51 protein-coding genes and 2 pseudogenes (1 of these 53 running past the window's edge) are annotated in these 56,774 nt (G+C 64.0%); 30 read left to right on the top strand and 23 right to left on the bottom strand.

What is annotated here, in order from left to right:
- The 5 genes in view from ACFOSU_RS14750 to ACFOSU_RS14730 are tightly spaced (at most 26 nt apart) and all read left to right on the top strand, a layout consistent with a single transcriptional unit that may run on beyond the window.
- Nucleotides 1–35, top strand: partial view of an L-serine ammonia-lyase gene (locus ACFOSU_RS14750; RefSeq protein ID WP_380690699.1) — the 3' portion only. 1,336 nt of this gene lie to the left of the window's left edge; only the last 35 of its 1,371 coding nucleotides appear in the window; its start codon lies beyond the left edge, outside the window; its stop codon occupies nucleotides 33–35.
- A 19-nt stretch (nucleotides 36–54) separates the two neighbouring features.
- A complete protein-coding gene (locus ACFOSU_RS14745) occupies nucleotides 55–1,311 on the top strand; it encodes a sarcosine oxidase subunit beta family protein (protein ID WP_380690698.1) in 1,257 nt (418 codons plus the stop codon).
- Nucleotides 1,312–1,337: 26 nt separating this feature from the next.
- Nucleotides 1,338–1,631: a sarcosine oxidase subunit delta gene (locus tag ACFOSU_RS14740; protein ID WP_380690697.1), complete on the top strand. Its 294-nt coding sequence runs from the start codon at nucleotides 1,338–1,340 to the stop codon at nucleotides 1,629–1,631.
- The gene (locus ACFOSU_RS14735; RefSeq protein ID WP_380690696.1) at nucleotides 1,628–4,699 is read left to right on the top strand and encodes a sarcosine oxidase subunit alpha family protein; all 3,072 of its coding nucleotides are present in this window, start codon (nucleotides 1,628–1,630) and stop codon (nucleotides 4,697–4,699) included. Before ACFOSU_RS14740 ends, ACFOSU_RS14735 begins: the two co-directional genes overlap by 4 nt.
- Complete coding sequence (locus ACFOSU_RS14730) at nucleotides 4,623–5,210, top strand: sarcosine oxidase subunit gamma (RefSeq protein WP_380690695.1); 588 nt, start codon at nucleotides 4,623–4,625, stop codon at nucleotides 5,208–5,210. Before ACFOSU_RS14735 ends, ACFOSU_RS14730 begins: the two co-directional genes overlap by 77 nt.
- A gap of 284 nt (nucleotides 5,211–5,494) precedes the next feature.
- Here the strand turns inward: ACFOSU_RS14730 and ACFOSU_RS14725 are convergent, their stop codons facing one another.
- Complete coding sequence (locus ACFOSU_RS14725; protein WP_380690694.1) at nucleotides 5,495–6,547, bottom strand: GlxA family transcriptional regulator; 1,053 nt, start codon at nucleotides 6,545–6,547, stop codon at nucleotides 5,495–5,497.
- Between the two features lie 342 nt (nucleotides 6,548–6,889).
- On the opposite strand from ACFOSU_RS14725, the gene ACFOSU_RS14720 reads away from it, so the two are divergent.
- From ACFOSU_RS14720 to ACFOSU_RS14710, 3 genes are all read left to right on the top strand, one after another.
- Nucleotides 6,890–8,065: an aromatic ring-hydroxylating oxygenase subunit alpha gene (locus ACFOSU_RS14720; RefSeq protein ID WP_380690693.1), complete on the top strand. Its 1,176-nt coding sequence runs from the start codon at nucleotides 6,890–6,892 to the stop codon at nucleotides 8,063–8,065.
- Nucleotides 8,066–8,090: 25 nt separating this feature from the next.
- Nucleotides 8,091–9,251 (top strand): NAD(P)/FAD-dependent oxidoreductase, encoded by a 1,161-nt coding sequence (locus ACFOSU_RS14715; protein WP_380690692.1) that lies wholly within the window; start codon nucleotides 8,091–8,093, stop codon nucleotides 9,249–9,251.
- 73 nt (nucleotides 9,252–9,324) lie between these two features.
- Entirely contained in the window at nucleotides 9,325–9,636 is a 312-nt protein-coding gene (locus ACFOSU_RS14710; protein WP_380690691.1) for a 2Fe-2S iron-sulfur cluster-binding protein, read from the top strand.
- A 71-nt stretch (nucleotides 9,637–9,707) separates the two neighbouring features.
- On the opposite strand, the gene ACFOSU_RS14705 is transcribed toward ACFOSU_RS14710, so the two are convergent.
- The 9 genes from ACFOSU_RS14705 to ACFOSU_RS14665 all read right to left on the bottom strand — a co-directional run bounded on the left by ACFOSU_RS14705 (nucleotide 9,708) and on the right by ACFOSU_RS14665 (nucleotide 18,441).
- Nucleotides 9,708–10,991, bottom strand: coding sequence for a TRAP transporter large permease (locus tag ACFOSU_RS14705; protein WP_380690690.1), 1,284 nt, complete (start codon nucleotides 10,989–10,991; stop codon nucleotides 9,708–9,710).
- On the bottom strand, nucleotides 10,988–11,665 hold the full coding sequence (locus tag ACFOSU_RS14700) for a TRAP transporter small permease (protein WP_380690689.1): 678 nt from the start codon (nucleotides 11,663–11,665) through the stop codon (nucleotides 10,988–10,990). Before ACFOSU_RS14700 ends, ACFOSU_RS14705 begins: the two co-directional genes overlap by 4 nt.
- A gap of 41 nt (nucleotides 11,666–11,706) precedes the next feature.
- A complete protein-coding gene (locus tag ACFOSU_RS14695) occupies nucleotides 11,707–12,720 on the bottom strand; it encodes a DctP family TRAP transporter solute-binding subunit (RefSeq protein WP_380690688.1) in 1,014 nt (337 codons plus the stop codon).
- Nucleotides 12,721–12,918: 198 nt separating this feature from the next.
- Nucleotides 12,919–13,731 carry a hypothetical protein gene (locus tag ACFOSU_RS14690; RefSeq protein ID WP_380690687.1) on the bottom strand — a complete coding sequence of 271 codons (813 nt, stop codon included), beginning with the start codon at nucleotides 13,729–13,731 and terminating at the stop codon, nucleotides 12,919–12,921.
- A 22-nt stretch (nucleotides 13,732–13,753) separates the two neighbouring features.
- Entirely contained in the window at nucleotides 13,754–14,797 is a 1,044-nt protein-coding gene (locus tag ACFOSU_RS14685; RefSeq protein ID WP_380690686.1) for an SAM-dependent methyltransferase, read from the bottom strand.
- Between the two features lie 33 nt (nucleotides 14,798–14,830).
- A complete protein-coding gene (locus ACFOSU_RS14680; RefSeq protein WP_380690685.1) occupies nucleotides 14,831–15,610 on the bottom strand; it encodes a DUF1295 domain-containing protein in 780 nt (259 codons plus the stop codon).
- 51 nt (nucleotides 15,611–15,661) lie between these two features.
- On the bottom strand, nucleotides 15,662–17,425 hold the full coding sequence (locus ACFOSU_RS14675) for a CocE/NonD family hydrolase (protein ID WP_380690684.1): 1,764 nt from the start codon (nucleotides 17,423–17,425) through the stop codon (nucleotides 15,662–15,664).
- Nucleotides 17,426–17,462: 37 nt separating this feature from the next.
- The gene (locus tag ACFOSU_RS14670; protein WP_380690683.1) at nucleotides 17,463–17,912 is read right to left on the bottom strand and encodes an acyl-CoA thioesterase; all 450 of its coding nucleotides are present in this window, start codon (nucleotides 17,910–17,912) and stop codon (nucleotides 17,463–17,465) included.
- 64 nt (nucleotides 17,913–17,976) lie between these two features.
- Complete coding sequence (locus tag ACFOSU_RS14665) at nucleotides 17,977–18,441, bottom strand: glycine zipper 2TM domain-containing protein (RefSeq protein ID WP_380690682.1); 465 nt, start codon at nucleotides 18,439–18,441, stop codon at nucleotides 17,977–17,979.
- 138 nt (nucleotides 18,442–18,579) lie between these two features.
- On the opposite strand from ACFOSU_RS14665, the gene ACFOSU_RS14660 reads away from it, so the two are divergent.
- The 6 genes from ACFOSU_RS14660 to ACFOSU_RS14635 all read left to right on the top strand — a co-directional run bounded on the left by ACFOSU_RS14660 (nucleotide 18,580) and on the right by ACFOSU_RS14635 (nucleotide 25,110).
- Entirely contained in the window at nucleotides 18,580–18,924 is a 345-nt protein-coding gene (locus ACFOSU_RS14660) for a DMT family transporter (RefSeq protein WP_380690681.1), read from the top strand.
- A 30-nt stretch (nucleotides 18,925–18,954) separates the two neighbouring features.
- Complete coding sequence (locus tag ACFOSU_RS14655) at nucleotides 18,955–19,956, top strand: NAD(P)H-quinone oxidoreductase (RefSeq protein ID WP_380690680.1); 1,002 nt, start codon at nucleotides 18,955–18,957, stop codon at nucleotides 19,954–19,956.
- Between the two features lie 162 nt (nucleotides 19,957–20,118).
- Nucleotides 20,119–21,621, top strand: coding sequence for a glucose-6-phosphate dehydrogenase (gene zwf, locus ACFOSU_RS14650; protein ID WP_380690679.1), 1,503 nt, complete (start codon nucleotides 20,119–20,121; stop codon nucleotides 21,619–21,621).
- Nucleotides 21,618–22,307 (top strand): 6-phosphogluconolactonase, encoded by a 690-nt coding sequence (gene pgl, locus ACFOSU_RS14645; RefSeq protein ID WP_380690678.1) that lies wholly within the window; start codon nucleotides 21,618–21,620, stop codon nucleotides 22,305–22,307. The genes zwf and pgl overlap by 4 nt, the downstream gene beginning before the upstream one ends.
- Before the next feature lie 72 nt (nucleotides 22,308–22,379).
- On the top strand, nucleotides 22,380–24,212 hold the full coding sequence (gene edd / locus ACFOSU_RS14640; RefSeq protein WP_380690832.1) for a phosphogluconate dehydratase: 1,833 nt from the start codon (nucleotides 22,380–22,382) through the stop codon (nucleotides 24,210–24,212).
- A 268-nt stretch (nucleotides 24,213–24,480) separates the two neighbouring features.
- Nucleotides 24,481–25,110, top strand: a complete 630-nt coding sequence (locus ACFOSU_RS14635; RefSeq protein ID WP_380690677.1) for a bifunctional 4-hydroxy-2-oxoglutarate aldolase/2-dehydro-3-deoxy-phosphogluconate aldolase — start codon at nucleotides 24,481–24,483, stop codon at nucleotides 25,108–25,110.
- A gap of 391 nt (nucleotides 25,111–25,501) precedes the next feature.
- Here the strand turns inward: ACFOSU_RS14635 and ACFOSU_RS14630 are convergent, their stop codons facing one another.
- Complete coding sequence (locus ACFOSU_RS14630; RefSeq protein ID WP_380690676.1) at nucleotides 25,502–26,179, bottom strand: DNA-3-methyladenine glycosylase family protein; 678 nt, start codon at nucleotides 26,177–26,179, stop codon at nucleotides 25,502–25,504.
- Nucleotides 26,179–26,817, bottom strand: a complete 639-nt coding sequence (locus ACFOSU_RS14625) for an SDR family oxidoreductase (protein WP_380690675.1) — start codon at nucleotides 26,815–26,817, stop codon at nucleotides 26,179–26,181. Before ACFOSU_RS14625 ends, ACFOSU_RS14630 begins: the two co-directional genes overlap by 1 nt.
- Nucleotides 26,818–26,945: 128 nt before the next feature.
- Between ACFOSU_RS14625 and ACFOSU_RS14620 the strand changes: the two genes are divergently transcribed.
- Complete coding sequence (locus ACFOSU_RS14620; protein WP_380690674.1) at nucleotides 26,946–27,641, top strand: glutathione binding-like protein; 696 nt, start codon at nucleotides 26,946–26,948, stop codon at nucleotides 27,639–27,641.
- Nucleotides 27,642–28,669: 1,028 nt separating this feature from the next.
- A complete protein-coding gene (locus ACFOSU_RS14615) occupies nucleotides 28,670–29,761 on the top strand; it encodes a TIR domain-containing protein (RefSeq protein WP_380690673.1) in 1,092 nt (363 codons plus the stop codon).
- A gap of 187 nt (nucleotides 29,762–29,948) precedes the next feature.
- Here the strand turns inward: ACFOSU_RS14615 and ACFOSU_RS14610 are convergent.
- Nucleotides 29,949–30,230, bottom strand: a pseudogene (locus ACFOSU_RS14610) (hypothetical protein); the annotation flags it as partial.
- Nucleotides 30,231–30,348: 118 nt separating this feature from the next.
- Here ACFOSU_RS14610 and map point away from each other — a divergent pair.
- From map to msrB, 3 genes are all read left to right on the top strand, one after another.
- A complete protein-coding gene (gene map, locus ACFOSU_RS14605; protein ID WP_380690672.1) occupies nucleotides 30,349–31,113 on the top strand; it encodes a type I methionyl aminopeptidase in 765 nt (254 codons plus the stop codon).
- Between the two features lie 401 nt (nucleotides 31,114–31,514).
- On the top strand, nucleotides 31,515–32,783 hold the full coding sequence (locus ACFOSU_RS14600) for an MFS transporter (protein WP_380690671.1): 1,269 nt from the start codon (nucleotides 31,515–31,517) through the stop codon (nucleotides 32,781–32,783).
- Between the two features lie 1,238 nt (nucleotides 32,784–34,021).
- Complete coding sequence (msrB, locus tag ACFOSU_RS14595) at nucleotides 34,022–34,468, top strand: peptide-methionine (R)-S-oxide reductase MsrB (protein ID WP_380690670.1); 447 nt, start codon at nucleotides 34,022–34,024, stop codon at nucleotides 34,466–34,468.
- Between the two features lie 188 nt (nucleotides 34,469–34,656).
- Here the strand turns inward: msrB and ACFOSU_RS14590 are convergent, their stop codons facing one another.
- Nucleotides 34,657–35,376: a TVP38/TMEM64 family protein gene (locus tag ACFOSU_RS14590; protein WP_380690669.1), complete on the bottom strand. Its 720-nt coding sequence runs from the start codon at nucleotides 35,374–35,376 to the stop codon at nucleotides 34,657–34,659.
- Nucleotides 35,377–35,609: 233 nt separating this feature from the next.
- The gene (gene ilvB, locus ACFOSU_RS14585) at nucleotides 35,610–37,454 is read right to left on the bottom strand and encodes a biosynthetic-type acetolactate synthase large subunit (RefSeq protein ID WP_380690668.1); all 1,845 of its coding nucleotides are present in this window, start codon (nucleotides 37,452–37,454) and stop codon (nucleotides 35,610–35,612) included.
- Between the two features lie 173 nt (nucleotides 37,455–37,627).
- Between ilvB and ilvN the strand changes: the two genes are divergently transcribed.
- From ilvN to ACFOSU_RS14535, 10 genes are all read left to right on the top strand, one after another.
- Complete coding sequence (gene ilvN, locus ACFOSU_RS14580; protein ID WP_380690667.1) at nucleotides 37,628–38,149, top strand: acetolactate synthase small subunit; 522 nt, start codon at nucleotides 37,628–37,630, stop codon at nucleotides 38,147–38,149.
- A gap of 71 nt (nucleotides 38,150–38,220) precedes the next feature.
- The gene (ilvC, locus tag ACFOSU_RS14575) at nucleotides 38,221–39,237 is read left to right on the top strand and encodes a ketol-acid reductoisomerase (protein WP_380690831.1); all 1,017 of its coding nucleotides are present in this window, start codon (nucleotides 38,221–38,223) and stop codon (nucleotides 39,235–39,237) included.
- Between the two features lie 38 nt (nucleotides 39,238–39,275).
- Nucleotides 39,276–39,950, top strand: coding sequence for a phosphatidylserine decarboxylase (locus tag ACFOSU_RS14570; RefSeq protein WP_380690666.1), 675 nt, complete (start codon nucleotides 39,276–39,278; stop codon nucleotides 39,948–39,950).
- Nucleotides 39,951–40,005: 55 nt separating this feature from the next.
- Nucleotides 40,006–40,767 carry a CDP-diacylglycerol--serine O-phosphatidyltransferase gene (gene pssA, locus ACFOSU_RS14565; protein ID WP_380690665.1) on the top strand — a complete coding sequence of 254 codons (762 nt, stop codon included), beginning with the start codon at nucleotides 40,006–40,008 and terminating at the stop codon, nucleotides 40,765–40,767.
- Between the two features lie 184 nt (nucleotides 40,768–40,951).
- Nucleotides 40,952–41,704 (top strand): glycosyltransferase family 2 protein, encoded by a 753-nt coding sequence (locus ACFOSU_RS14560; protein ID WP_380690664.1) that lies wholly within the window; start codon nucleotides 40,952–40,954, stop codon nucleotides 41,702–41,704.
- The gene (locus ACFOSU_RS14555) at nucleotides 41,701–42,015 is read left to right on the top strand and encodes a lipid-A-disaccharide synthase N-terminal domain-containing protein (RefSeq protein ID WP_380690663.1); all 315 of its coding nucleotides are present in this window, start codon (nucleotides 41,701–41,703) and stop codon (nucleotides 42,013–42,015) included. Before ACFOSU_RS14560 ends, ACFOSU_RS14555 begins: the two co-directional genes overlap by 4 nt.
- A gap of 1 nt (nucleotide 42,016) precedes the next feature.
- Entirely contained in the window at nucleotides 42,017–43,630 is a 1,614-nt protein-coding gene (locus ACFOSU_RS14550; protein ID WP_380690662.1) for an ArnT family glycosyltransferase, read from the top strand.
- A gap of 43 nt (nucleotides 43,631–43,673) precedes the next feature.
- The gene (locus ACFOSU_RS14545; RefSeq protein WP_380690661.1) at nucleotides 43,674–44,615 is read left to right on the top strand and encodes a uracil-DNA glycosylase; all 942 of its coding nucleotides are present in this window, start codon (nucleotides 43,674–43,676) and stop codon (nucleotides 44,613–44,615) included.
- The gene (gene rimI, locus ACFOSU_RS14540; RefSeq protein WP_380690660.1) at nucleotides 44,612–45,082 is read left to right on the top strand and encodes a ribosomal protein S18-alanine N-acetyltransferase; all 471 of its coding nucleotides are present in this window, start codon (nucleotides 44,612–44,614) and stop codon (nucleotides 45,080–45,082) included. The genes ACFOSU_RS14545 and rimI overlap by 4 nt, the downstream gene beginning before the upstream one ends.
- A gap of 14 nt (nucleotides 45,083–45,096) precedes the next feature.
- Nucleotides 45,097–46,362, top strand: coding sequence for an MFS transporter (locus ACFOSU_RS14535; protein ID WP_380690659.1), 1,266 nt, complete (start codon nucleotides 45,097–45,099; stop codon nucleotides 46,360–46,362).
- A gap of 6 nt (nucleotides 46,363–46,368) precedes the next feature.
- Here the strand turns inward: ACFOSU_RS14535 and ACFOSU_RS14530 are convergent, their stop codons facing one another.
- Genes ACFOSU_RS14530 through ACFOSU_RS14515 form a run of 4 tightly spaced genes read right to left on the bottom strand, consistent with a single transcriptional unit; the run spans nucleotide 46,369 to nucleotide 50,859 of the window.
- On the bottom strand, nucleotides 46,369–46,941 hold the full coding sequence (locus tag ACFOSU_RS14530; protein ID WP_380690658.1) for an NUDIX domain-containing protein: 573 nt from the start codon (nucleotides 46,939–46,941) through the stop codon (nucleotides 46,369–46,371).
- Nucleotides 46,942–46,944: 3 nt separating this feature from the next.
- Complete coding sequence (locus ACFOSU_RS14525) at nucleotides 46,945–48,999, bottom strand: transglutaminase TgpA family protein (RefSeq protein WP_380690657.1); 2,055 nt, start codon at nucleotides 48,997–48,999, stop codon at nucleotides 46,945–46,947.
- Entirely contained in the window at nucleotides 48,996–49,955 is a 960-nt protein-coding gene (locus tag ACFOSU_RS14520) for a DUF58 domain-containing protein (protein WP_380690656.1), read from the bottom strand. Before ACFOSU_RS14520 ends, ACFOSU_RS14525 begins: the two co-directional genes overlap by 4 nt.
- Before the next feature lie 4 nt (nucleotides 49,956–49,959).
- On the bottom strand, nucleotides 49,960–50,859 hold the full coding sequence (locus tag ACFOSU_RS14515; protein ID WP_380690830.1) for an AAA family ATPase: 900 nt from the start codon (nucleotides 50,857–50,859) through the stop codon (nucleotides 49,960–49,962).
- Nucleotides 50,860–51,347: 488 nt separating this feature from the next.
- On the opposite strand from ACFOSU_RS14515, the gene ACFOSU_RS14510 reads away from it, so the two are divergent.
- A complete protein-coding gene (locus ACFOSU_RS14510; RefSeq protein WP_380690655.1) occupies nucleotides 51,348–52,439 on the top strand; it encodes an esterase/lipase family protein in 1,092 nt (363 codons plus the stop codon).
- Here ACFOSU_RS14510 and ACFOSU_RS14505 read toward each other — a convergent pair.
- The 4 genes and pseudogenes from ACFOSU_RS14505 to ACFOSU_RS14490 all read right to left on the bottom strand — a co-directional run.
- Nucleotides 52,367–52,879, bottom strand: a complete 513-nt coding sequence (locus ACFOSU_RS14505) for an FxsA family protein (RefSeq protein WP_380690654.1) — start codon at nucleotides 52,877–52,879, stop codon at nucleotides 52,367–52,369. The genes ACFOSU_RS14510 and ACFOSU_RS14505 overlap by 73 nt on opposite strands.
- 22 nt (nucleotides 52,880–52,901) lie before the next feature.
- A complete protein-coding gene (locus tag ACFOSU_RS14500; RefSeq protein WP_380690829.1) occupies nucleotides 52,902–55,844 on the bottom strand; it encodes a valine--tRNA ligase in 2,943 nt (980 codons plus the stop codon).
- A gap of 117 nt (nucleotides 55,845–55,961) precedes the next feature.
- Complete coding sequence (locus ACFOSU_RS14495; RefSeq protein WP_380690653.1) at nucleotides 55,962–56,396, bottom strand: DNA polymerase III subunit chi; 435 nt, start codon at nucleotides 56,394–56,396, stop codon at nucleotides 55,962–55,964.
- Between the two features lie 26 nt (nucleotides 56,397–56,422).
- A pseudogene (locus ACFOSU_RS14490) lies at nucleotides 56,423–56,774 on the bottom strand (leucyl aminopeptidase); the annotation flags it as partial.

Here is a 56,774-nt window from a genome sequence, read left to right as displayed (position 1 = left end):
GTGGCGGTCTCGCCGTCAACGTCATCGAATGCTAAACCCGCAAGGCAACCCGCGATGAAAGCCAATCGATATTCCATCTTCAGCCTGGCGCGCAATGCGCTGAGCTATCACGAGAACTGGCAGCAGGCCTGGCGATCGCCGGAGCCCAAGCCCGCCTATGACGCCGTCATCGTCGGCGGCGGCGGGCACGGGCTGGCCACCGCCTACTATATGGCCAGGGAACACGGCATCACCAACGTCGCGGTGCTCGAGAAAGGCTGGATCGGCGGCGGCAACACCGGCCGCAACACGACCATTGTGCGTTCCAATTATCTCTGGGACGAAGCCGCCTGGCTGTACGAGAAATCGCTGCAGCTCTGGGAAGGGCTGACTCAGGACATCAACTACAACGTCATGTTCAGCCAGCGCGGCGTGTTCAATCTCGCGCATACGCTGCAAGACGTGCGCGATACCTGGCGGCGGGTCAACGCCAATCGTCTGAACGGTATCGACGCCGAATTCGTCACCGCTGAACAGATCAAGGCGCTGGTGCCGCACATCAACACCTCGCCGGATGCCCGTTATCCGATACTGGGTGCGTCGTTGCAGCGGCGTGCCGGCACGGCACGCCACGACGGCGTCGCGTGGGGCCTGGCCCGGGCGGCCGACGCGCGCGGCGTGGACATCATCCAGAACTGCGAGGTGACCGGCATCCGGCGCGAGGGTGGTCGGGTCACCGGCGTCGACACCACGCGCGGCTTCATCGGCGCGCCCAAGGTGGGCGTGGTGGTCGCCGGCCACGCCACCATGCTGGCCGACATGGCCGGTTTTCGCCTGCCGGTGGAAAGCCACCCCTTGCAGGCGCTGGTGTCCGAGCCGGTCAAGCCGATCCTCGACAGCGTGATCATGTCCAATCAGGTGCACGGCTATGTGAGCCAGTCGGACAAGGGCGAACTGGTCATCGGCGCGGGCATCGACGCCTATCTGGGCTATGGCCAGCGCGGCAGTTTTCCGGTGATCGAGCACACGCTGGCGGCGATCAAGGAGCTGTTTCCGATCTTTTCGCGTATGCGCATGCTGCGCCAGTGGGGCGGCATCGTGGATGTCACCCCCGATGCCTGCCCGATCCTGAGTCTGACCCCGGTCGAAGGCCTGTATTTCAACTGCGGCTGGGGCACCGGCGGCTTCAAGGCCACGCCCGGCTCGGGCTGGGCGTTCGCGCACACGATGGCGCGCAACGAGCCGCATGCGCTCAATGCGCCGTTCTCTATCGACCGTTTCGTGACCGGCCATCTCATTGATGAGCACGGCGCGGCCGGTGTCGCCCATTAAATATAAATGATCGGAGAGAAGCCGCGATGCTGCAGCTTGAATGCCCGTGGTGCGGGCCCCGCGACGAAGAAGAATTCGCCTACGGCGGCGAGGCGCATATCCTGCGCCCGGCCGAGCCGGATGCGGTAAGCGACGAGACCTGGGGCGATTATCTGTTCTTTCGCAGCAACGCGAAGGGGCTGCAGTCCGAGCAGTGGTGCCACAGCCACGGCTGTCGGCGCTGGTTCAATGTCGCGCGCGATACCGTGACCTACCGTGTGCACGCGGTGTATCGCATCGGCGAGCCCGTGCCGCAGATCACAACGCAGAGCCGATCATGAGCGGTTATCGACTGCGCCAGGGCGGGCGTATCGATCGCGACCGGCGGCTCGAATTCACCTTCAACGGTCGGCCGCTGTACGGCTACGCGGGCGATACGCTGGCGTCGGCGTTGATCGCCAACGGTGTGGACATCGTCGCGCGCAGCTTCAAGTATCGACGTCCGCGCGGCATCGTCGGCGCCGGCGCCGAAGAGCCCAATGCCATCCTGCAACTGGGCGAGGGCGCGCGCACGCTGCCGGTTCAGCGCGCGACCCAGACCGAACTCTATTACGGGCTCGCGGCGCGCATGGTCAACTGCTGGCCGAGCGCGGATTTCGATCTCAGTGGCGCGCTCGGCTGGGCCTCGCGGTTGCTGCCTGCGGGCTTCTATTACAAGACCTTCAAGTGGCCGGCGAGCTACTGGAAACACTACGAGCATGTCATCCGCGCCGGCGCCGGGCTGGGCCATGCGCCCAATGACGCCGATGCGGATACCTACGACAAGCGCAATGCCCACTGCGACGTGCTGATCGTCGGCGCGGGCCCGGCCGGTCTGGCCGCCGCGCTGGCCGCCGGCCGCAGCAGTGCGCGCGTGATTCTCGCCGACGAGAGCAGCGAATTCGGCGGCAGTCTGCTGGGCAGCAACGAGCGCCTCGACGACCGGCCGGCGACGGCATGGGTCGAAGGCGCGCGTGCCGAATTGGCGGCCATGCCCGAGGTGACGCTGCTGCCGCGTGCCACGGTGTTCGGTTATTACGATCACAATTTTCTGACCATCCTCGAGCGTCTGACCGATCATCTGCCGGCGACGCAGGCCCAGGGGCCGCGCCAGCGGCTGTGGCGGCTGCGCGCGAAGCAGGTGGTGGTCGCGACCGGGGCGATCGAGCGCCCGCTGGTGTTCGGCGACAACGATCGGCCCGGGGTGATGCTGGCCTCTGCGGTGTCCACCTATGTCAACCGCTATGCGGTGGCGCCGGGGCGGCGTGCGGTCGTGTTCGCCAACAACGACAACGGTTATCGCACCGCACTGGATCTGCATCGGGCGGGCGTTGCCGTGGCCGCGGTGGTGGATTCACGCCGTGATGTGGACGGCGTCTGGGCGCAGGCCGTGCATTCGCTTGGGCTCAACATCATGCCCGGCCAGGTCGTGGTCCAGGCCCGTGGGCGCCATCGCGTCACCGGCGCGCGTACCGCGCTGCTCGCGGCCGACGGCAAGAGCCTGGCCGGCGAAGGCCCGCGTCTGGACTGTGACCTGATCGCCATGTCCGGCGGCTTCAGCCCGGTGGTGCATCTGCAGTCGCAGTCGGGTGCGCGCCCGCGCTTCGATGAAACCCGCGCCTGTTTCGTGCCCGGCGATCCGGTCCAGGCCGAGCGTTCCGCCGGGGCCGCTCGTGGCACGTGGGATACCGCCGGTTGCCTGCGCGAGGGCAGCGAGGCCGGCGCGGCCGCCGCCGCGGCCTGCGGTTTCGAAATGGCGGTGGGCGCGCATCCGGCGAGCACGGCCGTCGCCGAAACGCCGCTGGTACCGCTCTGGCGCGTGCCCGGCCTCAAGCCCGTGGGGCGCGACGCCAAGCAGTTCGTGGATTACCAGAACGACACCACCGCGGCCGACATCCATCTGGCCATTCGCGAAAACTACACCTCCATCGAGCACGTGAAGCGCTACACCGCGCTCGGTTTCGGTACCGATCAGGGCAAGCTCGGCAATATCAACGGTATGGCGATCGTGGCCGAACGACTGGGCAAGCCGCTGGCCGCGGTCGGCACCACCACGTTCCGGCCGGCCTATACGCCGGTCACCTTCGGCGCCATCGCCGGGCGCGATGTCGGCGCGCTGCTGGACGCGACGCGCTATACGCCCATGCACGCCTGGCACGTGGCCCGTGGTGCGGTGTTCGAAAACGTCGGCCAGTGGAAGCGGGCACGCTATTACCCGCTGCCCGGCGAGACCATGCAACAGGCGGTGGAGCGCGAATGCCTGGCCACGCATAACGCGGTCGGCGTGCTGGATTATTCGACCCTGGGCAAGATCGATATCCAGGGCCCGGACGCCGCCGAGTTTCTCGACCGCGTCTATACCAACAACTGGCAGAAGCTGGCGGTGGGGCGTTGTCGCTACGGCATGATGCTGGGCGAGGACGGCATGGTCATGGACGACGGCGTGACCGCCCGACTCGGCGAACAGCACTATCTGATGACCACCTCGACCGGCAACGCCGCCCACGTCATGGCATGGCTGGAGCGCTGGCTGCAGACAGAATGGCCGCAGCTCGAGGTCTATCTGACATCGGTGACCGATCACTGGGCCACGGTCTCCATCGCCGGGCCGAGCAGCCGTGATCTGGTCAGCGAGATCTGCGCGGGCATCGATTTCTCGGCCGAGGCGTTCGCCTTCATGTCGATTCGCGAAGGTACCGCGGCCGGGGTGCCGGCGCGCGTGGCGCGGGTCAGCTTCACCGGCGAACTGTCGTTCGAGATCAACGTGCCGGCCGAGCACGGCCGGTATCTATGGGATACGGTGATGGCGGTCGGCGAAAAATATGGTGCGACCCCCTACGGCACCGAGACCATGCACGTGCTGCGGGCGGAGAAGGGTTTCATCATCGTCGGTCAGGACACCGACGGCTCGGTGACGCCCGCCGATCTGGGCATGGCCGGCCTGCTGAGCACGAAGAAGGATTTCATCGGCCGGCGCTCGCTGGCGCGTTCCTATCTGCAGCGCGACGATCGTCGTCAGCTGGTGGGGCTGCTCACCGACGATCCGGCCGAGGTCCTGCCCGAGGGTGCGCAGCTTATCGATTCGGCAACCTACCAGACGCCGGTGCCGATGGTCGGCTTTGTCACCTCCAGCTATTACAGCGCCCGGGTCGGGCGCTCGATCGCGCTGGCCCTGGTCGAAGGTGGACGCGAGCGCTTCGACGACGCCATTTTTGCACCGCTCGCCGAGGGTCGCGTGATCGCCGCGCGTATCTGCAGCCCCGTATTCTTTGATGCTCAAGGGAGTCGCCAGAATGTCCAGTCCAGTCCAGAGCCAAAGTCCGCTGAGCATGATCGCCGACGCCGGTCTGCCGGGGCTGTTGATACGTGAACTACCGGCTCGCGGGATATTGAATCTACGCGGGCAGACCGAACAAAAGGTCTTCACCGAAGCCGTGAGTTCGATGGTGGCACTCGAGCTGCCGGGGCCCAATGCCAGTGCGGTCAACGACAAGCTGACCGTGCTCGGGCTGGCGCCGGACGAGTGGCTGTTGCTGACTGCGGCGGGCGACCAGGCTGATCTGGCGGCGGATCTGCGTACGGCATTCGGCAGCACGTTCGCCGCAGTCACCGATGTCAGCAGTGGTTATGCCACGCTCGAAATCAGCGGCGCCGGCGCGCGCGAGTTGCTGGCGCGCGGCTGTTCGATCGATCTGCACCCGCGCGTGTTCGGGACCGGGCGTTGTGTACAGACCCTGCTGGCCAAGGCCGGCGTGATCCTGATGTACGCCGATGATCGACCCGTGTTCGAGGTGATGGTGCGGCGCAGCCTGGCCGATTATCTGTGGCGCTGGCTACACGACGCGGCCCGCGATGTCGGCTTCGCGCGTGCGGGCGCTTGAGGCAGGATAGGGAGGCTAGGGCGTGTTGCCGTCTGGCCCGACGCCGCGCCAGCGGCCATTTTTTTGCGAGACAAGGCGCAGTGCGCGTCGTGTAGCCGTGCTACATAAGCGTGCTGCAACGCTGTATTGCAGGAAAATGGACGCTGTCCCGAAGGGTTGCGCCCCAAAATCGGTCCATACGGCGTTGCGCGGTTTGACCCTAGAATGACTAGGGTCGGCACCACGCGCCTTGTCTGGCCCAATTTTGGGGTGCAACGCGGGGCCGCGCCAGACGGCAATACGCCCTAGTTCGTACCAACACCCGATTTGCCGCGCGACGAGCGATGATCCACGGACAGCGCGTCGCGGGCGGCCATGGACGCCGATCGGCTGCGGCGCTCGCGGCTGGGCGGCTGCCCGAAAAAATCGTGGTAGCACTTGCTGAAATGCGGCGGCGAGGAGAATCCGCAGGCCAGACCCACCTCGATGATGGATAGATTGGTCTGCAGCAGAAACTGGCGCGCGCGTGCCAGGCGCAGTTCGAGGTAATAGCGGGTCGGCACGCAGTTGAGATATTTCTTGAACAGGCGTTCGAGCTGACGGCGCGACACGCCGACGAGACGGGCGAGGTCGTCCAGGCTCAACGGCTCCTCGATATTGGCCTCCATCAGCGATACCGCTTCCACGAGCTTGGGCTGGCTGGTGCCCAGGTGCACGCGCAGGGGAATGCGCTGCATGTCGCTGACGTTGCGAATGCGCTCGTGGATGAACTCCTCGCAGATCGCCTCGGCCAGGGACTGGCTTTTCTGGCGGCCGATGATGTTGAGCATCATGTCCAGCGGCGCGATGCCGCCGGCGCAGGTATAGCGATCACGGTCGATCACGAACAATTCGGAGGTGAAGATCGTCTTCGAGAACTGCTGTTCTTCATCCATGCTGGAAATGTTCTCCCAGTGGATGGTGCAACGATAGCCTTCCAGCAGATGAGCGCGGGCAAGCACGTAGGAGCCGGTGCACAGCGCGCCGAGCTCGACCTTGTGACGAGCCTGCTCGCGCAGCCATGCCAGCAGCCGTCGGTCGCAATTGTCCTGGATGCCGGTGCCGCCGCAGACGAACAGCATGTCGAGCGGCCCGGCGTTGTGGATGTCGCTGTCGGCGGCCACCGCGAGGCCGTTGCTGGCCGGTACCGGCGTGCCGTCCATGCTGATGACCGTCCACTCGTACAGCGGCAGGCCCGACAGCTGGTTGGCCATGCGCAACGGCTCGACCGCAGTCGAGAACGCGATCGCCGAATAATTGGGCACTTGCAGAAACCCGATCCGGGTCGCACGGGGCGTATCAGCTGTCGCGGGCGTCACGGCATTCCCCCGTATCTCGGCGGGAATGAAGTCGTTTGTGCGGGCGTCTTGTCGGGCTAGTCACGGTCGTGTTCAGCTCTTTGTGCAGGCGGCCCCGTCCTCGCAGTTCAAATTTATGACCCATCGGGGGCCGCGATGCAAGTGCTTTCAATGCAATGATTTGCGCGCTGTCGTGCGGATACATATCCATGTCGCCTTTAGGACAATCCGCTACTCGAGGGCTCGCTAATCTTTATCGCGAGTTCGGTGTCGGCCTTACACCCGCAATGGATCGGCCAGGCCGGACGTCTGTGGCGCTCCCGAATATCGACGGTCGGCCCGCCGGGCCGAAGGTGAATCGAGATGATTAACGACGACCTGCTGTCCCCCGCTGTACTCGAACAGATCAACCGCCCGACCGCGGACGCGATCTGTCTGCCCAACGAGGCGTATACGCATGATTCTTTCCTGGAACGCGAGCGCAGCGAAATCTTCGACCGCCAATGGGTGTTCGCTGCGGTCGGCGCGCAGATTCCCAGACGGGGCGACGTGCTTCCGGTCGAGATCGCCGGTCGCCCGGTTGTGCTCACGCGCAATCGCAACGGCGAGGTCAGGGCGTTTCACAATGTCTGTCGCCACCGCGGCCTGCAGCTGGTCAGTGATCGCAAGCAGGGCTGCGCGACGCTGGTCTGCCCATACCATTCCTGGGCCTATTCGCTGGACGGTGAACTGAAGAAGACGCCGCATTTCGGCGGCCATGACTGCGACGACGCGCCGGGTCTGGACCGCAGCGAATATGGCTTGGCCGGCATCCGCTGTGAGATGTGGCACGACCTGATCTTCCTGAATCTCTCCGGCGATGCCGCGGCGCTGGAGCACAGCCTGGGGCCGCTGCAGGCGCGCTGGGCCGACTATGACCTGACGTTGCTGCGCCACGGCGGCACGGCGACCTTCGACGTCGCGACCAACTGGAAACTGGCGGTCGAGAACTTCGTGGAAAGCTATCACCTGCCGTGGACGCATCCGTCGCTGAACGGATATTCGCGCATGCAGGCGCACTTCAACATGCTCGAGCCGACCTATCTCGGCCAGGGCAGCACCGGCTATGACTCGGTGGCCGCGGGCCATCCCGACCTGCCCATGTTTCCGGGCCTGTCCGAGCAGGCGCGCAGAACGGCCGAATATCCTTATGTGATGCCCAATCTGCTGCTCGGCATGCATCCGAGCTATCTGTTCGTTTTCGGCATTCAGCCGGTCACGCCCGAGCGCACGCGCGAAGTATTCCACTTCTATTACGTGGGTGACGCGGCGATGACCGACGAACTGGCGGCCCAGCGCAGCAAGCCGATCGACAGCTGGCTCGGCATCAATGCCGAAGACATCGTGATGATCGAGGGCATGCAGCGCGGCCGGCGTTCGCCGGGTTATGTGAACGGGCGCTTCTCGCCGTATCACGAAGTCACGACCCACGAATTCCAGCGCCGGGTGGCCAATCAGCTCTCGCGTTCGATGCCGGTTGCCGAAGCGGCTTTCAGTTAACACTCTTCACGCAAGGAAGCACGCCATGTCAGTACAAGCCAATGCCATCGTGGTCGTGGGTAGCGGACTGAGCGGTTATACGCTGATCCGTCAGCTGCGGGCCTACGATCCCGGCCGGCCGGTCACGCTGGTCACCGCCGACGGCGGCGAGGTGTATTCCAAGCCGTTGCTGTCGAATGCGCTGGCCCAGCACCAGACGCCCGACTCCATGATCCAGAAGTCGGCGCAGGCCAAGGCCGCGGAACTCGGCGTGCAACTGGTGACCCACTGCCGGGTGCTGGATATCGATGCCGATGCGCGCGTGCTGCACACCACGCGCGGCGATATCGGCTACGGCGATCTGGTGCTGGCCACCGGCGGCCGTCAGCGTGTGATCGTGCCCGACGCGGCGGACGCGCGCTGGATCGATACGGTCAACAACCTCGATGACTACCGGCGCTGGTATGCCAAGCTCGAATCCGGCGTGCAGCGGGTGTTGCTGATCGGCGCCGGCCTGATTGGCTGTGAGTTCGCTGACGATCTGATGCACCGAGGCATCGGCGTGACCATGGTTGACCCGGCGCCGTGGCCGTTGTCGCGACTGGTGCCGGAAGCACTGGGCGCGACGCTTGCGAACGCGCTGAGTGAAAACGGCGCAGACGTGCGCACCGGCCGCCATGTCAAACGCCTCGAGCGCGAAGGCGACGGCTTCCGGGCCACGCTGGATGACGGCTCGCCGGTGGCGGCCGATCTGGTGATGTCGGCGGTCGGGCTCGTTCCGGAGACGGAGCTTGCCCGTTCGGCCGGGGTGCAGGTCGCCCAGGGCGTGCTGGTGGACGAGCGTCTGGCGACTTCGGATCCGCATATCTATGCCATGGGCGATTGTGCCCAGACCGGGGCCGGGGTGCTGCCTTATATCCTGCCGCTGATGGCACAGGCGAAAGTGCTGGCACAGGTGCTGGCCGGCCAGGACGTGCGCCTGACCATGAAAGCCATGCCGGTGGTGGTCAAGACGTCCAGCCTGCCGCTTGTGGTCTGCCCCCCGCGGGTGGATGCGGCCGGCCAGTGGCAGGTCGAAGGCAGTGGTCGCCACCTCAAGGCCGTGTTTCGCGGTACGGCAGGCGATCCGCTGGGCTTCGCGCTGGCCGGCAACGCATCCGCCGAACGCGGCGAACTGAGCCGCACAATGCCCCCGCTTCTGGCCTAGTGCCCCATGACGCAGCAACCGATGACGAGCCAGTCGCCGTGATATCCGGAACACGACCAACACGCGGGATAACATGCCGCATATAGTCGTAATCGACCGCTACGGGGGCGAGCACCGTCTGGAGGCCGCGCCAGGGCGCAAGGTCATGGAGATCATCCGCGACGCCGGTCTGCCGATCGAAGCGTCCTGTGGTGGCTGCTGTGCGTGCGCGACCTGTCATTGCTATATCGACGACGGCTGGCTACATGCGCTCGCGCCCGCCGATGTCGAGGAGCTGGATATGCTCGATATGGCCTTCGACGTGGAGGCGCAATCGCGTCTGACCTGCCAGATCCGGTTTTCCGAGGCCCTGGACGGTCTGCGTCTGACGCTGGCGCCGAATTAGCCGCGCCAGCCATTCGAGCAGGCGTCGTTCGGGAGCAGGGCGGCGCTTGTCCTTGTCTACGGCATCCCGCGCTATGGCATCCCGAGGGCGTTGGGCAGGCCGAGCGACACGATCGGCACATAAGTAATCAGCAGCAGGAAGCCGATCAGCAGGATCAGCCAGGGCGCGGAGGCGCGGATCACCTTGGTCAGTGGCTGACCGGTGACCACCGAGGCCACGAACAGATTCAGCCCGGTCGGCGGGGTGAGCATGCCGATCTCCATGTTCACGACCATGATCACGCCGAGATGGATCGGGTCCACGCCCAGCTTGGTGGCGATCGGGAACAGGATCGGCGCCAGGATCAGGATGATCGCCGACGGCTCCATGAAGCTGCCGGCGATCAGCAGCACCACGTTGAGCACGAGCAGGAAGGTCACCTGCGAGAAGCCCTGTTCGACCACCCACTGGGTGATCGTCTGCGGAATCTGTTCGGTGGTCAGCACATGCGCGAACAGCATGGCGTTGGCGATGATGAACATCAGCACCACGCTGAGCTTGGCGGCGTCCAGAATCACGCGCGGGCAATCGCTGGGCTTGATATCGCGATAGACCACCAGGGCCACGAACGCCGCATAGACGGCGGCCACGGCCGCGGCTTCGGTCGGTGTGAACACGCCCGAATAGATGCCGCCGAGAATGATCACGATCAGCAGCAGGCCCCAGATCGACTTGCGGGCCGAGGTCAGCCATTCGCGAAAACTCACCCGCGGCTGGGCCGGCATTTTCTTGATACGGGCAATGATATAGATCGCGATCATCAGCAGCAGGCCGAGCACCACGCCCGGCACCACACCGGCCATGAACAGCTTGCCCACCGAGGTCGAGGTGGCAGCAGCATAGACGACCATCACGATCGAGGGCGGAATCAGAATACCCAAAGTGCCGGCGTTGCAGACGATGCCGGTCGCAAAGGACTGGGTATAGCCCGAACGCACCATGCCGGCGATCACGATCGAGCCGACCGCGGCGACGGTCGCCGGCGACGAGCCGGACAGCGCCGCGAACAGCACACAGGCCAGCACCGAGGCGATCGGCAGGCCGCCGCGGATATGGCCGACGCTGGCGTTGGCGAAGTTGATCAGCCGTTGGGCGACGCCGCCGCTGGTCATGAACGCGCCGGACAGCAGGAAGAACGGAATCGCGAGCAGGGTGTAGTGATCAGAGGTGGCGAACAGTTTGATCGCAAGCGACTGCAGCGAGTCCTGGCTGAACAATAGAATGGTGAGCGCGCTCGACAGGCCCAGCGATACCGCGATCGGCACGCCGATGAACATCAGCAGGAACAGAATGGCGAACAGGAAGGCGATCGTCATCGCGGCGACTGCGTTGTGCTGGTGGTCGAGGCCGCGCTATCCGCGGCCTTGCTTTCTTCCAGATGGCGCTCCATCAACGACAGGGCATCGCTGGCTTCGTTGGATTGCTCCAGACCCAGCTGCTTGCCGCGCAGGATATTGATCAGTACCTCGACGAGACGGGCGACGACCAGCGCCATGCCGATCGGCTCGACGAGGGCGATATGCCACTCCTTGATGCCGAATACGTCCAGATCCTCGGCGCCGATGTTGTTGACCATCAGCGACTGCAGCCAGGTGAAGCTCGAAACCATCAGCAGGCCGGCATAGCCGATGAATATCAGACAGGCGAGTATGCCGAATACGCGCTGCAGGCGTTCCGGGAACAGCCGCACCAGCAGGTCCACGCCGATATGTGCGCCGATGCGCACGCAGTAGGCCACGCCGACGAAAATCATCCAGGCGAACAACGACGTGGTGACCGCCAGGCTCCAGGTCATCTGCTGGGCCAGCGACAGCAGGAAATCACCGACCGCGAAGGCCGGTGTTTCCAGTGCCGGAACCGCATCGGCCAGATCGTAGAACAGGCCGTAGAGATTGGTGACCGCCACATACGCGAAGGTCACCAGCGTCATCCCCGTCAGACAGAAGACCACGATGCCTTCTTCCAGACGAGCCCATGCGCGCATCAGCATCTAGGGTTACCGCGCTCTCGTGTCCAGACCGGGCCGACGGCTCAGGATTGGTTGGATTCCTGCGCGGCCTTGATCAGATCGGGGCCGATCTCGTCGCTGAACTGCTCGACGACCGGGGTCATGGCATCACGCCATTCCTTCAGCTGGGCCTTGTCCAGCTCATGCACTTCGGTGCCACCGGCGTCGATGATGTCCTGTTTGGCCTGCTGGTTGAGTTCGCCGGCCTTGTCGTTCACCGACTTGGTGACCTGGGCGATGATGTCATCGAGCTGGGTGCGCACGTCGTCGGGCAGACCCTTCCAGAACTTGGCGTTGGTGATCAGCATGTAGTCGAGCACGCCGTTGTTGGACTCGGTCATGTCGCTCTGGACTTCGTTCCACTTCTGGCTGTAGATGTTCGACCAGGTGTTGCCGCCCTGACCGTCGACCACGCCCGTCTGCATGCCCTGGTAGACCTCGCCGAACGCCATCTTGCGGGGCACGGCGTGCAGTTCGTTGATCTGGGCGGCGAGCACGTTGGAGGGCTCCACGCGCAGCTTCATGCCACGTGCGTCGCGCGGTGTGAGCAGCGGTTCGTTGGCGGTCATCTGGCGCATGCCGTTATGCCAGTAGGCCAGGCCCAGAATATTGTGGCCCTGCATGGATTTGAGAATCTTCTGGCCACCGTCGCCTTCTTCGAAGCGGGTCACGGCTTCGAGGTTGTCGAACAGGAACGGCAGATCGAACAACTGCACGCTGCTGCTGTACTGGCCGAGCTTGGCCATCGACGGTGCCAGCAGCTGCACATCGCCGGTCAGCAGCGCGTTTAGGCCCTTGGTGTCGTCGTACAGCGAGGAATTCGGATAGACCTCGATCTTGACCTTGTCGCCGAGCTTTTCCTTGACCAGTTTCTGCAGCAGCTGCGCGCCCTGACCCTTGGGCGTGTCGTTGGCCACGACATGCGAGAACTTGATCACGATCGGCTTGGAGTTGGCCGCCATCGCCTGCCCGGGCAGTGCCAGTGCGACGACGCAGCCGACAGCAAAAACGATGGATTTGAATGTGTACTGGCGCATGGCCTGATCCCTTCTTTTCTGAGAGTTGTACATGAAGACGTCGTTGGCCGGGACTGGCCGCGATCCTGACGATCACTGGCGTTGCCCGGGAGCCCGCGAACGGCTGCTTTCAAGTAGTGCGAAACTAGTGCAAATTGCAGTCAAGCAATATTGGCGATTAGTGGCATCCGCCCGCCGGCGCGGCTCGCAGCGGGCTGTTCAGGAGCCGCTGGCGACCGCGCCGCAGCTGGCCTCGGGCGCGCCGTTTTCGCTTGCGACCTGCGGCATCTTGCTGGCATAGGTTACGCGCACCGGATACACCTTGCCGGCGGCATTGTGCATGTTGCCGATGCCGCGATACTCGAGCAGATGCTTGCTGTCCGGGTCGTAGGTCAGCTTGAGTGAGTCGACGAAGTGACTCACCAGGAACATGTCCAGTTCCGCGTTGAATATCACCGCCTCCTTGCCCTCGAACGTGGTGGTGCCGGTCTTCGATGCCTTCAGGTTGATCACACCCTGACGGCCGGCGGCGACGAACTTGAACGGCAGGGTGGTACCGCCTTCAAGCGTGTCGAAGTTCTTCTGAACGAGCGCATTGAAGCCCGAATCGGCGGCCATCGGCGGATCGATCTTGAACGACTTGGTCTGTTCCTGGGCGTCGGCCGACTCCTTCAGAAACATCGTCCAGCGATCGCCGTCGTGACGGATACCTTCCGCGTAGCCGTCGGCGGGAATCTTCAGGGTATAGGTCGGCACCGTCGGGTTGGCGCTGAAATCCATGTGCTTGGTGGCAATCACGTCGCCGCCCTTGCCGACATAGGTCACGTCCCACGAAGTGACATTGCCGCCGGACAGATGCTGTTCGTGGTGTTCGGTATAGCGATACTGGTCGCCCTGCAGCGTATAGGCGTAGCCGTTGAAACAGCGCATGTCGCCGCTGTCGCTGGCTTTGCCCTGAGCCAGTGCGGGCGCGGCGGCGAAAGACAGGGCGAGAAGGCCGGCCGGAGCCAGCAGACGCATTGTGGTGGGCATGGTCATATCTCCGAGCGGCCGGTCAGCCGCGTCTGGGCACAAACAGGTAGTGGGCGATGCCCCATTCGTTACCGTCGGCATAGCCGAACAGCTCGGCGACGGCCATGAAGAACATCCGCCAGCGGTTGACCCAGCGCTTGGCGTCGGTCTGGCCGTAGGTGTCCACGAACAGCGCTTCGATATCCGCGCTTGCCGCGTCCATGCGTTCCAGCCAGGCATTGGCGGTATCGCGGTAATGATTGCCCGACAGCCACCAGCTATCGCGCAGCAGCAGGTCTTCCTGAAAATGCGCGAACAGATTTTCGCTGGGCATGACGCCGCCGGTGAAGAAATGCCGCGCCATCCAGTCGTACTCGCCGTCATCCTGGAACGGATAGGCCAGGGTTTTGTGCGCGAATACGTGCACGAACAGGCGCCCGTCGTCCACCAGCCAGCGGCTGATGCGACCGAACAGCTCGCGGTAGTTGCGCATGTGCTCGAACATCTCGACCGAGACGATGCGATCGAAACGTTTCTCGCCCGGATCGAATGCGTTGATATCGCAGGTCTGAACGGTCAGATTGGTCAGCCCGCGTTCGCTGGCCATCGCCTCGATCGCCGCCCGCTGGGTGGCGGAGTTGGATACCGCCAGGATATCCGCGCGGGGATAGCGTTTGGCCGCCCACAGCGCGAACGAGCCCCAGCCGCAGCCTAGATCCAGAATCTTCTGGCCATCGTGCAGCCGCGCGCGCTCGGCGTAGAGCGCGAGCATGGCGTGTTCGGCCTGGTCGAGGTTGTCGATGCCGGGCTCGTAGAGGCAGCCGCTGTACTTGAGATGCGCGCCCAGCACCCGCTTGAAGAACGCCGCCGGCACCTCGTAGTGCTGGGTATTGGCGTCGGCGGTGTGCTGGGCGATGGGGCCGGTCGACGCGCGTTCGATGAATGCGCGCATGTGTTCGCTGCGCCGCTCCGGATCGCTCGCCTCGGGGCTGGTGAGACGGGTCGCGATCAGGCGACGCATGCCGGCCCGCGCGGCCTTGTCGGGCACCAGGCCACGTTCACACAGTTCGATCGGCAGACTATCCAATGCGTTTGCTCCGGCGTTTGAAAAACGAGACGTCTATTGCTTCGGCGGCCAGGGCACGAAAGCGCTGGTGGTGCGCACGTATTCGTCGTGGCCTTCGCGCTTGTCGGCCGCATCCTTGCCTTCGATGGTGGGAATGCCCGACACCTTGAGCAGCAGCCAGGCCATGATCACCGGGCTGGCCAGCGTGGCCCACCACCATGGTGCGCCGATGGCCAGCACCACGTAGGTCACCCAGTGCAATGACTCGAAGAAATAGTTCGGGTGGCGCGAATACCGCCACAGGCCTTCGGCGCACACCTTGCCACGATTCTCGGGCCGCGCCTTGAATGCCTTGAGCTGGGCATCGGCAGTGCCTTCGCCGACCACGGCGACAAACCACACCAAGAGCGTGAGCAGTACCACCCACAGCGAGGGGGCGTCAGGCATGTAGGCCACGACCAGAAACGGAATCGACAGAATCGCGGCGATTACGGCCTGGAACACGAAAAACCCGAGCATGTAGAGATCGGCTTTTTTGCCCCAGGACTTACGCGCCGCGGCGTAGCGTGAATCCTCGGGCGCGCCGCGCATGCGAACCGCCAGATAGGCGGCCAGCCGGAAAGCCCAGGTCAGCGCGAGGGCGGCGAGCAGAATACGGGCGCCGCCCGGTGCATCGCCAACCAGTGCGTATTCGGCGGCCATGATGCCCACCGACGCCGACCAGACCACGTCGACGAGCCCTGCGTTGCGCGTGAACAACTGAATCAACCAGACAATGATCAGCAGCACGACCGTGGTGGCCAGTCCCAGGCCAAAAGCCGCAATCGGCGTCATCAGTCATTCCTCGGGTGGATAATCGCGCCAATCTTAGCAGGCGAACAATAGTCAGAAGCCTACGTCGAGTAACGGAATATCGATGCATCCGCGCACGGTCACGCGGCCCGGGATCGCGGAAAAGCTGGCCAGATATTGTGGATGATAGCCGTAGACCAGAAGCCCCAGCCGGTCGCCGGCCTGCAGGCGTTCGGCCACGCCGTTGAGTTCGATGTCGCGCTCGCCCAGTCCGCGCACCGGGCGCAGCTGGTCGTTGACCAGCAGGGTGGCGTTGCGACTCGGGCGCTCAATGCCCAGCCCCACGAAGGCGACCGGCGAGGGCGCGTCGCCGGTGACCTCGATGCGTGCGCGCGGCAACCCCACGACGGCGCGATGATCGTCCTCGATCCGGGTCAGCGGGATGAACACGCCGCCGCTGGTGAGTTCGTCGATATGTTCGGTTGGCAGGGCATTGACGAGTTTCGCCAGCACGCCGGTGTCGTCGGCCCGGGTATCGGCGCCGCGGCTGTCCCAGAGACGCTTGAGCACGGTGGTCGCGTTGTCGACCGTGCCGGCGACCAGATCCCGGAGCCCGCCGAGGGTGTCCTGCCGGAACAGGCCCAGCAGCAGATCGAGCCCGCCGGTAACGGCCTCGCCTTCGAGTTCGCAGGTGAGGCCGCCGGCATCGCTGCCACGCGGCATGTCCTCGAACACCATCCCGGTGCGGTCATCGACAATCACCGCGCAGTGGGGAATCTCGGAGACGGGTGTTTCGCCCTTGAGCTTCCAGTCCAGATACGCCAGTTCGATGGCGGCCGTTTCCACGCGCTGATCGCCCCAGTGCAGATCGGCCTCGGTCTGGTAGGCGATACGGTCGATGTTCTGCAGAAACGGCAGGCTGTGGCCGTGACGCACGGCGATCAGGTGGACATCGTTGCCGGTGGCGCGCAGCCCGTTGGCGTTGGCCACCGCCTCGTTGAGATTGAACAGGGTGTCGCCCACACCCTGAATGAGAAGGGCGTCGACCCGGGGTGGCCGGCGTTGGTCCGGGGCCGCATGACGCGTGCCGTCGCGCGCGAGCTGGCCGTCGAAATAGGAGGCCGGGCTGTGGTTATAGAGTTCGTCGGCAACCCGGCTCGACAGCCCGCGTCCGGTCAGCGGCGAGGCGAGGCCTTCGATCAGGGCGCGATAAAGTACCGGGTCGAGGTCGATGCCCGAGGTCGGCATGCCGAGCGCGACCAGCGCCGCCCCCCAGGCGGTCTTGACGACGTTGTCCGGGGCCAGACTGTAGCTCAGATCATGCCAGGTGGCGGTCGGCACGATGGCGGCGAAGCGTGGATCCACGCAGGCGCCCATCAGCTGGAAGCCGCCGCCGTAGGACAGCCCGAGCGCGCCCACCACGGGCCCGTCGTCGCGATAGGCCAGATGCTCGGCGTGGGCCATGTCGCGCTCGGCCCAGTCCAGGATTGCGCTGATGTCCGCGCCTTCGCGCTGCGGATCCATGATGTTGACGTTGCCGGCGGATTCGCCGAAGCCGCGCTGATCGAAGCTGATCACGAAATAGCCGGCATCGGCCGCGCGCCGGGCCGCTTCGGTCGAGGGCAGCAAGCCGCCGGAGAGCTGTTCGTAGATCGAGCGCTCGTTGCGCGCGTTCAGGCGCGCGCCGCCGAAGCCGTGGCCGTGAATGATCAGCGGCGCGGCCTGGCCGCAGGCTAAAGCCGGCTGCAGGACCGTGATCGCTATTTCGGTGCCGTCGTGGGGATTGACGACCACGGCATCGTAATCACAGGCCTCGATCGCCCGTTGGGCCGGCCCGGCGGCGGTCAGTTCACTCATGCGGACGGCGTCGTCGCTGACAGGCTTGGGCGTGGCATCAAGCCTTGGGTTCAGGGGCGCGCGTAATCGCCGTGAGCGCGCGTCGTATATCGTCGGGGATGGCGGCCGCGCGCTGGGTCGTGCGATCCACGAACACGTGGATGAAATGCCCGTGCGCGCTCGCCGCGTCTTCACCGGCCTTGAAGATGCCGATGCCGTAGGTCACCGAGCGGTTGCCCAGGTGCTCGACGCGCAGACCGGCTTCGAGTTGCTCGGGGAAAGCCACCGGCGCGTGATACTGACAGCCCGACTCGACCACGAAACCGACCACCGGCGCGTTATGAATATCCAGGCCGCCGGCCTCGATGAGATAGCGGTTCGCCGCGGTATCGAAGTACGAATAATAGGTCACGTTGTTGACGTGGCCGTATACGTCGTTGTCCATCCAGCGGGTGGGCATGTCGCACACCCAGGGATAGTCGGCCCGGGTCGGAACGTCTCTGGCCATCACGAATCCTTGCTCAAAATGAAGAAGCCGGGCTGAGCCCGGCTTCGATCACGTCGTTTGCGATCTACGACTGCACTTTCCAGGTGCCGTCGGACTGGCGGCAGGCGGTGCCGCGAACCTTGTCCGGCTGGCCGTCGACGGTGGCGTTCATGGTGAACTCACGGCATGGCTGGCTGCCGCTGTTATAGGTGCGGGTGGGCGTGACCGAGTAGTTGTTGTTGCTGTCCGGGTCGCTCCAGGTCGAGGTGTTGCCGGTCGGGTTGGATTCCAGTGCGCTGCCGAACTGACGACGGTCGCGCTGGCCGAAGTTGTCGCCCAGCTTGCGCCCGAGCGCGGCACCCGCGAGCGTGCCCACGACAGTGGCGATGGTGGTGCCGGTGCCGCTGCCGATCTGGGAGCCGGCCGCGCCGCCCACGACGCCGCCGAGCACGGTGCCCGTGTCGGCCGAATTCCAGCCCGAATTGGCACAGCCGCTGATCATCACCATGGACAGTGTGAGTGCGCAGATAAAGCTCAGGGTCTTGGTCATGTCGAATCTCCGTAAGCCGCGCATCCGGCGGCTGAGGGTGTGTCGTGTTCGTGTATACAGTCTAACCAAAAAAGCGGGCCGCACGCTGAACGGGAAGGACTGGCGAGCGAACCGGCCCGGCGTTAGGCTGTGCGCCTGATGTTCGTGGGGATAGTCGTGCAGAGCTGGCTGCTGTTGATACTGGCGATCGTGCTGGAAGTGGCCGGTACCACCAGCATGAAGCTGTCGGAAGGCTTGACGCGACTCTGGCCGACCGTGGGCATGACGGTGCTCTATCTCGCCTCGTTCGCCTGCCTCGCGCTGGCGCTCAAGCAGATCGAGGTGAGCATCGCCTACGCGATCTGGGCCGGACTCGGTATCGTGCTGGTCACCCTGGTCGCGGTCCTCTTTTTCGATGAAGCCCTGACGCCGTGGCGCGTCGTCTGCATGACGCTGGTGCTGCTGGGCGTTGTCGGCCTGAACCTGTCCTCATCACATAGCTGAATCCGTCCTCAAATATCCAGGAACAAACATATGCGCGCATGGTTGGTGGAAGAGCCGGGAAAACCGGAAGCAATGAAGCTCGGCGAACTGGACACGCCCACGCCGGGTCCGCACGAAGTGTTGGTGGACATCCGCGCCATCGGCATCAACCGCGCGGACGTGATCCAGCGCATGGGCGGTTACCCGCCGCCCAAGGGCTTCGACCCGCGCTGTCCGGGCCTGGAATACGCCGGCGAAGTCGCGGCGGTGGGCGAACGCGTTCATACCCGCAAGGTCGGTGACGCGGTGATGGGCCTGATCGGCGGCGCGGCCTATGCCGAACAGTTGGTCACCCACGAGCGCGATACGCTCACCATTCCCCAGCACTACGACTGGGCCCAGGCCGCAGCCATGCCGGAGGCGTTTCTGACCGCCTACCGAGCGCTGTTTCTCGAAGGCAATCTGGCCCCCGGCCAGTGGGCGCTGGTGCGCGGCGCGACCTCGGGAGTCGGCCAGGCCGGTCTGCAGCTGATCCACGCCCTGGGCTCGCGCAGTATCGCGACCAGTCGCAGCCAGCCGCGCCTGGATGATCTGGACAAGCGATTCAAGGCCATGGGCTTCGACTACGGCTACGACCTGGGTCTGCTCGACGGCGATGCCGGGGTGGCCGAACAGGTTCAGGACGCCACCGGCGGTGCCCACGTGATCCTCGATTTCGTCGGCGGCCCGGTATTGAAGGACAACATGGCGGCACTGCGCGATGAAGGACGCCAGGTCCAGGTCGGCGTGATCGGCGGCGCCAAGACCGATATCAATATGGGCACGCTGTTGCGACGTCGCCTGAGCCTGATCGGCATGACCATGCGCAGCCTCCCGATCGAGCGCAAGATAATGCTCGCACAGCAGTTCAATGACCGACTGCTGCCCTTGTTCGAGGCCGGCAAGCTCAAGCCCGTGCTCGATCAGACCTTCACCTTCGAGCAGGCCGTCGAGGCCCATCGCACGATGGAGGGCGGCGAGCACACCGGCAAGCTGGTGCTGGTACGCGAGTAGCGCGGCCTGGCAATAGATCGAGGCCGTCGCTCTCCGGGGCGACGGCCTTCTGCCTGAGGGTCCGCCGGGGCGGCAGGGCCATGCTAAAGTCGAAAACTGTATCAGGCACGAAACGTGCAGCCTGATTTCAGCAACTGAAACCCAACAACGCAATGCGAGCCCATGGCTGAATTTGTTCCCGTCGATCCGTTCGATCTCGTCATCTTCGGCGGTACCGGCGATCTCGCCGAACGCAAGCTGCTGCCTGCGCTCTACCATCGTGATCGCGATGAGCAGTTCAGCGTCGACAGTCTCATCATCGGCGTGTCCCGCTCCGAGATCAGCGACGACGAATATGTGACCTGGGTCCACGAGACGCTGACCAAGCAGTTCGCGCCCAACGAAGTGGACCCGGACGTCTGGACGCGTTTCTCCGCCCGGCTGCGTCATCAATGTCTGGATCTGAAATCCGCCGACGGCTGGGCCGACCTCGACGCAAAATTCGATCCCGAGCACGAGCGCGTACGCGTGTTCTATCTGGCGACCGCGTCGTCGCTGTTCGGGCCCGTCGCCCAGCAGCTGCATGATGCCGACATGGTCGATGCACGCTCACGCATCGTGCTGGAAAAACCGGTCGGCCAGGATTATCCGTCGGCCTGTGCGGTGAACGACGCGGTGGGCGCGGTGTTCGAGGAATCCCAGATCTACCGGATCGATCATTATCTGGGCAAGGAAACCGTGCAGAACCTGCTCGCCCTGCGGTTCGGCAACTCGCTATTCGAGCCGCTGTGGGAACGCGGCGCGGTCGAGCACGTGCAGATCACGGTCGCCGAGGATCTGGGCGCGGGCAACCGCTTCGAGTTCTACGAGCGTACCGGCGCGCTGCGCGACATGGTGCAGAACCATATGCTGCAACTGCTGTGCCTGGTAGCGATGGAGCCGCCGGCGAGCATGCATCACGACGATATCCGCAACGAAAAGATCAAGGTGCTGCGCGCGCTCAAACCGATCACGCGGGCGTCGGTGGACGACGTGACCGTGCGCGGGCGCTATACCGCCGGCATCATCGACGACACGCCGGTGCCCGGCTACGAGAAAGAGGGCCGGGATGCCGGCGTGCCCTCCGATGAGCACGACGCCGAGACGTTCGTGGCGATCAAGGCCGAGATCGACAACTGGCGCTGGAACGGAACCCCGTTCTATCTGCGCACCGGCAAGCGCCTGCCGCGCAAGATGTCGCAGATCGTGTTCCAGTTCAAGGCGGTGCCGCACTCGATTTTCGGCGACCAGTCGCTGGAGCCGAACCGGCTGGTGATGAGCCTGCAGCCGGAAGAGGGCGTGCAGCTCACGCTGATGACCAAGGAGCCGGGCCCGGGTGGTTTTCGCATGCGCAGCCTGCCGCTGAACCTGCATTTCTCGGATGCGTTCGCGGTCAACTATCCGGACGCCTACGAGCGCCTGCTCATGGAAGTGCTGCGCGGCAATCCGGCCCTGTTCATGCGCCGCGACGAGATCGAGACCGCCTGGCAGTGGATCGATCGCATCATCGACAACTGGCACGCCGAACAGATTCAGCCGGAGGAATACATGGCCGGCAGCTGGGGGCCGACCAAGTCGTTCATGCTGGTCGACCGCGACCGGCGGCGCTGGTTTAACCCGGCCCCGGGCCGGAACGAGGCGTCATGAGCGAGCTGAATGCGTTCGACAGCCGGTCGCAGGCATCGGAAACCCTCGCCGGGCGTATCGCCGAGCATCTGCGGGCCGGCATCGACGCCCGCGGCCGCGCGAGCCTCGCGCTGAGTGGCGGCAGCTCGCCGGTGGAACTGTTCGAACGCCTGAGCGAAACCGAACTGGACTGGTCCAGCGTCACCATCGTGGCTACCGACGAGCGTTGGGTCGCGCCCAGCCATGAGCAAAGCAACGAAGGCATGTTCCGGCGCCGGTTGCTGCGCGGTCGGGCCGCCGCGGCCACGCTCGTGAGTCTTTATGTGGACGGCCGCACGGCGGCGGGCAGTCTGTCGATCGTCACCCGGCGCCTGGCCGAAATGCCGTCGCCGTTCGACGCGGTGGTGCTCGGCATGGGCACGGACGGGCATACCGCCTCGCTGTTCCCCGATGCCGGCAATATCGACGCCATGCTGGCCAGCCGTTCGGACTGCGTGGTTCCGGCCTTCGACGACGACCGTATCGAGCGTGTCAGTCTCGGGCCGACGCGGCTGCTGGAAACACGGGCGCTGTACCTGTTGTTTTTCGGTGACGACAAGCGCGCCGTCTACGATCAGGCGCTGGGCGATGGCCCTGCGAGTCAATGGCCCGTTCGCACCGCGCTGCACCAGACCCGCGTGCCGACCATCGCCTACTGGGCGCCGTAACGGGCAGCGGCGGGACCGCAGCAGATTGGAATACACCGAAAACAGACAAGCCCACAGCTTGTCGGGATATGAATCATGAGTCTTCATCCGGTCATCGACGAAGTCACCCAGCGCATCATCGAACGCAGCCGCGGCACCCGTGCCGACTACATCGCCCGTATCGATCACGCGGCGAGCAAGGGCCCGCATCGCGGCCATCTGTCCTGCGGCAATCTCGCCCACGGTTTCGCCGCGGAAGGCACCTCGAGTAAGGACGCGCTGGCCCACGGCCAGCGGCCCAACGTCGCCATCGTCTCCGCCTACAACGACATGCTCTCGGCGCACCAGCCGCTGGGTGATTTTCCGCCCATCATCAAGGAAGCGGCCTGGGCCGCCGGCGGCGTGGCCCAGTTCGCCGGCGGCACGCCCGCCATGTGCGACGGCGTCACCCAAGGCCAGCCGGGCATGGAACTGTCGCTGTTCTCGCGCGACGTGATCGCCATGGCCACCGCTGTCGCGCTCACCCACAACATGTTCGACGCCGCCCTATGTCTGGGCATCTGCGACAAGATCGTGCCGGGGCTGCTGATCGGCGCGCTGTCGTTCGGCCACCTGCCGACGATCTTCGTGCCCGGCGGGCCGATGCCCTCGGGCCTGCCGAACAAGATCAAGGCCAAGGTCCGCGAGCGCTATGCTGCCGGTGAAATTGGCCGCGAGGAACTGCTCAAGGCCGAGTCCATGTCCTATCACTCGCCGGGCACCTGTACTTTCTACGGCACCGCCAACTCCAATCAGCTGCTGATGGAGTTCATGGGCCTGCATCTGCCGGGCGCATCCTTCGTCAATCCCGGCACGCCGCTGCGCGACGCGCTCACCCGTGCCGCCGCCGAGCGTGTGGTCGGCCTGACCGCGCTCGGCGACGACTATCGCCCGGCCGGTCATATCATCGACGAAAAAGCGATCGTCAACGGTATCGTTGGCCTGCTGGCCTCGGCCGGCTCGACCAACCACACCATGCATCTGGTGGCCATCGCCCGCGCCGCCGGCGTGCAGATCGACTGGACCGATTTCGCCGACATCTCGGCGGTAGTGCCGCAGATGGCCAAGGTCTATCCCAACGGCACGGCGGACGTGAATCATTTCCACGCCGCCGGTGGCATCCAGTTCATGATCCGCAACCTGCTCGCTGCCGGGCTAGCCCACTACGACGTCACCACCGTGTTCGGCGACGGCCTGCATCTCTACACCCAGGAACCGTTCCTGGACGGCGACACACTGATCTGGCGCGAGGGCGCCGACGAAAGCCACGACACCGACGTGCTGCGCGGCGTGGCCGAGCCGTTCTCGCCCACCGGCGGCCTCAATGTGCTGCAGGGCAACCTCGGTCGCGGCATCATCAAGGTATCGGCGGTGGAAGCCGCGCATCGCACGATCCGCGCCGCCGCCCGTGTCTTCCCGCATCAGGAAGCCGTGCTCGAGGCCTACAATGCCGACCAGTTGAATCAGGATACGGTCGTGGTCGTCATCAACCAGGGCCCCAGAGGCAACGGCATGCCGGAACTGCACAAGCTCACGCCGGCGCTGGGTCATCTGCAGAACCAGGGCTTCCAGGTCGCGCTGCTCACGGACGGGCGTATGTCCGGTGCCTCGGGCAAGATCCCGGCGGCGATCCAGGTCACCCCGGAGGCGAGCCTCGGCGGGTTGATCGGCCGGATACGCGACGGCGACATGATCGCGCTCGACTCCGACGCCGGCACGCTGGAGGTGGAGGTAGACGCCAAAGAACTCGAAGCACGTGAACCCACCACCTTCGACAACGATGTCGACAGCGAATACGGCTTCGGTCGCGAGTTGTTCTCGGTGTTCCGCCGCAACGTGGGCTCGGCCGAGCAGGGCGCCTGTGCGCTCCTCGATGCGCAGGTCTAGGGAAATACTGAACTGTCCGTAGATGAACGCGAGTTAAAGCAGAAGGCATTTATCCGCAGATGGACGCAGATTGACGCAGGTACAGGTAAAGCTGTGCTTGCTGGGTTGAGACCCAGCTGGTGCTTGAGTGGACCTTCCGATTCGCGTTCATTAGCTTGCCGCGTTGACGTCAGTTAAAGAGCAGCAGTTCTGTATTCGTCTTCATCTGCGTCAATCTGCGTTCATCTGCGGATAAACATGTCTTGAAGAAACGAGCAGGAAACGAGCGATGAAACAAAGTGAAGTGCGCGACGTGATGGCGATTTCGCCGGTCATCCCGGTGGTGGTCACGCCCAGCGCCGAGGCCGGTGTGGAAATCGCCCGGGCGCTGCTGGCCGGCGGCGTGGGCGTGATCGAAGTCACGCTGAGAACCGCCGCGGGCCTGGAAGCGATTCGCGCGATTCGTCGTGAGGTGCCGGATATCTGCGTCGGCGCCGGCACCGTATGGACAGCCGAGGATGCGCGGAAAGCATCCGATGCCGGATCGGCGTTCATTGTCTCGCCGGGCATCACCGATGCCGTCGGGGATCGCTGCGTCGAGCTGGATCTGGCTTATCTGCCGGGCGCGCAGACGATCAGCGAGATCGCCCACCACCAGCGCCGCGGGCTGGATGCGGTCAAGCTGTTTCCGGCGTCGATCATCGGCGGACCCAAGGCGATCAAGGCCTATTCGAGCGTATTTCCGGCCATGCAGTTCTGCCCGACCGGCGGTATCTCGGCCAATACCGCAACCGATTACCTGGCGCTTGACTGCATCCCATGCGTTGGCGGCAGCTGGCTGGTCGACGCCACGGCCGTCGCCAACGGCAACTGGCAGGACATCGCCGACAAGGCCGCCGCGGCGGCAACGCTCGGCTGAATCCAGACTCGGAAAAAGACGGAAGGCGGTTTAGCCGCAGATTTCCCAGATGACGCAGATGAAAGAAAAGGGCGGGAGAAGATTAAAGAGTCGTGATTGCGTTGCTGTGGATGTTCAATGAGCACATGGACAGCGAACCAGATCGGCTATGACTGGCTCGAAGGATGCCGACTCCTGGCGCGAAACGTTCTTCAGCGTCTCTTGTAAATGCTATGTTTGTGCGGCGTCGGCGCACTGGCCTAGTCTACGTGGCACCTTATCGCAATCGACGTGTCCCACCCGTCGAGTTGAGCGCAACACATCCAGGCGCCTGTCCTTCAAATCTGGCTCATCTGCGCAATCTGCGGATAAATGCCTTCCGCCTTCCGCCGGGCCCTTTCAAGCGTACGCATCACCCCGGCTGCGGCGCGGCACCGTCCACTTCCAGTGCGCGCCACATGTACCAGCTGCCCACCGAGCGATAAGGCCGCCAGATTTCGCAGGCGGCTTCGAGCTGCTTGGGTTTGGGCAGTTCCGCCATGCCGTAGGTCAGTGCGTAGCCCTTGCGAACGCCCAGGTCGTGAATCGGCATCACGTCCGGGCGGCCCAGATGAAACATCAGCAGCATTTCCACGGTCCAGCGGCCGATGCCGCGGATCGCTGAATAGGTCTCGATCAGCTGCGCATCGGAGTGATCCGCCATGCGCGCTTCGTCCGGCAGTTCGTCGGCGAGTTGGGCCGCAGACAGCGCCTGCAGGCTGAGCATCTTGTTCCGCGACAGGCCGGCGCCGCGTAGCGTGGCCTCGTCCGCGGCGGCGATACGTGCCGCACCCGGCGCGTCAGCGCCGCCCAACGCATCGAGCACGCGCCGGTAGATCGTGCCGGCGGCCTTGCCCGAGAGCTGCTGGTAGACGATCGCTCGTGTCAGCGAATGAAATACGTCCGGGGCAGCCGTGGTCGACGGCGCATAGGGCCCGCATCGGGCGATCAGCGCGCCCAGCACCGGATCGGCGTGGGTCAGATGGGCGACCGCTTCGTTCGGGTCGAAGGCCAGCTGCGTGGCACGCTCGGTTGCTGCTGTTGCCGCCATCAGACGCCGCGCACGGCCTGCTCGATCGGCGTGTCACCGGCGAGCAGTTCGAAATGCCGGCCGACGGTGTTGGGCGCATCGAGCGTCGCCAGCAGAACGGCAGCCACGTCGTCACGCGTTACCTCGCCGTAGCGGCCCAGTTCCTTGGCGATGTCGACGCGGCCGGTGCCGTCGTCATTGAGCAGACGGCCGGGGCGCACGATGGTGTAGTCGAGCCCGGAGGCACGCAGGTGATCGTCCGCCGCCTTCTTGGCCGCGAAGTAATGCTGCATCGCGTCGGAGCCTTTTTCGGGCGTGTCCGCATTTATCGACGAGACGATGATGAAGCGTCTCACGCCATTGGCCACCGCCTGATCGATGAGATTGATGGCGCCGTTGCGATCGACATCCTCGGTCTTCTGCGGCGGTGTATGGCCGCCCGATCCGGCCGTGAAAATCACCGCGTCGCAGCCGGCGAGGGCGGCACTGCAATCGCCCTCCAGGTCGGCAACGACGGTCTCGTCCGCGCGGAGTCCGTCCATGCGGTCCTGCTGGTCGGCCGAACGAACCATGGCACGGCTCTGATGGCTGCTATCCGCCATCTGCTGAACCAGGCGCTGGCCGATCTGTCCGTGTGCACCGACGATGAGTACTTTCATGGTCATGCTCCGTCTGCAGGCAGCGGGGTGTCGTTGCCCGCTGCCTTGAATAAATCGCTGCTTCCTACAACATTACGCCGTGTAGTGATTTTGCAAGCACACGACCCGCGCGGTCGAAGGAATGTTCGATGATCGATCTCTATACCTGGACCACGCCCAACGGGCACAAGATCCATATCATGCTCGAGGAAATCGGGCTCGAATATAAAGCCCATCCGATCAACATCGGCAAGGGCGACCAGTTTGGCGAAGCGTTTTTAAGAATCAGCCCGAACAACAAGATCCCGGCGATGGTCGATCACGACGGCCCCAACGGCAAGCCGTATTCGCTGTTCGAATCCGGCGCCATGCTGATCTATCTGGCCGAGAAGACCGGCCGCCTGCTACCCACCGACACCGTCAAGCGCAACGACGTCATGCAGTGGCTCATGTTCCAGATGGCCAGCGTCGGCCCGATGCTCGGCCAGGCGCATCACTTCAACAAGTACGCGCCCGAGAAGATCGAATACGCGGTCAAGCGCTACGAGAACGAGGCCAACCGCATCTACGGCGTCATGGATCGTCGCCTGGCGGACTTCAAGTTCCTCGCCGGCAACGACTATTCCATTGCCGATATCGCCACCTGGCCGTGGCTGCGTAGCGCCGAGACCCAGGGCGTGAATATCGATGACTATCCGAACGTTCGTCGTTGGTTCGAGATGATCGGCGATCGTAAAAACGTCAAGAAAGGGCTTCAGGTGCTGGCGGATCATCACACCGATCTGAGTCAAGACAAGGATGCTTTGGAGAATATGTTTGGGAGCAAGCAGTACGAGAAGCGTTGATTTGTCTCGTTAGAGGGCCGGGCCGGGCCGGGCCGACCGGCCTTGCTTTCGGTGTCAGAAATGCTTGAAAGCTGGTTTTCACTTGATGGAAAACGGCTTTTTTGGGCTTGAAAATTGCTGTGGGTGTAGATGAATTGGTGCTTTACGTACGCGTCTGTCTTGGCTCACGAGTTCTTCGCTCCTTTTGTTTCGCACTCCAGTGCGAGTTACTTCTCTTTGCTTGTCCAAAGAGAAGTAACCAAGAGAAAAGACACCCGGGCACAGCGCCGGCTACGCCGGTGCACTCCGACACGCAGCGGCGACGGGATGCGTACAGAACTCGGATCGCTTTGGCGATCCTCAGACATGCTGTACGCACCGGCGCAATGCGCCGGACACCCGTCGCCACTACGTGTCTTCGTCGCCGTGCAACGGGGCCTGAATACAAATGCCAGGCCGACACCGAGAGCCAACTCGTCGTCCGAAACGAAATTCAGCACGCGACTCCGTTTCCATCGGATTAGGCATCGCCTAATCCGATATAAAAGAGCGCGACCTTGAGCGAGCTTGCCTGTATTGGGTCCCCTTGGGCGTAGCGCCGAGCAGCGCAGGGCATCGGCGCGAAGCGCCGACGCAAGACAGGGTGTCTTTTGTGTTGGTTACTTATATTTGGACAAGCAAATATAAGTGACTCGCACAGCAGTGCGAAACCTCAAGTCGACTCGGCCTAAATTAGTAGTTCAACACGCATAGAATTTAATTTAGTGTTGTGGGATCTTTACGATACGCGCGAGGTGGTCAGCGGGTATAGTATTTGATAAAAGTTGTTGGAATGATGAAAACTCTCGATTCATTCACGATCTGGCTTGCATGTGCGGTTACAAGACCTGATCCAGATTCTTTTGGCCCAGCGCTGAGCTGTCAATCAGCGCCGAGAGGTCGGTTTACGAGGGGCGCGATTAGCCTCTAGTCTGCGCCGTGCTCTCTTGTTGATTGAGTGGGTTACACGGGGTTGTCTAGTCTCAAATAAAAATTAAAGGAGTTTGGATTTGTCACTGCCAATTAAAACAAGTAGCGAAGACGTGGCGAAAGTCATTGGGTATCTAAAAACTAAGCCGACTGGCGCAAGTATTTCCGAGGCGAAAGGGATCGTTGGGTCGCAGCCTATAGATTCCCGCAAAGTGTCCGCGTACGTCTTTTGGGAGTTAGTGGAGCGTGAAGGCGAGCGATTGAAGTTAGCTTCGCGGGGATGGGATATAGCGCGAAACAAGCGCAGTGAAAGCGACGTATACCGGGAAATAATCGATGGGATAGTCCCTTACCGTGCAGCGCTGGAATGGGCTTATCACCAGAGCTTTGATTCGCTCACTAACGTCGACGTTGCAGCCTTTTGGCATGAACACCATGGCGAATCCACTGGCAGTTCCAACGAGAACACAATCAAGGAGCAAGCGGTTTGCTTTTTTCGGGTTGCCGAGGCCGCCGGCGTTGGTAAGTGTGTCATCGGTAGACGAGGAAATGCGACTCGGCTAGATCTTCTTAAGTCCGAGTTGGAAGCTATCGTAGAAGGGGGGCCATCTACGCCTCCGATTCGTACGAATTCCGATACGGAAGAGTTAGAAGTAGAAGAGGAAGATAATATCGAAGAGCAAGAGATGAGAGGGGGAAATCGGAAGACAGATGATCTTGATGCCGCGCTTGAAATTCAAGAAATTAAGGTTTTTATTTCTCATGGAAAAAACACGGAACTTGTCGATCAGGTAGATACGATTTTAGGGCTCTCAGATATCGACTCGGAAGTCGCGGTGAAGGAAGAAAGCTCTGCTATTCCGGTACCAGACAAAGTATTTGGCGCTATGAGAAGGTCCAATGCGGGTATCATTATTGTATCTGTGGAGGAGGGGAATACCGATGCTGATGGCAACTATGTAATTAATAATAATGTGTTGATAGAGATTGGAGCTGCCTTTGTGCTCTACGACCGCCGGGTAATTCTACTTTGGGATAAGAGGCTCAGTGTGCCATCGAATCTACAAGGTCTATACAGGTGTGAATTCGAAGGGAGTGATCTGAACTGGAATGCTGGGATGAAGCTGATGAAGGCAATAAAAGAATTCAAAAAGGATATGAAAAACGGTTGATGTGAAGGTCGTTCTGTTAAGCGCCGGGAAGCACGTTGAGGGGCTCGCCTGAAAAATATAATCGGGGAGAAGGATATTCAGGGAAAGATCAAAATTTAGAAGAGGTTACGAGGCCCGGGATGTAGTTTACCTGCGCGTTCGTGTCGAATTCGCGCGTCTCGCTTCTTTGACCCGCCCAGGAGTGTGCTCAGGGACGATGATAGGACGACGAACGGTCTGCCACGGCTCGCCGCCCATATCCCGGCGTGTTATTCGCCGTATAGGAAATGCGGTAAATAACCCCGCTCATGTCATCCGAGACCAGCAGCGAACCGTCCAGATACTGATTCACATCCACCAGCCGCCCGAGATACTCGCCGGTATCGTCGGTGAGCCAGCCGGAAGCGAAGGGGTGCATCTCGCCTGCGGTGCCGTCTTCCTTGATCGGCGTGAACATGATGTGGGCGCCGACCGGCGTGGTGCGGTTCCAGGGGAATAACCGAGGACGTACCACGCTTTTCTAAGACCACAGGATATTCGAACAGTCGCGTGCCGGTCGCTTAATCTGTCCGATAGAATCAGTTCTCCCGCGCCCCACAAGACCTTCAATGACCCTCCAAAACCAACACGACCTCGATGGCATTCTAGCCATCGGTCGCATAGTGGCCGAAATCCGCGACGCCATGCTGGCAGCGATCGAGCCGGGCATGATAACCGCTGAGCTCGATGAAATCGGCGGACAGATGCTGTCGCGCCTGGGCGCGACGTCGGCGCCGATGGCCTGCTACGGCTTCCCGGGTTTCACCTGCATCAGCGTGAATGAAGAGGTGGCCCATGGCGTGCCCGGTACGCGGGTGATAGGCGAGGGCGATATCGTGAATGTCGATGTGTCCGCCGAGCGTGACGGCTATTTTGCCGATACGGGCGGTACGACCGTAGTTGCCCCGGTGGCGCAGGAGAAAGCGTCGCTATGTCAGGCCACAGAGTTGGCGCTGGAGCGCGCACTGGCTGAGGTGCGGGCGGGCGCGCGGATCAACAGGATCGGCAAGGCCATCGAGCGCGTGGCGAAATCGCATCGGCTCAAGATCATCGAGAATCTCGCCGGACATGGCCTCGGCCGCTCGCTGCATGAAGAGCCGGAGGCCATTGTTGGTTTCTACGATCCCAGGGATCGCCGCCGCCTAGAGTACGGGCAGGTGATCGCCGTCGAGCCCTTCCTGTCGACTCGAAGCACGTTCGTGTCGGAAACGGATGATGGCTGGACGCTGGTTGGCGACCCGGCCAGCCGTTCGGCGCAGTTCGAGCACACGGTGATCGTGACCGATGGAGCGCCGATCGTAGCCACCCGTTCACAAGTAGCCGCCCCGGCGTAGTCGTGCAGGGAGCGGGATTTCGAGTGACGCTTAGGTGCGTTGTTGGCCGAACCCACAGTTCCTGGCGGCTATTCGGCCCCTCGGAAGGCTTGATGCGTTGTTGAGGAGCCTTTGGAGCCTCGATTGGTTTCTCTCCTAGTCGCCGTTATTCCAAGAGATTCACTGGGAGTGCTTTTCAGTGCTGCTAGTGCCGTGTTGAGTAACAGCGCTGCGGGTTCGACTGGACTGTATACGGTAGACGAATATAAGATTTAGCCTTGCTTCCGCCAGACCACGTCGCCGCGTAAATCGATTCCTACTACAGGTCCCGACGCCGTACCCACGCGGGTACGTGTTCAAGCCGGCTTGCGTATTCGATGCTTGCGGTCTGGCGCTGTCTGTCACCGAACTGTGATCTGATCATGATGAAACTCGACTGGTACCGCGGCTGGAACATCGTGGCAGCCGCGACCTGTCTCACGCTTCTGACCGTGGGCCTTCGGCTCGGGACCGGGCCGTTCTTTCTGCCCATGGCCAACGATCTCGGCTTCAGCCGGAGCGAGTTGTCGACGGTCGTCGGCGTCGGCATGTTGTTCTACGGGCTGGCGATGCCGCTTGCGGGGTGGCTGGTTTCCCGAATCGGCACGCGCGCGGTGATCCTGTCCGGTCTCGCGATGGTCGCGGCGGCGGTGGCCTGGACAATGGTGGCGCGAACGCCGTTCACGCTCTGTCTGTCGTTTGGCATGTTGCTGTCGGTCGGCCTGGGCTTCATCAGCCCGGTCGTGCTGACGCCGGTCATCTGCCGATGGTTCGCCCGGCAGCGTGCCAAGGCGCTGTTCTTTCTTTCCACTGGCTCGATGGCTGGCATCGCATTGATGACACCGATCTTCAGTCTCTCCATTGCCGCGTTCGGCTGGCAGCACACGCTGGTCGGCTACACCGTGGCGTTGACGATAGCGGCCGTCGTGGCAGTCGTCTTCGTGATCCGGGACGAAATATCCTCCAGCGTGGCCGATCCGAACTATGCCGCGGCGGAAGTATCCGAAGACCTGCGCGTAGCGGAGGCCAACGGCCGCTTCGCCGTGGCGTTCTGGTCGACCCCATTCTGGAAGATCTTTCTCGGCCTGTTCGCCTGCGGCTTCAGCATGAATCTGCTGGGCACCCACGGCGTGCCGATGCTCGTCGATCACGGTTTCGATTCGACCACCAGCTCGCTGGGAATCGGCACGATCGGACTGGTCGCCATCTTCGGTACGGTGCTCATCGGCCGTGTCGCAGACCGGGTGCCGCGCCGCAATCTGCTGGCGCTGATCTACGGGGTGCGCGGGCTCGGCTTCTTTGCCCTGCTGATGGTGAGTTCGCCGGCGGGCCTGTTCACGGCTGCCGCGGTCGGTGGGCTGGTCTGGGCGGGCAGTATTGCCACGTCGTCGGCGATGCTGGCCGATGTGTACGGGGTACGGCTGGTCGGCGTGCTGTACGGCACTGCCTACGTCGGTCATCAGATCGGCGCGACTATCAGCACCTGGCTCGGTGGCTGGGGGTATGAGCAGTACGGTACCCACTGGATCGCGTTCGGTAGTGCCGGTGCGCTGCTGTTTGTCGCTGCTGCGATTTCGTTGCGGCTGCCGGCGGATGGGTTTGCCTTCTGGTTGAGTCGGCCACTGCAGGACCGGGCTTCGGTGGCCCAGTAAGTCGAAATCGCCTGCATGGTTGATTCGAAAACCGGTTGTTTAGGATCGTCAGTTTTTCTGCGCCCGCGAGTTAGACGGCACTGAGGTTTCGCACTGCTGTGCGACTGACTTTCGTTTGCTTGTCCAAACGAAAGTCAGCAAAGGAAAGGACACCCGGGCACGGCGCCGGCTACGCCGGTGCACTCCGATGCTCGCGGCGAAGGGATGCGGCCAGAACTCGGCCCGCTTTGGCGGTCCTCAAACAGGCTGGCCACACCGGCGCAGTGCGCCGGATACCCTTCGCCGCTGCGCGTCTCCGTCGCCGTGCAACGGGGTCCGAATACAGGCAATACGCCCGCTATAGTCGTAATCACTACTGAGTTGGAATTGGTGCGTGCGCCTGCGCTCCTGTCGGATTACGCATTCGACTGATTCGACATACAAAAACCGCGACCTTGAGCGAGCGACAGCGAGCTTGTCTGTATTGGGTCCCCTTGGGCGTAGCGCCGAGCAGTGGAGGCCGAAAGAGAAAAAGACGGCCGGATGTTTGAGCGCAGCGAGTTTCCGGCTGTCCTCTTTCGGCCGGAGCCGCGCAGGGCACCGATGCGAAGCATCGGCGCAAGACAGGGTGCCCTTTGTGTTGGCCACTTATATTTGGGCAAGCAAATATAAGTGGCTCGCACATCAGTGCGAAACCCCAAATCGCAATTGCCCTTGATCGTTAATTTAACGCTCACCAATCTGACTAAACATTTCAACGCGGGGCGATACGCGTTAGGCAGCCGCGGATACTATAGTGTCGTAATCAATTAGTGCCGCGTTTGATACAAAGGCCGCTGAATAGGTTAAACAAAACCGGCTGCTTGACGCATAACGCAAGATCTGAGCCGGCCCCAATTACCGCGCAAGCCTTATGAACTCCTAAAATGCAGAGTACTTATGCAAGTTAAAGAGATAGTAGAGACTCGCTTTCAGAACTGCTTTTGTTGTCGAATCCTGAGCTTGAGGAAGCTATCCGAATTCTAAAGGAATTTGGGTTTCTGGAAGAGATAGGCCAAAATTTCAAAATACCAATGCTTTATCGTGACGGCCTCGGAATGATACAAGGCAAAGGCTTTTAAGCTCGTCATCACACGGAGCCACACGAAGGAGTCCAACGTCATGGAACGAACATAACGTGCGCCAGAACAATGGTGCCGCGGTTGATTTAAGCCCGCCAAGGACCATATCCTCATCCGCATTAAGAGCGAACAGCAATCATGGCCACTTACACTAAATCTCCCGAAGCCATCTCCAAGCTGGACCAGAACCAATACTGGGTAACCCAGGAAAGCGGCACCGAGCCGCCCGGCACCGGCGAATACCTGAACAACAAGCAACCCGGCATTTACGTCGACATAGTCTCCGGCGAGCCGCTCTTCGCCTCGAGCGACAAATACGAATCCGGCTGCGGCTGGCCAAGCTTCACGAAGCCGATCCAGCCCGCCTACGTGAACGAGCTGAGCGACGACTCGCACGGCATGACCCGCACCGAGGTGCGCTCGACGCACGGCGATAGCCATCTCGGCCACGTGTTTCCGGACGGCCCGGCCGATCGCGGCGGCCTGCGCTACTGCATCAATTCGGCGTCGTTGCGCTTCATCCCGAAAGACGAGATGGAAGCCGAAGGCTACGGCGAGTATCTCGATCAGGTAGAAGACGTCTGACTGCAGGCGAACCTGCCAAGACCAAAAAAGCGATACTGGCGGGCGGTGTTGCCGGGGCGTGCAGTATATGATCAGCCGCTACTGAGGCGCGATCCGCGGGGACAGGCTAAGAGACCGACTTCGAGTCGGGCCTGTTCTTCTAGGCCGACGTCGTGCTCTGGCCCGATCGTTCGCTGGCCGCGGCGGGGCTAGCGGTCACGCGTTTCCTCGGCCTCCCGCAATACCCGGTTACTGGTTCGGGCCACGGTCCAGCCGATCAGTACGACGACGATGATCGTTGCGACGAGGCCGCCGCCGTAGAGCAGCCATTCGTTGCTGCCCCATTGGGACGGCTTCGCGGCGCCGATCAGTTTCTGGCCGCTGGCGCCGAGCCAGATCAGAAAGAGCTTGATCGGGAGCATGCCGAGAACAGAGGCGGCGAGGAACGTCGACCAGCGGATGGTGCTGGCGCCGAGCACGTAGCTGGTCAGGTTGAAGGGCACGACCGGCGACAGCCGGATCAGTACGGTGATCCAGAAACCGCGCTGTTCGACGGCGGCTTCGATCTGCCGGGCGAGCCGTTTGCCCTCCAGCTTTTTCGATACCCAGTCGCGTGCGAGCCATCGTCCGCACGCGAAGCCGATGTTCGCGGCGAGCAGGGCGCCGGCTATTACCGCCGCGCCGCCGATCCAGAACCCGAAGAGGGCGCCGGCGATGAGTTCGACGAGGCCGGTGGGCGCGGCCAGTGCTCCGAGCGCGCCGTAGATGAGCGCAAAAAGAATCGGGCCGACCCAGCCCAGCGATTCGAACTGGCTGCGTGTATCCCGAAACAGCTGCCCGACGTCGAAGACCGTCGAACCGAGCACGAAAATGAGGACCGCGATCGCGAGAAGCGCGAGGCGTAGCAGGTTCTTTTTCGACAAGGCCATTTACCGGGGAAAACAAGCGCGGGCGGGATGGCGCGTGACCGCCTGTATCCAATGTGATGCGCGGGCGTCGGGATAGAATGGGTTCACGAGCACGGAACGCGGGCATTGTATCGTGCATTCTGTCGCACGGGCCTGACCGCCAGCGGCCTGTGACGAACGGAGGAGAGCCCATAAGAAAAGGCGGGACCTGTCGGCCCCGCCTTTTTCAATCTACGACTTTACAGTCGTGTCCGTCAGAACATCTCCGAGGCGTCCACTTCCCGTTCGCCGCCGGTCTCGCCGTAGCGGTTGTTGATGTAGTCGCCGGTGATCATTTCCTTGTAGCTCATGCCGGGGCCGACCATCGGGTAGACGCCGGCATCAGGGTCGATCATCACTTCGAGGAACGCCGGGCCCTGGAAGTTGAGGAATTCCTCGATCACGCGGGGCAGGTCGGCCGGGTTCTTCAGACGCGCGGCATATTCGAAGCCGTCGGCCTCGGCGGCCTTGACGAAGTCCTTCTTGTGCAGCGACTTGTCGGACGCCGACAGGCGGCCCTTGAAGAACAGCTTCTGCCACTGCTTGACCATGCCGTCGCCGTTGTTGTTGAGCACGACGACCTTCACCGGCAGGTTGTAGGTGGTCACGGTCTCCATCTCGCCGATGTTCATGCGGATGGAGGCATCGCCGTCGATATCGATGACCAGCTTGTCGCGGCGGGCGAAGGCGGCGCCGATGGCGGCCGGCAGGCCGAAGCCCATGGTGCCCATCGAACCGGAGGTCAGCCACAGGCGCGGTTCGCGGAAATCGAAGTACTGGGCCGCCCACATCTGATGCTGGCCGACGCCGGTGCTGATGACCGCGCGGCCATCGGTATGCCGGTTGATCTGCTCGATCACGGCGTAGGGCTGGATCATCGCGGTGTCTTGCGCGTAGCCCATCGCATAGTCGCGCTTGAGTTCGGCGACGTGTCCATGCCAGGTCGAGAAATCCCTGGTAAAGGCGTTTTCACGGCCGTGCGCGAGAATCCGCGCCAGGCTGGGCGAGAACAGGCCGACGTGATGCCAGTCCACGGCCTTGACCTTGCCGATCTCGGAGGCATCGGCGTCGAAGTGGGCCAGCGCCTTGGCGTTGGGCGCGAACTTGTCGGGCACGCCGGCGACGCGGTCGTCGAAACGCGCGCCAATGGCGATGAGAAAATCACAGTCGTCGACCGCGTAGTTGGCGAACGCGGTGCCGTGCATGCCCAGCATATGCAGCGACAGCGCATCGGTGGTGTCGAACGCGCCGATGCCCATGAGCGTGGTCACCACCGGAATACCGAAGGCCTGGGCGAGGGCGCGCAGTTCGCTGGCGGAATCGGAGTTGATCACGCCGCCGCCGGCATAGATGAGCGGGCGTTCGCTGGCACCCAGCAGCTCGAAGAACTTCGCGCACTTGGCGTCGGACAGCTCGCTTTCGCGCAGGTCGCGCATGCGCTGGCGATAGCCGGGCACGGCGAGCACGCCTTCGCCGCGGAAAGCGCCTTCCCAGTTTTGTACGTCCTTGGGCACGTCGATGACGACCGGGCCGGGGCGGCCTGAGCGGGCGATCTCGAAGGCCGTGCGCACGGTGGCTTCCAGCTTGTCCGGATCGGTGACGAAGAACACGTGCTTGGCGGCCGAACTCATGATGTTGGACACCGGCGCTTCCTGAAACGCATCGGTGCCCACGGCGGCACGCGCGACCTGGCCGCAGATCAGCACGATCGGCACCGAGTCGGCCATGCAGTCGCGGATCGGGGTGACACAGTTGGTCGCGCCCGGGCCGGAGGTGACCATGGCCACGCCCACCTTGCCGGAGGCGCGCGCATAGCCGGCGGCCATGAAACCCGCGCCCTGTTCGTTGGCGGGCACGATCAACGGCATCTGGTCGTGATTGTCTGCGTTGAAGCGGAAGATCGCGTCATAGGTCGGCAGAATCGCGCCGCCGGAATAGCCGAAAATCGTGTCCACGCCCTCGTCCGCCAGTACCTGCACGATCACTTCCGCACCCGAAAGTACGGTCCCACTCAAGGGATGCGGATCGGTCGAGGCATTGGCGTACTGAGCGTGGCTCATGGGGTCACCCATATTGCAGCGTGGAAAACCGTGAATTATAGCGCACAAGAACATGCCGTCGGCCAGCATTGGCACCGTTTTCGGGCTTTGTCGGTTGCTTCGTCACCACTTTGGGCGTATTTTGCGCGCTTTGCACGCGCGCCCACCGCAACAATTCCAAAGGCTCGACAGGCATGCGACACGTCATATCGGTATTGATGGCCAATGAAGCGGGTGCGCTCGTGCGTGTGGCCGGCATGTTTTCGCAGCGCGGTTTCAATATCGAGACGCTGAACGTGGGGCCCACGGAAGACCCGTCCGTGTCCCGGCTGACGCTGGTGACCGAAGGCACGGAGGACGTGGTCGAACAGATCAACCGTCAACTGCTCAAGCTGGTCGACGTGATCGACGTCCTCGACATGACCGGCGATGCCCACCTCGAACTGGAACTGGCGCTGATCAAGGTTCGTCACGGCGACCCCGAGATCTCGATCAAGGCGTTGGCGGATGCCTATGACGTGCGCTCGGTCGACGAGGACGCCGAGGTCGAGACGCTGCAGTTCATCGGCACCGGTGACGAACTCAACACATTCGTGGCCACGCTGGAGAATGCCGGCGTGCTCATGGAACTGGCCCGTAGTGGCGCGGTGACCATGACGCCGGGCGCGGTCGGCCTGCGCTACAACGAAGCCGACGCCGATCCCGGCCAGTCCTGAACCCATATCTAATCGCCACGGCCCGCGGCGGTCGTGTCCCAACGTAAAGAACCAGGAGAAAGACCTTGAGCATGAACGTGTACTACGACAAGGACGGTGATCTGTCCCTGATCCAGAGCAAGAAAGTCGCGATCATCGGCTACGGCTCGCAGGGCCACGCCCACGCCAACAACCTCAAGGATTCCGGTGTCGATGTCGTCGTCGGCCTGCGTGAAGGCTCGTCCTCGGCCAAGAAAGCCGAGAACGCCGGCCTCAAGGTCGCCAGCATCGAAGAGGCGACCGCTTCCGCCGACGTGGTGATGCTGCTCACCCCGGACGAACTGCAGGTTTCGCTCTACAACGACAAGATCGAGCCCAACATCAAGCAGGGTGCGACGCTCGGTTTTGCCCACGGCTTCAACATTCATTTCGATCTGATCGAGGCCCGCAAGGACCTGGACGTGATCATGGTCGCCCCCAAGGGCCCGGGCCATCTCGTGCGTACCACCTATGAAAAGGGCGGCGGTGTGCCGAGCCTGATCGCGGTCGCGCAGGATGCCTCCGGCCAGGCCAAGGACGTGGCCCTGGCCTACGCCGTGGCCAACGGCGGCGGCCGTGCCGGCGTCATCGAGACCACCTTCCGCGCCGAGACCGAAACCGATCTGTTCGGCGAGCAGGCCGTGCTCTGTGGCGGCACCATCGCCCTGATCCAGGCCGGGTTCGAGACGCTGGTCGAAGCGGGCTACGAGCCGGAAATGGCCTATTTCGAGTGCCTGCACGAAGTGAAGCTGATCGTGGACCTGATCTACGAAGGCGGCATTGCCAACATGCGCTACTCGATCTCCAACACCGCCGAGTACGGCGACATCACCCGCGGCCCGCGTCTGATCACCGACGAGACCAAGGCCGAGATGCGCAAGATCCTCGCGGAAATCCAGACCGGCAAGTTCGCGCGCGAGTTCATCGGCGAGCACCAGGCCGGCAACCCGACGCTCAAGGCGAGCCGTCGTCTGGCCGCCGAGCATCCCATCGAACAGGTCGGCGACAAGCTGCGCGGCATGATGCCGTGGATCGCCAAGGACAAGATTGTCGACAAATCGCGCAACTAGGCAGAAGCTGATCAATAGTTGGCGTTACCGGTAGCGGTATGCGGCGCAAGACACTGTTCCACATCGTGCCCGAAGGCTGGGCTGTCCTGATCGGGCTGACGGTCGCGTTCTTCATCGTGAACGCGGCGGTCGGCCTGTGGTGGGCGATCCCGCTGCTGGTGCTGATCGTGGCGGCCATCCTGTACTTTCGCGACTCGCCGCGGAACGTGCCGGCAGAGCCGCTGGCGGTCATCGCACCGGTGGACGGGACCGTGGTCCACCGGCGCGAATGCTACGACCCGTTTCTCGATCGCGAAGCGATCAAGGTATCGCTGCGTGTGGACGTGCTGGGCGCCTACCTGCTGCGGTCGCCGGTCGAGGGCACGGTGCTCGAACTGACCGGCGAAGCGGTCGACAAGCTCGACGGCGTCGCTTCGCGTATTCGTACCGACGAGGGCGACGATCTGGTGATGGTCATCCGCGAGGGCAGCCTGTTCGGGGCCCGACCGTGTCGCAGCAGTTTCGGCGAACGGGTGGGTCAGGGCCGCTGCTGCGGGCAGCGTCGTCTGGCACGGCGGGTCGAGCTGTATCTGCCGGTCAATTCGCGCGTCGAAGTAGAGCTCGGCACTCATGTGAAAGCGGGCGCATGTGTGCTCGCCAAACTTGTGCACAAGCAAAGTGCCGCGCCGCGCGGTGATTCGGGCGACGCCGGCCATCTGGCGGCCTCTGCCTGAGCGTCGTCATCGGCTTTCGGTAGGCGCCACAGCCTGCCTCGTTTAGAGTGAACTCATGTCCGATCCAGCGCCAGAAGCGGCCACGCGCCGCAAACGCGGCATCTATCTGCTGCCCAACCTGTTCACCACGGGTACGCTTTTCGCGGGCTTCTACTCGATCATCGCCGCGACCCAGGGTCGTTTCGTGGTGGCCGCGGTGGCGATCTTCGTGGCCATGCTCACCGATATGCTCGATGGCCGCGTTGCCCGGCTGACCAATACCGAAAGCGATTTCGGCATTCAGTACGACAGCCTGGCCGATCTGGTGGCATTCGGTCTGGCCTCCGGTCTGCTGGCGTATTTCTACAGTCTCGAGAGCCTGTCCTACTACAGTGACGTGGCCGGCAAGCTGGGCTGGCTGGCGGCGTTCTTCTACACCGCGGCCGCGGCGCTGCGTCTGGCGCGTTTCAACATCACCCGCGGCGGGGCAGTGGAGAAGAAGGTTTTTCTCGGCCTGCCGAGTCCGGCCGCGGCCGGTCTGCTGGTGGGCTTTGTCTGGGTGGGCGCCGACTTCGGCATCGACGGCAGCACGCTCGTGCTCTTCGTGTTCGCGCTTACGGTCGCCGCCGGCGTGCTCATGGTCAGCAGCGTGCGCTACAACAGCTTCAAGGATCTGAATTTTGGCGAACGGGTACCGTTTCGCTACATCCTGTTCATGCTGATCGTGTTCGTGCTGATCATTCTGGACCCGCCGCGCATCCTGTTTCTCGGCTTCCTGGCGTATGCCTTGTCGGGGCCGGTGTTCGCGCTGCGCCGTCTGCGCCGCCGCAAGCGTTGAGCCAGTAAAGCGGGGCTTAGCCGTGCCGCGACGAGCAACTCGCGGGCGGACTCACAGCGCGACGAGAACGGTGCGGGAGCACCTCGTAGAAACCCGCCCCGGTATCGTCATATAACAATTTTTTAACGGGTTGCCTATTAGAGTTACCTGCTGATTTACTTCCGTCTATAGGTGAAGCCGGCGCATGCCCGATCAGCCGATCAGTCTCAGCGTTGTCGTGCCGTTCTATAACGAGCAGGGCAACGTGGCGCCGCTACTCGACGAAATCCACGATCTGCTGGCCGGGCGACACGTACTGGAAATCGTGGCGGTCGACGACGGCTCCAGCGACGCAACCATGACCGAACTGCGGGCTGTTCAGACGCGCATGCCGGCACTGACCGTGTTCATGCATGCGCGCAACAGTGGCCAGAGTTCGGCACTTGCCACGGGCATACGAGGGGCACGTGCGTCGCTCATCGCCACTCTCGACGGCGACGGCCAGAATCCGCCCGCGGCTATACCGTCGCTGCTCGCCGCCCATGCTGCCCATGCCGCCCATGCAACGGACCGTGTGCTCGTGGTGGGGCGCCGTCAGCGGCGACGCGACAACCGCCTGCGCCGGCTGTCCTCGCGTGTAGCCAACGGTGTTCGCCGCCGTTTGCTCCGCGACGGCTGCGACGATACCGGCTGCGGCTTGAAGGTGTTCGACCGGGCGCTGTTCCTCGGGCTGCCGGGTTTCGATCATATGCATCGTTTTCTTCCCGCGCTCGCCGCGCGTAGCGGCGCGCGCGTGATCAACGTGGACGTGGCCCATCGCGAGCGCGCCCACGGCCACTCCAAATACGGCGTCGGCAATCGTCTGTGGGTCGGGATCGTCGACATGCTGGGGGTGCTCTGGCTGCAGACACGTCCGCTGGTCGCCGCTGATGATGTGCGCGAGCATCGCGGTTCATGAGCCTGGGTGACTATTCCACCGCCCAGCTGGTATGGCTGGGCATCGGTTTTGCCGGCCAGGCGCTGTTCTCCGCCCGTTTTCTGCTGCAGTGGCTGGCCAGCGAGAAGGCCGGGCGCAGCACCATCCCGATCGCGTTCTGGTATTTCTCCATAGGCGGCGGCCTGACGCTGTTCTGCTACGCCCTGCGCCAGGGTGATCCAGTCTTCATTCTCGGCCAGGGCGCGGGCGTGTTCATCTATGCGCGCAATCTGTGGCTGATCCACTCGGAGCGGCGCAGCGCGGCGCACGAGCAGCCCGCGGACCGTTGCTGACGTGACCTGCAGCCGTTTCGACTGGATCGCGATGACGCTGCTCGGCGCGCTCGTACTGGGCGTCGCGCTCGGCGGTAGCACCACGATTCCGCTGGACTCGCACGAGGTCTATGTCGCCCAGACCGCCGAGAACATGATCGAGAGCGGCGACTGGGTGGTGCCGCGTCTCAACGCGCAGCCGCGCTTGACCAAGCCGCCGCTGAGCTACTGGGCGACCGCCGTGGTCGCGCTGGTCGGCGCCGATCACCAGGTGCGGCCGCTGGACGTGCGCATGCCGTCGATCGTCGCCGGGCTCGGCCTAGTCTGGCTGGTGTTTCTCATCGGCCGCGGCGAACGCGACAGCGCCACCGGGCTGCTGGCCGGTCTGATCGCGTTGACCTCCATCGGTTTCTTTCGCTACGTGCATGACGGCCGGCCGGACATGCTCTATACATTCTTCGCCACGCTCATGGTGTTCGCCTGGTGGGCCGGCGGTCGAGCAGGACACATGGCCGGCATGCGCGCCTGGGGCCTGGTGTTCTGGGCCGCCTTCGGCCTGCATGTGCTGACCAAGGGCCCCCAGTTCGGAGCGGTCATCCTCGCGGCCTGCCTGATCCACGCCCTGTGCGTGCCGGGCGAGCGACGACGTCTGCTGGTGCGCTTGCAGCTGTTGCCGGGTCTGCTGCTGTTCGCCGTCCTCGTAGTGCCCTGGTGGTGGCTTCTGGACCAGCGCATCGGCCCCAGTCTCGAGCAATCGCAGCTGTCCGGATCCCTGCTCACCGTCGATCCATTGCGGCTGCTGAATCCGTATTACTGGCTGCGCACCCCGCTGCAATGGGCGCCGTGGCTGGTCGCGATCGTGCCCGCGGCGACGGTGGCGTGGTCGGAGCGCGATCGAACGCCCGGGCTGCTGGCGCTGGTGGTGTTGCTGCCGGTCGTGATCTTCACACTCGGGCCACAGTATCGGGAAATCTACATGCTGCCGTCGATGGCCCCGGCGGCGTTGCTGCTGGCCTTCGGTGTCGAGCGCCTGACCGTGTCCATCCATCGCCGGGCACGCGTCGGTCTCTACGCGCTGGCGCTGTTTCTGTTCGTGTTCTGTATCGGCGGCTGGATATGGCTCGGGCTCAATGCCGGCGGCGGCTGGGCTGCGTTCGCGCTATGTGCGCTGGCAACGGCCGTATTGCTCGTGCTGGCCGCGATACGCCTGCGCCAGACCCGACGTGGCGTGATCAGCCTGCTGGGCATCGCGATGGCGGCGGCGTTGATGCAGGCCGCAGTCGTGCCCGTCGTGTGGAGCGCCAGCCGTTATACCGACCGGGCGCTGGCGATGCGGCTGCTGCCGTTTCGTGACCGGCCCATGGCAGTGTTCGATCATCTCGCATCGGACGTTTTTGTCTATTATCTGGACCGGCCGATCACCGAACTCCGGGACGAGGCGGCGCTCTGTGCCTGGCTGGCCGATCCGAGTCATCGCAGCGGCCTGTTGCTCTACAACCCGCTCGATGCGCGCCGCGTGACGGCGACAGCGCCCGGGCTGAGCCGGCTGATGGCATCGCCCGGCAGCGAACGCTCCGCGGTCATCGTGGCGCGGGCGGGCGCGCCGGCAAAGGGTTGTCAGACCGCCGCGCGCTGACACAGCGGCTGCCAACTGTCGCGCAAGCGGTTACGCTATCGACATGAACAGCCGTGATCGACAGCAGATGCGTCATGCGTTGGGCCTCGTTGAGTGGCAGCCGCGCCCCGATGGGCCGCTCGTCGTTGCGGGCTCGATGCGGGCCGGGGCGCCGGCGGAGCCGGCCGAGGACGAACCGCGGCTGGTCGCCTCGCCTGCCGAACCGCAGCCCGTGTCGCCGCTGGCGCCAGCGTCCGAATCGCCAGCGCCTGAACTCGCCGAGGCGCCAGCGCCTGCCGCGGCCGGTGACGCGACGCCCTCGCCACCCGCGGATGCGGTGCCCTGGCCGGACGATGGTGACGCGGACCTCGCAGCGACGTTCCAGTCCGAAGACGCGCCCGAGGCCGAAGCCGGCCCGCCGAAGGGTCGCGTATCGCCGACGCGCGACATGAGCTGGGAACAGCTGGAGGCGTGGCTCGGCGAGCAGGATCATCGCGGCGCACAACGGCCGGTTTTCGGTGTCGGCGCGCGCGATGCCGATGTGCTCATCGTCGGCGAAGCCCCGGGCGCCAGCGAGGACGCGCAGGGCGTGCCCTTCGTGGGTCGCGCGGGCAAGCTGCTCGATCGCATGCTGTTCGCGATCGACTGCTCGCGCCAGACCAACGTCTATATCACCAATATCTGCAAGTTCCGGCCGCCCGACAACCGCGACCCGAACGCAGACGAGGTGGCGGCCGACTGGCCGGTGCTGGAACGCCAGATCGAGCTGATGAATCCGAAGCTCGTGGTCGCGGTCGGCCGTGTGGCCGCGCAGACGCTGCTCGACAGCAAGGAAGCCCTGGGCAAGATGCGCGGGCGTCTGCATCAGTATCCCAAGCGCGAACTCGATGTGCTGGTGACCTATCATCCGGCGTTTCTGTTGCGTAGCCCGCAGCAGAAAACCAAGGCATGGGAGGATCTCATGCGTATCGCCGACCATATCGGCAAGGCGACGCACACTGCATGAGTGCCGAACCGCGCCAGCTGATTCACGTGCGTAGCATGCGTGCGCGCGATGTGCCCGCCGTGCTGGCCATAGAGCAGGTCTCCTACGGCTATCCCTGGAGTGAGCGCATATTCCGCGATTGTCTGCGCGTGGGGTATCGCGGCTGGGTAGCGACGGCTCTCGACGATCAGGTGGTGGGTTATGGCATGTTGTCGGTCGCGGTCGGCGAGGCGCATGTTCTCAATCTGTGCGTGGCGCCGGATTTTCGCGGCCTCGGGGTTGCCGGGCTGATGCTCGAGGCGATGATCACCCAGGCCGAACTCGAACGCGCCGAGTCCGTTCTACTGGAAGTGCGCCCGTCCAACAGCGCGGCCCGGCGCCTGTACAAACGCCGCGGCTTCAAGCGCATTGCGACCCGCCCCGGTTACTATCCCTCACCCGACGGGCGTGAAGACGCTCTGCTGCTGGCGCTGGAACTCGATTTCTGAACCGGAACCCCGTTATGTCGACTGCCGAGAATCGCCGTGCCCAGCTGGGTTGGGCCGTCTACGACTGGGCGAATTCCGCCTTCGCGACGACCGTGGTCGCCGGTTTCTTCCCGATCTTCTTCAAGACCTACTGGAGCGCCGGCAATGCGCACGAAACCAGCACGCTGCAACTGGGGGTGGGCAGTGCGCTGGCCAGTCTCGTGGTGTTGTTGCTGGCGCCGCTGCTGGGGGCGATCGGTGATCGCAGCCGCCGCAAGAAACTGGGGCTGGCGCTGTCGACGGGCTTGTCGGTGCTCGCCACGGCGGCTCTGTTCGTGGTGGGCGAGGGGATGTGGCTGCCGGCACTTGCCCTGTTCGTGCTCGCCTCGATCGGCTTTTTCCTGGCGATGGTGTTCTACGACAGCCTGATCGTCGATGTCTGCGGCGCCGACGAGTACGACCGGGTGTCGGCGCTTGGCTATGGCCTGGGCTATCTGGGCGGCGGTCTGCTTCTGGCGCTCAACGTCGCGATGACGCTCAAGCCGGAACTGTTCGGGCTGGCCGATCGGGCGGCGGCGGTGCGCTGGTCGTTTCTGAGCGTGGCGGTGTGGTGGGCGCTGTTCTCGGTGCCGGTGTTTCTGTTCGTGGACGAAGGCCGCACGAAAGACACACCGAGCGCGATGGACGCGCTGCGCGGCGGCGTGGCGGAACTCCGGCATACCGCGACGCGCATCCTCGGCGAACGTGAAGTGTGGGTGTTTCTGCTGGCCTACTGGCTGTATATCGACGGCGTGCACACCATCATCCGCATGGCCGTGGATTTCGGACTCAACCTCGGTTTCGGCCAGACGAGCCTGATCGGCGCGCTGCTGCTGGTTCAGTTCATCGGCTTCCCCGCGGCGGTCGGCTTTGGCTGGCTGGCGCAGCGCTGGGATACCAAGAAAGCGATCTATCTCGGGTTGTTCGTGTATGCGTGCATCACCGCCTGGGGCTACTTCCTGGTCAACGTCTGGCAGTTCTATGTAATGGCCGCGGTGATCGGGCTGGTGCAGGGCGGTGTGCAGTCGCTGTCGCGCTCGTATTTCGCGCGTCTGATCCCCGATGGCAAGGCCGGCGAATATTTCGGCATCTACAACATGATGGGCAAGTTCGCCGCCGTCATCGGCCCGCTGCTGGTCGGTGTGACCGCCGCGATGACCGGCAGCCCGCGCCTGTCGATTCTGTCCGTGCTGGTACTTTTCGTGGCCGGGGGCTGGCTGCTCACGCGCGTCGATGCGCGCAAGGCGGCGGGTAGTGCCTGAGACCGGCTAACCGCTGATCTGGCTGTCGTCCCGCGGCGGCGCCTTCATCCAGGCCTGCACGGCTTCGGGCAGTTCGCGCGGCTGCGGGTCGTAGCCCTGGCCGCGGAGCCAGTCACGTACTGCAAGCCCGGTGCCGCCCGGCCAGTATTTGGCTTCGGACTTGGCGACGTGGAAGTAGTCGATCAGTTCCGGATCGAGGCTGATTTCGCCCTCACCGATCAGGTGATAGGCCAGCAGCAGCTGGTTCTTGCGCGCGAAGCCGTAGGCGCCGACGAAGGTGGTGATGGTGGCGTCGATGCCGAGTTCCTCGGCGACTTCCCGGACCACACCGTCCTCCGGGGTTTCGCGAGGCTCCAGAAAGCCGGTGATCAAGCCGTACATGCCTTCGGGCCAGAGCGCGTTGCGCGCGAAAACCAGTTGCCCCTCGTGTTCGACGATGCCGGCCACGACCGGGATCGGGTTGTCCCAGAACACGAAACCGCAGTCGCCGTCGGGGCACAGCGGGCGTTCGAAGCCGCCGATATCCCGGTGCACCAGGCGTTGCGCGCACACGGGGCAGAATTGACGGTTGTCCTGCATGATCTAGTCTCTTGTTGAAGCGGTGGTGGCGCCGCGCGCGCGGCGTTGGCGCGACGGCCTGAAGTCGCGTGCGTGGCGGATGAATATATCGCGTTCGGCCTGCTGCTTCTCGTCACCGGCCAGCGGCGCATAGCGTAACCGTACATAGCGTTGCGCGAGCGCGCGAACGGCCACCGCGAGATCGGGGCGACTGGCAGCCACGCGCTCGCCGAATGCTCTCGGGCCTTCTTGAACTGCGCGCGGGTGGCCTGCAGCCGCAAGCCGCGCACAGACGGTTGCCCAGGCGCGTACGACCGGGTCAGGGTGTGCGCGGCGGCGCATCTGCCAGGCAAGCCACAGCGATACCAGTGCAAGCATGGCGATCATTGCCGCGGTAAGCGCGAGCAGGGCGCGGGTCCAGCCAGCCAGGCCCAGCGCGTCGAGCACCTGCTGCTGCAGTTGTGGGCCGTAGGCAAGAAACCAGCGATTCCAGCCTGCGTTGACCCCGTCCCAGAGCATCTGCAGGCGATACCAGGCCTGGCCGCCGGCGCGCGCCATGTAGGGCAGGGCGCTGTTGTCGGCCAGCGAGGCGGAGACGCCCGATTCGATCCGTTCGGGCGCTACCGCGGCGGTCGGGTCCACGCGTGTCCAGCCCTGGCCGTCGAGCCACACTTCGGCCCAGGCGTGGGCATCGGAATTGCGCACGACCCAATAGTCGCCCACCAGCGCGGCTTCGCCGCCCTGATAGCCGGTCACCACGCGCGCCGGCACGCCCGCGGCACGCATCAGAAAAGTGAACGCGCCGGCATAGTGTTCGCAAAACCCCTGGCGGGTACGGAACAGAAAATCGTCGATACGCGCATTGCGGCGCGTGCGTTCCGGCGACAGCGTATAGACGAACGGCTGCTCACGAAAACGCCGCAGTGCAGCGGCCACGATCGCGGGCGGCGCCAGGCCCTGATCGACCCAGTGCCGGGCCAGCGCGCGCGCCCGCGGATTGCCGTCGACCGGCAGCAGGAGGGCACGCCGACGACTGGTTGCTGGCAAACGGGAATCGAGCCGCGCGCCGCTGAGCGAGGTGGCGACATAGCGGGTGCGGGTATCGATATCGTCGTCGCTGGAGAGGGTCGCCCCGGCGCCCCGGCGCGATTCGCGGTCGACCGACTGCGGCACGTCCAGAGCGATCAGCCAGTCCTGCCGCGTCGGCTCCAGGGTGATATCCACCCGCCAGCGCCGGCTGTCGGGCCCGGCATCGACCGTGGCCTCGGGCAGACGCCGATTGGCTTGATTGACCTCCCAGCTCTCGCCGTTGAAATCCCAGAGCACCGGGCCGCGCCAGTAGCGCTGCGCCGGCGGCGGAACGCCGTCGATAAAGCGCGCGCGCAGGGCGACGCCCTCGGACAGCGCGAGATTGGTGATGCTGCCGGGCGACATGCTGTCCGACAGACCGCTGACGGCACGCGCGCCGGCGTCCGAGGGCAGTCCCCAGATCGGTCCCGGAATACGCGGAAACAACACGAACAGCAGGGCGGCGATAGGCAGGGCCTGCAGCAGCAGGCGCGCGCTGTCTGACAGGGCGATGCCGGTGGTGGTGCGGCTGCCGATATCCACGAACGCCGCTACCACCAGCCAGGTGCCCAGGATCAGATAGGCCGCCATCGCCAGACTCTGCGAGAACAGAAACTGGGTGATTAGCAGGAAACACAGCAGCGACAGAAACACCATCGCGTCGCGATGGCTGCGAATCTCGCAGAGCTTGAGGGCGAGCATCAGCAACAGCAGCGACACCCCCGCTTCCTGGCCGTTGACGCGGCCAAAGGCCGCGAAGACGGTGACGAATACCGCGGCCGCCAACAGAAACCGGACGAGGCGGCCCGGTTGCGGCCAGTTGCGCCAGGCGGCAAGCCCTTGCCAGGTCACGATCGGCACGGTCAGTGCCAGCACCCAGAGCGGCAGGTGAAAGACATGGGGCAGCGCGATCAACACCAGGCAGACCGCGAGCCGCAGGCGCTGGCTGGCGGTTGGGGCGTCGGCGACCCGGCGTACCCCTGCGCGTCGGCGTCGTATGCGCGCCATCATGCCAGGGCGAGCGCGCGCAGGCAGGCCAACCTATGGCTGCGGCCCACGTCCGGCCCCAGTTGGGTATTGGGCAGCCGCAGGCCGTAGACACGTCCCTGGCGTTCGGCCTGCATCACCCACAGCGCGAGTTGCGACAGACGTGCCTCGCGCTCCATGGCGCCGAGTCGGTCGTAGTCGAGCCAGAGGATATCCGCGACGCGGTCGGCGTACTCGCGCACCAGCAGGTCGTCGCTGCGGGCGCTGGCTTTCCAGTCGATATGCCGCGGCGAATCACCGCGCACATAGGGCCGGTGGCCGATGAACTCGTCGTGGCCGCGGACATGGCGGCTATCGGCATTCTCAGCGCCGCCGGCGGGCACCGGCAGACGTTCCCGGCCGACGCAGCGCGGATAGACCAGCACCTCGGCGCGTGGCGCGAGCCAGCTCCAGCTGCGGAACAGGCCGATCGGGTAAGTGCTTTCGATACGCAGCCGGGGGCAGGGCAGAGGGCCGCGGACCTTGGCCGGGGCCGCTACCGTGACCGTGACGGTCGCGCTGCTGGCGATATCCACGCGCGGGTTGGCCGGTTGCGCGTCGGTGCAGAGACGCACCGATCGCCGGGCACGGCGTGCCTGATGCGCGAGCGTGATCTGGAACCGTACGCTCTCGCCGGCGAACACCGGGCGCGCATGTACCGCCTGGATTTCCAGCCCGAGCAGATTGCGGTGGGCATGATGCATGGACACGAGCGCGATGGCCGCCAGCCAGAACGTCAGCGCAAAGCCCAGACTGTTGCTGTAATTGGTGGCGCCCAGCAGCATGACGATCAGCAGCACGGCGAACAGGCCGCCGCTGCGGGTCGGCAGGATATACAGGCGGCGACGGGATACGCTCAGCGGCAGCGCGGCCGGTGGCAAACGCCGCTCGATGAAACGCTGCCGTGCGCGGCGTAACCGCGTGTCCAGAGCGGCGCGCATGACGTCAATCTATGGCGACGTGTTCGAGCAGTAGTGTCGAGGCCTTGGCAGTGTCGCTGTCGCGTCGTGCCAGGCGATGATCGACGACCGCGGGCAGAATTGCCTGTACGTCCTCCGGGATCACGAAATCGCGTCCGTCCAGCAGGGCCCAGGCCTGGGCGGCTCGCCGCATCGCCAGGCCGGCACGCGGCGACAGCCCCTGCTCGAACAGCCCGGGCCGGCGACTGTAGTGAATCAGGCGCAACAGGTAGTCGAGAATCGCGTCGCGTGTCTCGACCGCGGCCGCGGCGCGCTGCCATTTCAGCAGCAGGGCGGCGTTCGCCTGGGCCATCAGAGGTTTGCCGCGGCGCTGGCCTTCCGCGAGCAGCTGTCGTTCCGCGTCGGCGGGCGGGTAACCCAGGCCGATGCGCATCAGAAACCGATCCAGCTGCGAATCCGGCAGCGCAAAAGTGCCGCTGTGATCGACCGGGTTCTGGGTCGCGATCACGACAAACGGCGCGGCCAGTGCGCGGGTCCGGCCCTCGACGCTGACCTGACCTTCGGACATGGCTTCAAGCAGCGCGCTCTGGGTGCGTGGGCTGGCCCGGTTGACCTCGTCGGCGAGCACGAGTTCCGCGAAGATCGGCCCGGGCGTGAAGTGGAAAGCCGCCGCGTTGCGATCGAAGATCGAGACCCCGAGGATGTCGCTGGGCATAAGATCGCTGGTGAACTGGATACGCGAGAACGACAGGCCGAATACCTGTGCCAGGCTGTGTGCGAGCGTGGTCTTGCCCACCCCGGGCACGTCCTCGATCAGCAGATGACCCTCTGCCAGCAGACAGGTCAGCGCCAGCGTCAATTCATTCGGCTTGCCCAGAATCCGGGTCGACAGCGTCGCCTGGATCGTATCCAGCGCGTCGTGGATGGGCGGGCTCGAGCCGGGCGCAGTGGCCCGATCGACAGGGGAAATCGGTGTCATTCAAGGAACCTCTGATCTAGTCATACGCGGATCTTGTTTGAGTCCTAAAAGGCGCAGATACAATGCGCATGGCGCCGTGCCCGGGCCAATCCCGGGTCAATCCCTGCAACGCCGTAGGTGGGCCTTTTAGGCCAAACCGGATGCGTAGCATCTGCGCGAAGCGCGCGGCCGGGCCTGCGCGCGCGTCTGGGCAGCGTTATTCGTCGCTCATGTGCAGTAAGCACATTTCTCTCCTCATGCCTTGCCCGCGCGCGCAAGAGACTCCGGCACGACCGCGGATGACTAAATCAGAGGTTCCCCAAGGACATCGGCAGTGACCGCGAGAATATGAGGCAGCCTACCCGAGCGGCTTTGCGTTGACATCCTTCTGCGGCCGGGTAATCTGAAAAGATAAATTGACAAAAACAGGGCGCGTACCGGGCCCGGGAGAAACCATGAGAGCCAGTCGTTTGCGGGCCGCGTTCGCGGCTTTCATTGTTGTCGCGTGGATACCCTACGCACAGGCGGCCGATACGGACATGGCCGCGGTGCTGGACGCCGCGACGCAGGCGCCGGGGCCGCAGCTGGACGTGGACCCGCAGATGCTGGCCGATGCGCTGGAGTGCGCCGACGCAACGGATACGGTCCGGCCGGGCGCTGTGCTGCTGGTCCACGGCACCGGACTGACCGCGACCGAGAGCTGGCGCAAGACCTATGTGCCTGCCCTCACCAGCGACGGATACAGCACTTGTACGGTACGTCTGCCGATGCGCGCGCTCTCGGATGCCCAGGTATCGAGCGAATACGTCGTCTACGCGCTGCGCGAGATGTATACGCGTTACGGCGACCGCATCAGCGTGATCACCCACAGCCAGGGTGCGCTGGAAGCGCGCTGGGCGATCAAGTTCTGGCCGGATATCCGCGACAAGGTCGACGACGTGATCATGCTGTCCGGGTCGAGTCACGGCACCCTGGTCGCGGACGTTGTATGCCTGCAGAAGCTCAAGGGCTGTACCGAATCGGTCGCCCAGCAACGGCCGGGCTCGCAGTTTCTCGCCGCGCTCAACAACGGTGACGAGACGCCGGGCGATATCGACTACAGCAGTATCTACAGCTACACCGACGAAATCGTGGTCACCAGTGCGCTCGATCCATCGCCGGCGCTGGCCGGTGCCAGCAACGTGGCGGTCCAGGATATCTGCCCGGGCCGTCCGGTGATGCATATCCCGATGATCACAGACGCGGTGGCCTATGCGCTGGCGCGGGACGCGCTCGACCACGAGGGCCCGGTGGACCCGGCACGCATCGATCGCAAGGCCGCGTGCACGCGGCTGGTGGCGCGCGACATGACCCCGGTCGATGCGCTGATCAATGTGTCGACGTATCTACCGGCTGGCGCGTCGATCTTTCTCACCCGCGGCATGAATGAGCCGCCGTTGATGGATTACGCCGCGGCCCAGCTGCCCGACGACGCCTATGCGCCGTCGTCGCGGCCGATTCGGTCGTTGCTGTCGTCCGCGCTGTCGCTGGGGCCGTCCTTGCGCTGATAGTCGCCCTCGATGACCGAACTGGGCTTGCTGCGGGCCTCGCCGCGGCCGGCATAGCGCGCACCCGCGCCCGGCGCCGCCTGCATGATCACCACTTTCGACAGCAGCCGCCGGGCGATCTTCTCGCGCAGACCGGGTATCAGTAGCACGAAGCCGAAGGCATCGGAGATGAATCCGGGGGTGAGCAGCATGAAGCCGGCGAACAGCAGCGCCGCACCATCGAGCAGCGGCAGGGCGGGGGTTTCCCCGCGTGCCTGGGACTCGCGGATACGCTGCAGCACCGTCAAGCCCTGACGACGGACCAGCTGGCTGCCAACGAAGGCGGTGACGATCACCAGCGCGATGGTCGGCAGAAAACCGATCAGGCCGCCGACCTTGATCAGCAGCATCAGCTCCACGATCGGCAGGACGATGAATAGCAGTAGAAGTCTCAGGGCCATGATGATTCTCGTGTAACGAAGCCTATAAGGCCGCGATGCGCTCGCGTTGTTCGGCAAGCTCCGCGGACTCGCGCTCGGCGTTGGCCTGTTGTTCGCGCGCCTTGTCCACCACCTCGGCGGGCGCCTTGGCCACGAACGACTCGCTGGACAGGCGTCCACGGATGCCGTGGAGATCTTTTTCCAGCTTGGCGATACGCTTGTCCAGGCGCGCCAGCTCGGCGTCCTTGTCGATGAGTCCGGCCAGCGGTACCAGCAACTGCATGCTGCCGACCATGGCGGTCGCCGCTTCGGGTGCCTCGGCGGCGCTTACCGCGTCGACCGATTCCACACCGGCGAGGAAATCGATCGACGGGCGATGCCGGACCAGGCGTGCACGATCGTCGTCGGAGGCGTTGGCCACCAGCAGCGGAATCCGCTGTTTCGGGGCGATATCCATTTCACCGCGGATCTGGCGCAGACCATCGATGACGCCGCGCAGCCAGTCGATCTCGGCTTCGGCGTCCGGATTGTGCTTGCTGTCATCGGCGGCCGGGAAGGGCTGCACGGAAATACTCTCGCCCCCGGCGGCCAGGGCCTTGCCACGGACCAGCGGGGCCACGCGCTGCCAGATTTCCTCGGTGATGAACGGCATCAGCGGATGGGCCAGACGCAGCGTGGTTTCCAGCACGCGCAGCAGGGTGAGCTGGGTGCCGGCCTTCTGGGCGGCGCTGGCGTCGCCCTGCATCACCGGCTTGACCAGTTCCAGATACCAGTCGCAGAAGGTATGCCAGATGAAGTCGTGGATGGCCTTGCTGGCCAGATCGAAACGATAGGCATCGAACTGCCTGGCCACTTCTGTTTCCGCGACCTGCAGGCGGGAGATGATCCATTCGTCGGCGGCCGACAACTCGACGGCCGACTCCGGCGCCGGCGTGTAGTCGTCGTCGATCTGCATGAGCACGAAACGGGCGGCGTTCCAGAGCTTGTTGCAGAAGTTGCGATAGCCCTCGACCCGGCCCAGATCGAAGCGGATGTCACGACCCGGCGAGGCGAGTGCCGCAAAGGTGAAGCGCACCGCATCCGTGCCGTAGGCGGCGATGCCGTCGGGGAACGCCTTGCGGGTCGCCTTCTCGATTGCTTTGGCCTTCTGCGGCTGCATGAGCCCGCCGGTACGCTTGGCCACCAGGGCTTCGAGCTCGATGCCGTCGATCAGGTCGATGGGGTCCAGCACGTTGCCCTTGGACTTGGACATCTTGGCGCCGTCGTTGTCGCGCACCAGACCGTGGACGTAGACCTCGTGGAAGGGCACGTCGTCCATGAACTCCAGCCCCATCATGATCATCCGGGCGACCCAGAAGAAGATGATGTCGAAACCGGTGACCAGCACGCTGGTCGGATAGAAGCGCTTGAGCGCCTCGGTCTGCGCCGGCCAGCCGAGCGTGGAGAACGGCCACAGCGCGGACGAGAACCAGGTGTCGAGCACGTCCTCGTCCTGGGTCAGGACGATGTCCTCGCCGAGACCGTGCCGGGCGCGGACCGCGGCTTCGGACTTGCCCACGTAGAGCTGGCCGGCGTCGTCGTACCAGGCCGGGATGCGATGGCCCCACCACAGCTGGCGGCTGATGCACCAGTCCTGGATATTGCGCATCCATTCGAAATAGGTCTTGTCCCAATTGCCGGGCACGAACTTGATACGGCCGTCCTCGACCGCCTTGATCGCCGGCTCGGCGAGCCTCTTCGCATCCACGAACCATTGGTCGGTGAGCATCGGCTCGATGACCTCGTTGGAGCGGTCGCCGTAGGGCTGCATGATGGTCTTGTCTTCGACCGTGATCATCAGGCCCTCGCCGTCGATGGCGTCGACGATGCGCCGCCGTGCCTCGTAGCGATCGAGGCCGCGGTATTCGTCGGGCACGAGATTGATCGCGTCGACCTGCTTGGCGTCCGGCTTGTCGCCGCTGCGCACGATCTCGGCGGCGGCTGCCGCGGCCTGCACATAGGGCGCGCCGTCGCTGCGCAACGCGGCCTTGCGGTCCATCAGGCGATAGAGCGGAATAGCGTTGCGCTGGGCGACCGCGTAGTCGTTGAAGTCATGGGCGCCAGTGATCTTGACCGCACCCGAGCCGAATTCGGGATCGGGATATTCGTCGGTGATGATCGGGATCAGCCGGCGGTGCTCCTTCGGCCCGACCGGGATCTCGCAGCGCTTGCCGACAATGGGCGTATAGCGGTCGTCGTCTGGGTGCACCGCAATCGCGCCATCGCCGAGCATGGTCTCGGGGCGGGTGGTGGCAATCGAGATATAGTCGCGCGTCTCGCGCAGCGTAATCTGGCCGTCGGCATCCTTTTCGACGTACTCGTAGGTTTCGGCATCGGCCAGCGGATACTTGAAGTGCCACATCTGCCCGGCGCCTTCACGGTTCTCGACCTCCAGGTCGGAGATAGCGGTATGCAGCACCGGGTCCCAGTTGACCAGGCGCTTGCCACGATAGATCAGGCCTTTTTCGTGCAGTGACACGAACACGTCGCGCACCGCTTCGGACAGGCCGTCGTCCATGGTGAAGCGTTCGCGCGACCAGTCCACCGAGGCGCCCATGCGCCGCATCTGGCGGGTGATATGACCGCCGGATTCGGCTTTCCAGTCCCAGATGCGGTCGGTGAACGCCTCGCGGCCGAGCGAATGACGCGATTCGCCTTCGGCATCCACCTTGCGCTCTACCAGCATCTGGGTGGCGATGCCGGCGTGGTCGGTGCCCGGCTGCCAGAGCGTGGGCTGGCCCTGCATGCGATGAAAACGGGTGAGCGCGTCCATCAGCGTGTGCTGGAAGGCGTGGCCCATATGCAGGCTGCCGGTCACGTTCGGCGGCGGCAGCATGATGCAGTAGGGGTTGCCCGGGGCATCCATGTCGGGCGCGAAATAACCGCGCTCTTCCCAGACGGGATACCAGCGCGCCTCGATGGTGTGGGGGTCGAAGGTCTTGTCCATGTCGGCCATCAAGCGTTGCCTTTGGGCGCCGGATTGTCGGGCCCCGAAGTCGTTATTGAAGCGTCGATACCGCGAGGCGATGCTCGGACGCCGGTGGGCCGTGGATCACGGCCGGTGTCATGACGCGGCGATCTTGTGCGTGGTCAGCGCGTAGCCGCGATCCTTGTAGAAACGATACAGCGAACGGGCGCCCGCCACAGCCGCGGGCGGCACCAGCTCATTGTGGCGTCCAAAGCGCGAGAAGAATCCGGAGGCGTCGCCGCCGACGTTGATCAGTACATCGTCGAAGCCCGCGGGCGGCGCGCCGCTGCCGATGGTGACCGGCGTGAGCCGATCGTCGGCGGCCAGCGCCTCGACCGCACAATGAGGAACGAAGCTGCCCTGGCGAAAGATCCAGAGCAGCTTGTCCAGGCGCGCGACCTGATCCGCGTCGGCTGCGTGCAGATAGACGCGATGCCCGCCTTCGTGGGCTTTTTCGGTCAGCCGGCAGGCAAAGCGTTCGAGTGCGTCCGCGCCGTCCGCCTCGAGAATATAGAAGAAGACTTCCGTCACGACGCAGATGATCCGCGCAACAGCGCTCAGGCCTGCTGCGCGCGATCCACCAGATACTGCACCAGCAGCCCGACCGGGCGGCCGGTCGCACCCTTGTCCTTGCCGGATTTCCAGGCCACGCCGGCGATGTCCAGATGCGCCCAGCGCAGCTTGCGCGCGAAGCGGTGCAGGAAGCTGGCTGCGGTAACCGCGCCCGCGCCCTTGCCGCCGATATTGGCCATGTCGGCGAAGTTGGAATCCAGCTGCGACTGGTAGTCCTCCCACAGCGGCATTGGCCAGGCGCGATCGCCCACGGTCTCGCCGGCGTCGCGCAGGCTGCGGCGCAGCGGGCTGTTGTTGGAGAACAGCCCGGCCGCGTGCGCACCCAGGGCCACCACA

The organism is Salinisphaera aquimarina (assembly GCF_042643355.1).
In the GTDB taxonomy this organism is placed as follows: domain Bacteria; phylum Pseudomonadota; class Gammaproteobacteria; order Nevskiales; family Salinisphaeraceae; genus Salinisphaera; species Salinisphaera aquimarina.
This window is presented reverse-complemented; position numbering and strand designations above follow the sequence as displayed.

Coding starts and splice junctions, on each gene's coding strand:
- ACFOSU_RS14745 (WP_380690698.1), top strand. CDS start 55: ATGAAAGCCAATCGATATTCCATCTTCAGCCTGGCGCGCAATGCGCTG.
- ACFOSU_RS14740 (WP_380690697.1), top strand. CDS start 1,338: ATGCTGCAGCTTGAATGCCCGTGGTGCGGGCCCCGCGACGAAGAAGAA.
- ACFOSU_RS14735 (WP_380690696.1), top strand. CDS start 1,628: ATGAGCGGTTATCGACTGCGCCAGGGCGGGCGTATCGATCGCGACCGG.
- ACFOSU_RS14730 (WP_380690695.1), top strand. CDS start 4,623: ATGTCCAGTCCAGTCCAGAGCCAAAGTCCGCTGAGCATGATCGCCGAC.
- ACFOSU_RS14720 (WP_380690693.1), top strand. CDS start 6,890: ATGATTAACGACGACCTGCTGTCCCCCGCTGTACTCGAACAGATCAAC.
- ACFOSU_RS14715 (WP_380690692.1), top strand. CDS start 8,091: ATGTCAGTACAAGCCAATGCCATCGTGGTCGTGGGTAGCGGACTGAGC.
- ACFOSU_RS14710 (WP_380690691.1), top strand. CDS start 9,325: ATGCCGCATATAGTCGTAATCGACCGCTACGGGGGCGAGCACCGTCTG.
- ACFOSU_RS14705 (WP_380690690.1), bottom strand. CDS start 10,991: ATGACGATCGCCTTCCTGTTCGCCATTCTGTTCCTGCTGATGTTCATC.
- ACFOSU_RS14700 (WP_380690689.1), bottom strand. CDS start 11,665: ATGCTGATGCGCGCATGGGCTCGTCTGGAAGAAGGCATCGTGGTCTTC.
- ACFOSU_RS14695 (WP_380690688.1), bottom strand. CDS start 12,720: ATGCGCCAGTACACATTCAAATCCATCGTTTTTGCTGTCGGCTGCGTC.
- ACFOSU_RS14690 (WP_380690687.1), bottom strand. CDS start 13,731: ATGCCCACCACAATGCGTCTGCTGGCTCCGGCCGGCCTTCTCGCCCTG.
- ACFOSU_RS14680 (WP_380690685.1), bottom strand. CDS start 15,610: ATGACGCCGATTGCGGCTTTTGGCCTGGGACTGGCCACCACGGTCGTG.
- ACFOSU_RS14675 (WP_380690684.1), bottom strand. CDS start 17,425: ATGAGTGAACTGACCGCCGCCGGGCCGGCCCAACGGGCGATCGAGGCC.
- ACFOSU_RS14670 (WP_380690683.1), bottom strand. CDS start 17,912: ATGGCCAGAGACGTTCCGACCCGGGCCGACTATCCCTGGGTGTGCGAC.
- ACFOSU_RS14665 (WP_380690682.1), bottom strand. CDS start 18,441: ATGACCAAGACCCTGAGCTTTATCTGCGCACTCACACTGTCCATGGTG.
- ACFOSU_RS14660 (WP_380690681.1), top strand. CDS start 18,580: ATGTTCGTGGGGATAGTCGTGCAGAGCTGGCTGCTGTTGATACTGGCG.
- ACFOSU_RS14655 (WP_380690680.1), top strand. CDS start 18,955: ATGCGCGCATGGTTGGTGGAAGAGCCGGGAAAACCGGAAGCAATGAAG.
- zwf (WP_380690679.1), top strand. CDS start 20,119: ATGGCTGAATTTGTTCCCGTCGATCCGTTCGATCTCGTCATCTTCGGC.
- pgl (WP_380690678.1), top strand. CDS start 21,618: ATGAGCGAGCTGAATGCGTTCGACAGCCGGTCGCAGGCATCGGAAACC.
- ACFOSU_RS14635 (WP_380690677.1), top strand. CDS start 24,481: ATGAAACAAAGTGAAGTGCGCGACGTGATGGCGATTTCGCCGGTCATC.
- ACFOSU_RS14630 (WP_380690676.1), bottom strand. CDS start 26,179: ATGGCGGCAACAGCAGCAACCGAGCGTGCCACGCAGCTGGCCTTCGAC.
- ACFOSU_RS14625 (WP_380690675.1), bottom strand. CDS start 26,817: ATGAAAGTACTCATCGTCGGTGCACACGGACAGATCGGCCAGCGCCTG.
- ACFOSU_RS14620 (WP_380690674.1), top strand. CDS start 26,946: ATGATCGATCTCTATACCTGGACCACGCCCAACGGGCACAAGATCCAT.
- map (WP_380690672.1), top strand. CDS start 30,349: ATGACCCTCCAAAACCAACACGACCTCGATGGCATTCTAGCCATCGGT.
- ACFOSU_RS14600 (WP_380690671.1), top strand. CDS start 31,515: ATGATGAAACTCGACTGGTACCGCGGCTGGAACATCGTGGCAGCCGCG.
- msrB (WP_380690670.1), top strand. CDS start 34,022: ATGGCCACTTACACTAAATCTCCCGAAGCCATCTCCAAGCTGGACCAG.
- ACFOSU_RS14590 (WP_380690669.1), bottom strand. CDS start 35,376: ATGGCCTTGTCGAAAAAGAACCTGCTACGCCTCGCGCTTCTCGCGATC.
- ilvB (WP_380690668.1), bottom strand. CDS start 37,454: ATGAGCCACGCTCAGTACGCCAATGCCTCGACCGATCCGCATCCCTTG.
- ilvN (WP_380690667.1), top strand. CDS start 37,628: ATGCGACACGTCATATCGGTATTGATGGCCAATGAAGCGGGTGCGCTC.
- ilvC (WP_380690831.1), top strand. CDS start 38,221: ATGAACGTGTACTACGACAAGGACGGTGATCTGTCCCTGATCCAGAGC.
- ACFOSU_RS14570 (WP_380690666.1), top strand. CDS start 39,276: ATGCGGCGCAAGACACTGTTCCACATCGTGCCCGAAGGCTGGGCTGTC.
- pssA (WP_380690665.1), top strand. CDS start 40,006: ATGTCCGATCCAGCGCCAGAAGCGGCCACGCGCCGCAAACGCGGCATC.
- ACFOSU_RS14560 (WP_380690664.1), top strand. CDS start 40,952: ATGCCCGATCAGCCGATCAGTCTCAGCGTTGTCGTGCCGTTCTATAAC.
- ACFOSU_RS14555 (WP_380690663.1), top strand. CDS start 41,701: ATGAGCCTGGGTGACTATTCCACCGCCCAGCTGGTATGGCTGGGCATC.
- ACFOSU_RS14545 (WP_380690661.1), top strand. CDS start 43,674: ATGAACAGCCGTGATCGACAGCAGATGCGTCATGCGTTGGGCCTCGTT.
- rimI (WP_380690660.1), top strand. CDS start 44,612: ATGAGTGCCGAACCGCGCCAGCTGATTCACGTGCGTAGCATGCGTGCG.
- ACFOSU_RS14535 (WP_380690659.1), top strand. CDS start 45,097: ATGTCGACTGCCGAGAATCGCCGTGCCCAGCTGGGTTGGGCCGTCTAC.
- ACFOSU_RS14530 (WP_380690658.1), bottom strand. CDS start 46,941: ATGCAGGACAACCGTCAATTCTGCCCCGTGTGCGCGCAACGCCTGGTG.
- ACFOSU_RS14525 (WP_380690657.1), bottom strand. CDS start 48,999: ATGATGGCGCGCATACGACGCCGACGCGCAGGGGTACGCCGGGTCGCC.
- ACFOSU_RS14520 (WP_380690656.1), bottom strand. CDS start 49,955: ATGCGCGCCGCTCTGGACACGCGGTTACGCCGCGCACGGCAGCGTTTC.
- ACFOSU_RS14510 (WP_380690655.1), top strand. CDS start 51,348: ATGAGAGCCAGTCGTTTGCGGGCCGCGTTCGCGGCTTTCATTGTTGTC.
- ACFOSU_RS14505 (WP_380690654.1), bottom strand. CDS start 52,879: ATGGCCCTGAGACTTCTACTGCTATTCATCGTCCTGCCGATCGTGGAG.
- ACFOSU_RS14500 (WP_380690829.1), bottom strand. CDS start 55,844: ATGGACAAGACCTTCGACCCCCACACCATCGAGGCGCGCTGGTATCCC.